Here is a 50,311-nt window from a genome sequence, read left to right on the forward strand (position 1 = left end):
GCCGGAAGGAAAGGGGGAAGGCGGATGCTGACCATTGCCATGGCCAAAGGGCGCATTTTAAAGGAAGCCCTCGAATTGTTCAGCAGGGCGGGGATTCCCGTCTCTGATTCTCTGAACGAGGATTCGCGAAAGCTGGTGATTACCATGCCGGAAGCGGGCTTCTCCCTCTTTCTGGCCAAGCCGATGGATGTGCCGACTTATGTGGAGTATGGTGTGGCCGATTTGGGCATTGTGGGGAAAGATGTACTGTTGGAGCAGGAACGCGACGTGTATGAACTGCTCGATTTGCGCATCAGTCCCTGCCGGATGGCCGTGGCGGGGAAGCCGGACTGGAGACCGGGACTTTACCCGCGGGTTGCCACGAAATACCCCCGCATCGCCGAGAAATATTTTAAAGAAAAGGGGCAGCAAGTCGAGGTAATCCTGCTAAACGGTTCGGTTGAACTGGCACCCATCATCGGTTTGGCCGACCGGATTGTCGACATTGTGTCCACCGGCCAAACTTTGCGGGAAAACGGGCTGGTTGAGCTTGAACCGATTTGCACGGTCACGTCCAGGATGATTGCTAACCGGGCCAGTTACCGATTGAAAAGTGAACCCATTTCGGCTTTGATGAACGCTTTAAGCAAGGTGATTGGGGAGTGTGTCAGGCGATGATCTCGATCATAAAGAAAGAGCAACTGGATACCAGGCGGAAGAATGACCAGGATACCGAGCGGGAGAGGCGCATTGTCCAAAGCATTATCAAACAGATCAGACAAGAAGGGGATGCCGCGCTGTTTCGGCTGACGAAAGAATTGGACAAAGCCGATCTTGTGACGCTCAAGGTGAGCGAAGAAGAGATCGACGAGGCGATGGGGAAAGTGGAACCCGCTTTTCTCGAAGCGCTTCATGAAGCTGCCCGGCGCATTTCAGCCTACCATGAAAAACAAAAGCAGAATTCCTGGTTCTCACCCGAACCGGACGGGACGATTTTAGGCCAGCTGATCCGGCCGCTTGAACGGGTCGGTGTTTATGTGCCGGGGGGAAAGGCCGCTTACCCTTCCTCCGTGCTGATGAATGTTTTGCCGGCAAAAGTGGCGGGGGTGCCGGAACGGGTGATGGTGACGCCTCCTCTGCCCGATGGCACGGTTTATGCTCCGACCCTGGCAGCCGCGCGGATCGCCGGGGTGACGTCGATATACAAAGTTGGCGGAGCGCAGGCGGTGGCTGCGTTGGCCTACGGAACGGAAAGCATTCCGCCGGTTGACAAAATTGTCGGCCCTGGCAACGTGTATGTTGCCTTGGCGAAACAGGCTGTTTACGGGCAGGTTGATATTGACAGCATCGCCGGGCCGAGTGAAATAGTCGTAATTGCGGATGATTCGGCCAATCCCGTGTATGTCGCTGCCGATCTCCTTTCGCAGGCGGAGCATGATCCGATGGCTTCCGCTGTTTTGATCACGCCTTCTCCCGATTTGGCGGAAAAAGTGGCAAAGGAAGTGGAGCTGCAATGTAACCGGCTGGAACGGCGCGAGATTGCGGCGGAATCGATCCGGCGGCACGGAGCGATTTGCGTGGTTGACGACCTTGCAGAGGCCTTTGCCGCAGCCAATCAATTGGCCCCTGAGCATCTCGAGCTTGCCATCGAAGAACCGTGGCAGTGGCTGGGGAAAGTAAAACATGCCGGAGCCGTCTTTTTGGGGAACTTCAGTCCGGAGCCGATCGGCGACTATTTCGCCGGGCCCAACAATGTCCTGCCCACGAATGGAACTGCCCGCTTCTTTTCCCCGCTCGGTGTGGATCAATTTGTGAAAAAGACGAGCCTGATCTCCTACAGCAGGGAGGCGCTGTGCCGGGACGGGAAAAAAGTGATGACGCTGGCCCGGGCAGAAGGTTTGACGGCCCATGCTGCCTCCATCCGGGTGCGTCTGGATCATGCGAAGGAAGGGGAGCAAAAAGGTGGAAGCAAAAGAGCGAATCGGTAGCATTGAACGAAAAACCGGTGAAACGGAGATTTCCCTGACGTTGAACGTGGATGGATCGGGACGGACGGAACTGCGGACAGGCGTTCCGTTTTTGGAGCATATGCTTGATTTGTTTGCCAAGCATGGCCAGTTTGATTTGAGCGTCAAAGCGAAAGGCGATCATGAAATCGATGACCACCATACGGTTGAGGATATTGCCATCTGCTTGGGTCAGGCGCTTCGCCGCGCTTTGGGGGATAAACGGGGCATCCGGCGCTATGGAAACTTTTTTGTCCCGATGGATGAGTCGCTGGCGCAAGTGGCACTTGATCTCTCCAATCGTCCCCATCTGGAATTCCGGGTGGATCTTCCCGGTGGCAAGGTGGGGCAGTTTGACACGGAACTGGTTCATGAATTTTTCTGGAAGCTGGCCCTGGAGGCGCGGATGACGTTGCACGTGATTCTTCATTACGGCCGCAATACCCACCATATGATTGAAGCTTGTTTCAAGGCGTTGGGCAGAGCGCTGGATGAAGCCACATCGCTTGATCCGCGCGTGCAGGGGATTCCCTCGTCAAAGGGGGTGCTGTGATGCTGGCTGTCATCGACTATGGAATGGGAAATTTGCACAGCGTTTCCATGGCGCTGAAGCGGATGAATGTCCCGTTTCGGGTTACCTCTGACCATGAGGAAATCAAGCAGTCGGGCGGGATCATTTTGCCGGGTGTCGGGGCGTTTGGGGATGCCATGCGCGAATTGGAGGAACGCGGGCTGGTTTCCGTCATCAAACAGGAAGCAAACCAGGGGAAACCACTGCTCGGGATTTGCCTCGGGATGCAACTGTTATTTTCCAGCAGTGATGAACATGGGTATTATCAGGGGCTGAACCTGTTGCCCGGCCATGTCGTCCGGTTTTCCGGAGATTATCTGATTCCCCATATGGGATGGAACTGGCTGTCGATCAAGCATCCCCACCCTCTCTTTTACGGTTTGGAAGAGGATTATGTCTACTTTGTCCATTCTTACCATGTGCAGGCGAGGAATGCGGAGGACGTGATTGCCACCACGGATTATTATCAGCCGGTAACGGCGGTCGTCGCGCGGAACAATATTTACGGCATGCAGTTTCATCCTGAGAAGAGCGGAGAGCTGGGCAGGAAATTGCTGGAGCGATTTGTGCTCTTAACAGAGACGAAGGTGGGAGTGTAACATGAACTTTCAATTATACCCTGCCATTGATATTCGCGGTGGCAGATGCGTGCGGCTGACACAAGGAGATTACGACAGGGAAACGGTGTACGGGGAAGATCCGCTGCAGGTGGCGCAAACCTGGATCAGGCAGGGAGCGGAGTGGCTGCATGTGGTCGATCTGGATGCGGCCCGTTCCGGAGAATCGGCCAACTACCGATTGATTGAAGAATTAACCCGGTTGGTTGAAGTTCCCGTTCAAGTGGGAGGCGGAGTGCGCGATCACAAGCGCCTGGAACGCTTGCTCGAAGCGGGGGTGAGCCGTGTGGTCATCGGCTCGGCTGCTCTGGATGACCCGGCTTTTGTGAAAGAGGCGCTGAAATCACATGGCCGCCGGATTGCGATCGGCATTGATGCCCGCAATGGCAAAGTGGCCACCCACGGCTGGTTGGATACTTCGGAAGTGTCCGCTGAGGAGCTGGCTGCGGAGATGGTGCAGTTGGGGGCGGAAACGTTTGTTTTTACCGATATTTCCCGTGATGGCACGCTGTCAGGTGCCAATGTGCAAGCGGTCCGCGATTTGGCCCGCGCGTGTAAAAAACAGGTGATCGCTTCGGGTGGAGTCAAATCAATTGACGATTTGAAGGAATTGGCAAAGGCAGAAAGGGAAGGAGTTCAAGGGGCGATCATCGGAAAAGCGCTGTACACCGGCGCGATCAGGCTCGGGGAGGCGATGCGTGAAGTGGCCGGGGTGAGGAATCAATGATTACCAAACGAATTATCCCTTGTCTGGACGTAAAAGACGGGCGCGTGGTGAAAGGTGTTTCCTTCGTCAACCTGCGCGATGCCGGCGATCCGGTGGAGCTTGCGGCCGAATATGATCGCCAGCGGGCCGATGAGCTGGTTTTTCTCGATATTTCAGCTTCCCATGAAGGGCGTAAGACGATGCGCGATGTTGTGAGAAGGGCGGCAGGGGAGCTGAGCATTCCTTTCACCGTCGGCGGCGGGATCGGGAGTGTGGAGGACATGTTTGAGATTCTGCGCGCAGGTGCGGATAAGGTTTCCATCAATACCTCGGCAATCTTAAATCCCGAACTGATTGAAGAAGGAGCAAGGAGATTTGGCAGCCAGTGTATCGTGGTGGCGATCGATGCCAAATACGATCCGGATGCCGGGGATTGGTTTGTCTATACGCACGGAGGGCGAAACCACACCGGCAAACGGGCTTTGGACTGGGCAAAAGAGGCGGTGGATCGGGGAGCGGGCGAGATTTTGCTCACCAGCATGGATCAGGACGGTCAGAAAAACGGCTTTGATCTGCCGCTGACCCGGGAAATTTCCCGGGAAATAAACATTCCCGTCATCGCTTCGGGCGGTGCCGGAAATGAGCAGCATTTTGCCGAAGTATTTGAGCAAACTGCTGCCTCAGCCGCATTGGCTGCCTCTATTTTTCATTTTGGAGAAGTTTCGATTGCCAGCGTGAAAGAGCACCTGCGAGCTAAAGGAGTGGAAGTGCGTTGAATGTCACCTTTGACCCCGCAAAAGTAAAATTTGATGAAAACGCCCTTGTTCCGGCGATTATCCAGGATGCAGTCAGCAAAGAAGTGCTCACCCTAGCCTATATGAATCAAGAAGCGCTTTCTCTCACGATCAGCAAAGAAGAAACATGGTTATACAGCCGTTCCCGCAGAAAACTTTGGCATAAAGGGGAAACGTCCGGGAATGTGCAGAAGGTTACGGCTATCCATTATGATTGCGACGGCGATGCGATTCTGGTGCAAGTTATTCCCATGGGGCCCGCTTGCCATCGGGGAACCTACAGCTGTTTTGACAAGGCAGTTACGGCTGCACCTGACCGCTTCTCCGTGATCAACTGGTTGGAATCGGTCGTGGCCCGCCGCGAGGCTGAGCGCCCGGAAGGTTCCTACACCACTTACCTGTTTACAAAAGGGCTGGATAAAATATTGAAAAAGGTGGGAGAAGAGTCGGCCGAAGTGATCATCGCCGCCAAAAACCGCTCGGCGGATGAGTTGCGCCATGAAACGGCGGACTTGCTTTATCATCTGCTCGTCCTGCTCCGGGAGCAAAAACTGCCGTTGGACGAGGTTTTGCGTGAACTGGAAGAACGCAATGTGAAAAACGGCAAATCACACGGGGAGAACTGAATCAGATGCCACTTTGTTCAAGAGATCGTCAGGATTGGCGATCTTTTTTTCATTTTGCTTTTTCCCATTCCCCATTTACTTAGGTTATAATATGGATAAAATAGTATCTCAAAGTTTTTAAGCGAAAGAGAAGTTCATCATTAAAACGGACCGCACCACAGCTCGGAAACGTGTTGCTGGGTGAGGGGGATTCAAGATGAAAAAGACTCAGGTTGGCATAAATAATAAAAATGAAAAAATTGTTCGTTTGCGGATGGATGCGGGATTTTTCTTTGAACGCGCCGTTCGCTCGCTTGACCGCCACCGATATGATAAAGCGGTGAAATATTTTCGTCTGGCAATGGAACTCGAGCCTGACAATCCTGTCAACTACTGCAATCTGGCGGGGATCTTGTCGGAATTGGGGCGCTTCGAGGAGTCAAACGAAGTACTGGGGAAAGTGTTGGATGAAGTTGATCCGGGATTGTACGAATGTCTCTTTTACATGGCGAATAATGCGGCCAATATGGGAGACTTGGAGCTGGCCGAAGATTACCTGCTCGAATATTTGACCATGGATCCAAGCGGAGAGTATGCGGAAGAAGCGGAAGACATGCTGTACATGTTGGCCGAAGAGATGGGACGTCCGCCGAAAGAAGTGGTTCCGGCCGGGCTCCCTCCGTACATGATGAAGCATGAAGAAGCAAGGGCCTACTTGGAGGAAGGGCGCTTTCTGCAAGCGATCAGGCTCTTGCGGGAAATCATCGAGGAGCATCCGGAATTTCTGGCGGCCCGCAACAATCTGGCTTTGGCCTACTACTATACAGGGGAATTGCAGGAAGCGATGAACCTGATTGAACAGGTACTTAAAATCGATCCCAACAATTTGCATGCCCTGTGCAATCTGGCTGTTCTCAGCCATCATACCGGCGAGACGGAAAAAAACGAGGGCATTATTGAGATGCTCAAAAAACTGGTCCCGTTTCATCAGGAACATACTTACAAATTGGCGACTACACTCGGGATTTTGGGCGAACATCACGTCGCTTACGAGCTGTTCGTGCGCCTAATCAAGCTGGATGGAGTGCATGAACCGAGCCTTTATCACTATGCGGCCGTGGCGGCATGGAACTCCGGCCGTTATGAGCGCGCCCGGTATTTCTGGAAAAAAGCGGCGGCCATTCATTCTGAGTCCGAGGTTCCTGTTTTCTACCTGGAGCATATGGATGAGTGGCTGCAAATGGAAGAGATTCCAAAGGTGTACTATCACTATCAGCTGCCGTTTGAAGAGCAGTTCCTGCGCTTTGAATCCGGCAATGACAGCAGCGAGTTATTGCAGCAGATCAAAACAAATCCGCTAATCCGCTCCTCTTTTTTCTGGGCGCTCGGCCGAGGAGACCGTGAGACCAAATTGCATGTATTGCGTCTGCTCGGCTGGATTGCGGATGACGAGGTCAGAAGTTTGTTGAAATCGTTTATTGAACAGGATGAAGACCAAGATCTGCGGGAAGTGGCTTTATTTCTCCTGCGCCAGATCGAGGCAGCCACTTCGGGGCGCAAGAATGAAAAGGAGCCGGCCGAGCGGGGGAAATGGCAGGAAGTGCTCCATTGCTGTCTGGAGAACATACCCGGGCGCTCCCGCCAGTTGCAAGAGGCGATTGAACGCTTGTGGGCAGCATGGATGACCCACTCTCCCGAGCAGGTGACTACTGTGCGCAAAGTGGAGGGGTGGGCGGCTGCTCTTGAATACCTGGCGGCCAAATACCATGGCTTTGCCCTGACGCAAAAAGAAGTGGCGGAAAAATATCAGGTTTCGCTGTCGACGGTTTCCCGCCATGCGAAAATCTTGGAACCGATGGCGAAAAAGTGTTTTTCCTAAAAGGAGGCAAACGTCCTGATGAAAAAACTGGATAAAGATCGTTTTGATTCGTTTATCAATACAGGAAATAAGGTTGTCGAGTTCAGCGCCGACTGGTGTGTCGATTGCAAACGGGTGGCTCCCGACATGCCCGGCATCGCTGCCAAGTTTGCCAGCCAATTTGAATTTGGCGAGCTGGATGTCGATGAATCGCGCACGATCGCCGAAGAATATAATGTAAAAGGAATTCCCACTTTTATCGTATTTAAAGACGGGAAAGAAGTGGGACGCCTGCCGAGTCGTTACGCGAAGACAAAAGAGCAGATTGAAGCTTTCTTGGAGGAATACAGCGAAACGAAAGAATAAGCCTTGATCGGGTGAAGGGGCGGGCTGCTGGCTGATCGAAGCCGGCAGTCCTTTCTTTTTTGTGGAAGAGCCATCAAATGTCAGAGCTTGGGGGCATGCCTTCCCCCCTCCGGGATGTACCGAAAGGACAGGAATCTGTTCTTAGGCATTGTATGCGTCTGATGCGCATGATATGCTTAGTTTCAGAAATGAAAACGGAGACATCAAAGGTTGAGGTGCAGCTATGAGAAAATATTATATCGGGATTGATGTAGGCGGTACCAGCATGAAAATGGGCCTGATGTCGGAATCCGGAGAAGTTTTGGCAGAGGCGGAACATCTGACGCAGAAAGAGGATGGCCCGGACGGCGTGATTGCGCGCATGGTGGAGGACGCGAAGCAACTGGCGGATGGTGCAGGGATCTCTTGGAATCAAATCGGCGGTGTCGGTGTCGGGCTGCCCGGATTTTTGGATATTCCAAACGGGGTTGTGAAATATTTAACAAATCTCGGTTGGCGAAATGTGCCGATTAAGGAGAAACTGGAACAGGCCTGGCAAGTTCCGGTCTCCATCGACAATGATGCCAATGTTGCGGCATTGGGAGAAGCATGGCAGGGCGCCGGTAAAGGCGTGGACGATCTCGTCTGCATTACCCTGGGAACCGGAGTCGGCGGAGGGGTGATTGCGGAAGGGCATCTGCTTCATGGCATGAACGGTTTTGCCGGTGAAGTGGGCCACATTCAGGTGGATCGTGAGGGGGTTCGGTGCAACTGCGGGCAAATCGGTTGCCTGGAAACGGTTGCTTCCGCCACTGCGCTGGTACGCATGGCCCGGGAAGCGATCGATCAGGGAAGGGAAACGGTTTTAACGGCAGAGTCCCTTTCCGCGCGTGAAATCTTCTCCGCCTGTGCGAAAGGCGATCCGGTGGCTTCCGAAATCGTGGCGAAGGCGATCGATGCGCTGGCCCGCACTTTGGCCGTTTTATCCCTGGTGCTTAATCCGTCCCGCTTTATCATCGGCGGAGGAGTTGCAAAAGCGGGCGATGTGCTCTTAAACCCGCTCAGGGAAGCATATGAAAAAGAGGCGCAGGACAACGTGAAACAGGGGGTCGAGATTGTTCTGGCGAAGCTGGGGAACCGGGCCGGATTCATCGGAGCGGCCGGACTTTTAGCACGCGGGCGCAAATAAGGTATAATATAAAAAATGGATTTGAGGTGATGGCATGGAAAAAGCAAAAGAACTCACATTAGTCGTCATCACTGGAATGTCCGGAGCTGGAAAAACAGTTGCGATGCAAAGCCTTGAAGACCATGGATTTTTTTGTGTCGATAACCTTCCGCCCATCCTGCTTCCCAAGTTTGCCGAACTGCTTGAGGAGTCCAATGGCAAATATCGCAAAGTCGCCCTGGTCATCGACTTGAGGGGCCAGGAATTTTTTGCTTCTCTTTTTGAATCGCTTGATCAATTGGAGAAACGGCATGACATTCACTATCAGATTCTGTATCTGGATGCTGATGACCAGACCCTGGTGCGCCGGTATAAGGAAACCAGACGCAGGCATCCGCTTTCTCCTGATGGGACTCCCCTTGACGGGATCATGCAAGAGCGCAAATTGCTTGAGGAGATTAAAGGACGGGCTAACCATATCATTGATACGGGCATGATGAAACCTGCCCAGCTGAAAGAGAAAATAGCCACGTTGTTTGCCCGGCGGGATGATGCCGGGATGGCGGTTACGTTTCAATCGTTTGGCTTTAAACACGGGATTCCGATCGATGCTGATTTGGTCTTCGATGTTCGTTTTCTGCCCAACCCGCACTATGTTGACTCGCTTCGTCCACAAACAGGCAAAGATCAGGATGTCGCTGAATATGTGATGAAATGGGCGGAAACGAAACAGTTCCTCGATAAATTGGTTGACATGTTGCGGTTCTTGATTCCGCAGTATGTCCGTGAGGGAAAAGCGCAACTTGTGATCGGGATCGGCTGCACGGGCGGCAAGCACCGATCGGTGGCGATTGCTGAGTACCTTTATGGCGAATTCAAGGATTATGAACGTTGTCGTGTGGCACATCGAGACATCAGGAAAGGCGGATAACATTGGCAACGAAAAAAAGATTGAAAGAAAACCGGGACAGGAAACCGCGGATTGTCTGCATTGGTGGCGGGACAGGATTGTCCGTCATCCTGCGCGGATTGAAAAAATTGCCGATCGAGATTACGGCGATTGTGACCGTTGCTGATGACGGCGGCAGTTCAGGCCGGTTGCGCAATGATTTGCAAATGCCGCCGCCCGGGGATATTCGCAATGTGCTGATTGCTCTGGCGGATACCGAACCGCTGTTGGAGCGGGTACTCCAGTATCGTTTTACCAGCGGGGAAGGCTTGGCCGGGCATACGCTCGGGAATTTGATGATCGCAGCGATGAAAGAGATTACGGGCGATTTCACCCACGCCGTTCAAGAGATGAGCCGCGTTTTGGCTGTCCGCGGACGGGTGCTTCCGGCCAGCGAGCAAGATGTTGTCCTGATGGCTGAAATGACCGACGGCTCCATCATTAAAGGCGAATCGCAAATCCCGCAAACCGGGAAAAGAATTAAACGCGTTTTTCTCAATCCCCCGGAACCGAGGCCGCTGGAAGAGGCGATTCGGGCGATCCAGGAAGCAGACGCGATCGTAATCGGTCCGGGCAGCCTTTATACCAGCATTTTGCCCAATTTGCTGGTCAAGGGGATGAGCGAGACGATTTACGCTGCCAACGCCTGCCGGATTTTCGTTTGCAATGTGATGACCCAGCCCGGAGAGACCGATCATTTTACGGCGAGTGATCATATCAAAGCGATTTATGATCATGTGGAAAAGCCGTTGTTTGATGTCGCCATCATCAATAACGAGGTTCCGCCCCCTACCATTCAGGAAAAATACGCGGAAAAAGGGCAAAAGATGGTTCTTCCTGATATTGACCGGATTCAGGAGATGGGTTGCCGCGTGATCGCGGATAACCTGTTGCTATATCGTTCTGTTGTGCGTCACGATGCTGAGCGGATCAGCAGCCATATCGAAAGGCTGATTGACGAGCGCATGCAGAAACGGCATAGCGGGTAAAGAAGGGGATGCCAAATGTCGTTTACCTCAAACATAAAAAAAGAGTTGACCCAACTTGACGCAAAACCTTGCTGCAAACGGGCCATTCTGTCCGCGTTGGTGCGAATGAACGGAGCGGTGCAGCTGCAGAAAAAGGCATTTATGCTGGATATTACGACTGAGAATCCCTCAACGGCCCGATATATTTTTTCGTTGATAAAAACCCTTTATCAGATCCAGCCGGAGGTGCTGGTGCGCCGAAAAGTGCGCTTGAAAAAGAACAATGTTTACATGATCCGCTTATCCCGGCAGGCAGGAGAAGTATTATACAACCTGGGCATTTTTAAACGGGGGACATGGGAGCAGACAGAGGGGATTTCGCCCGCGATCCTGCAAAAGCCTTGTTGCAAACGGGCATACTTGCGCGGGGCTTTTTTGGCCGCAGGATCGGTGAATAATCCGGACAGTGCTTCCTATCATCTGGAAATTGTCTCGACTTATGATGATCATAGCGAAGCATTGTGCAAACTGATGAATGAATTTCATTTGCATGCGAAAATCATTGAGCGTAAAAAAGGGTTTGTGGTGTACATTAAAGAAGGAGATAAAATCGGGGAATTTTTGAATATTATCGGGGCTCATCCTTCCCTGCTGAAATTTGAAGATGCGCGTATTATGAAAGATATGCGTAACTCCGTCAATCGTCTGGTCAATTGTGAAACGGCGAACCTGAATAAAACGATCCAGGCAGCCATGCGCCAAATCGAAAATATTCATCTGATCGATCGGGAGATCGGCTTGGATCAGCTGCCCGCCCGCTTGAGAGAGGTGGCGGAAACCAGGCTGAAATACCCGGAAATGAATTTGGCGGAGTTGGGGCAGGTACTGCCGAGCGGAAAAGTGAGCAAATCTGCCATTAATCACCGCTTGCGCAAATTGGACGAGATGGCCCGGAAATTGCGGCAATCGTCAAATGGTTAGGTTAGGAGGATTTCTATGGTAGAAAAAAAAGTCATCGTTGAATTGGAAACAGGATTACACGCGCGCCCGGCAGCGTTGTTTGTGCAGGAAGCAAACAAATTTACTTCCGAAATTTTTGTTGTAAAAGGAACGAAAAAAGTGAATGCCAAAAGCATTATGGGCATTATGAGTCTGGCCGTGTCCCGGGGTGCGGAGATTACCATTGTGGCAGATGGCTCGGATGAAGAAGCAGCTGTGAATAAATTGGCGGAGATCGTAAGCAAACCGGAATAATGTAGTGCATCAGGCGGCGGCATCCCCATGCAAAAAAAGATGGGGTTGGTCCGCCGCTGTCTTCTTCAGGGCGGAAAATCGTATCAAACGTGTCACAATTTAGGCGGAACTTGATCCCGATTATTTTATAAGATAAAAGAAAAGGTATGGAACAGGGAAACTGATGAGCATTCCGTTTGGAGGAAAAAATGGATACGTTCCTTTACCCTTTGATTACGATTTTGTATCTCGTGTTGTTTGTGTGGAGTTTTCGTTTTTTTCGTGAATCCTCGTTTTGGGGAACATCCTGGATTTTATTCCTGATTTTGACGTTCATTTACGATCATGCGGTACTGTCGGTGGGCAACCTTTTCGGTGAAGGGGATTTGCTGGAGATGCTCAGCTTGTTTCGCTATTTGTTCGATGTCTTGTTAACGCCCACTCTTGTTTTTGTCTCCCTGGATATTTTGCGCCGGATTCAGGTCGAATGGTCGGAATATTTAATTGTTCAGGTCTTTACACATTTGTATACGTTTTTGTTGACAGTGCTCGGGATTTTTACCAATATATTATGGATTAACTTGGAGCCGGTCAGAATCCATGGGGTGATCCAGTATTTTCCCTCGAAAAATTATTTTCCGTACTCCACCATCCTGGCGCTTCTGCCGCTGGTGGTTGCAGCTTTTTTCTTGTGGCGGCGGTTGCGCTGGCCCGTTTTGCTCGCAGGGATTGTTATCGCAGTTGTGGGTGTCGGTTTTGCCTGTGCGGTGGATAACCCGGCGATTGGCTCGGTTTTTGAACTCGTCTTAATGTGGAGTTTGGTGATGACAGAGTTGCTGTTGAAGTCGGATGATTACGGACCGGGCAAGTCGGTTCTGAGATAAGCGGGCTGAAGCGAAAAACGCTTCGGCTTTTTCATTTTCATGTATAATTTGCCGGGCCGGATTAACAATAATGGCACGGAGGTGTGCCTGAGATGAAACGCATTTTTCTGTTCGGGTTGTCGTTGTTTCTGGCCTGCTTTTTCACCGCTTGCCAACGATTTGAAAAAACAGAAGACCAAACGGGATTGGACAAAGATTCCCATTCTTACACCCATATGGGCTACCCGGAAAGCAAAATGAAACAAGTGGCGCTCAGTGTTCCGGGTGTGCGGGATGTAAGGATGGAGTATAACGGCGAGAAAATCATGATGTACATTGTTCCTGAAGGGGATTTTCCGCGCTCGCGCTATCATGATCTCGTCGATCTCATTCAAAAACGCTTACGTTCGGCAGCCCCGATCAATCCGGTGCATATCAAAATCATCAAACCGGATGAATGGCTGCATCAGGAATAGGAGAAGCACCGATCGGAAAGGGCGGATACCGCAGTGACCGGACCGCGGGAAAACCGAGCAACCGGAAATTCCATGGTTCATGGCTCCAAATCCCATTGTCCGATCCGTTGCCAGGTCAATGGGTGGGGAGCTTTCATCTCTAGATTTTGAAAAATTCCTTCTTTTTATAACAGGGTGATATTCCTTTTTAACAATCATTGGCATTTGGCCGTTGGTCAAGCAGGGGACACCGCGACCTGCCCCTGCAATGGACATCCGCGGAATATACCGGTTTACATAGTAAAAACGGGTTCCGGCGATCAGACCTGGAACCCGTGTCTCCTGGAGAGAGTTATTTCTTTTTCGTGCTGGTCAGCACTTTGTCAATCAAGCCGTAGTTCAGGGCCTCTTGCGCGCTCATGAAGTAGTCACGGTCTGTATCTTGTTCGATTTTTTCCAGCGGTTGGCCGGTAAATTCAGACAGCAGTTTGTTGAGATGCTCACGCGTGCGCAAAATGCGTTTGGCCCGGATTTCAATGTCGGACGCCTGACCTTGGGCACCGCCGAGCGGCTGGTGAATCATCACTTCGCTGTTGGGAAGAGCAAAGCGTTTGCCCTTGGCTCCGGCAGCGAGCAGAAATGCTCCCATCGAAGCGGCCATCCCGATACAAATCGTGGAAACATCCGGTTTGACGAACTGCATGGTATCGAAAATCGCCATCCCCGCCGTGATCGAGCCGCCCGGGGAATTAATATAGAGATGAATGTCTTTTTCCGGGTCTTCTGCAGCCAAAAACAAAAGCTGTGCCACAATGGTATTGGCCACTTCATCTGTGACCGGGCTGCCCAGCAAGATAATCCGGTCTTTCAGCAGGCGGGAATAGATGTCGTATGAACGTTCTCCTCGGTTTGTCTGTTCAACGACCATCGGAATCAAGTTCATGGTTGCGGGTGCCTGAAAAAGTTTTCAACGGCACCCTCCCCCTCCTTTCTCTCTATCCGAGTAGCTGACTTCAACAACAGTTCCTGTTATTATCATACCCTAAAGGTCAAAAAAGGTCAAATCAATCCTGTTTGAAAAAGACTGCCTCTGTATCTTTACCTTTAGCGGGAAAGGATAAACCTTTTGCAGAGTTGCTTAAACCGGGTGGGAAGATTTGCTAAAATGGATGTGTAAATCGGTTGACGTAACGATTGTCAACGCCCTAAAGATGGGGAGCGGCGCAGGAAGGGCGGCGTTCCTGCCCTGTTTCGCGGAAAGCATTTCGGCGTTGATGGTCCGGCATGACAACATTTTCCTTAAATCGCATTCATCCGGAAAAAGGCAGCCCGATTGAAAAAGAGGCGGGCTTGCGCAATGAGGTTGCAGGAGGTTGAAATGGAGCAAAAAATCATTTGCCGGGGCTTTCTTTATCATCAGGGAAAAACGCTCCTCATTCAGCGGTCTTTGACGGAATTGACCATGCCCGGTTTCTATGAATTGCCCGGAGGAAAGGTGGATTTCGGCGAAGATCCGGAGGAGGCGTTGAAACGGGAGTTTCGCGAAGAAGTGAATATGGATGTGGAGATTGTCCGGCCCTATCAGATCTTTTCTTACGTTTCCGAATACACGAATCAGCACCTGGTTGAGATCGTCTTTCTGGTCCGGCTCCTGAGTGACCCGGCTCTGATCCGGCTGAGTGAAGATCATTCCGATTATCAGTGGGTTTCCGTAAAGGATGATGTGCCGCATGGACCTCTTAATGAGTTTACAAAGCGTGCCATCTCAGCGGGGTTTCAGACAGTTTCTTCTTAGACCGGAGCACGGACGACAAAAAACCACCATTTCCAAAGCAAAGGAAGTGGTGGTTTTTAGTATTTTGGCGCGCCTACCAGGATTCGAACCTGGGCACCTGGTTCCGGAGACCAGCGCTCTATCCCCTGAGCTATAGGCGCATAATGAAATATTAAGCTGACGAAAGTCATTATAACACAGTGAATGAACCGGGGCAAGGATTTTTTTAATTGAATTTCAGGTCTTTGTACTGGAAAAAAGAGTAAAAAGTACCAGGCTTTCTTATGTTAAAATATAATTGATTAAGTGAAGAAAAAGGAAGTTTACATGTTGATAAAAAGAGAGAGGCATGTATTCCAATGCTGCGGTTTGGTGCGGCTGACCCGATTATAATATTATTGGAAACCGTTTTTCGTCATCCATAATCCGGGAGCGATCAACAGAAGGGGCGGAGGTGAAAAGAATGGCTATACAGATGGGTTATGGTCTTTATCAGGAGCAAAGGATGAAGATGGTGATGACGCCGGAATTGCGTCAGGCCATTCAAATATTGCAATTCTCCGCAAGCGATTTATGGCAGTACATCATTGAACAGATGACGGAAAACCCGGTGCTGGAGTTGCCGGATCTGGAAGCGGAACGCCTGAATTTGGATAAATGGCTGAATTACCTTCAGGAGATGCCTGTTTCCCGCCGCAGGGGAGGCTATCGGCAAGAGCAAAAGGAATCCGTCTTTGAACCTTATGCAGCAGGGAGCGGAACGCTTGCTGAAGAGCTGGAGGCACAGCTGTTCGAGTTTGATCTGACGCCGGCAAAACGGAAAATTTGTCATTATCTTATTTATAATTTGGATGAAAGAGGTTATCTTGACGTGGATGCCGTCCATGTCTGTAAGCGCTTTCATATAAGTGAAAAGCGGTTTGAAGAGTGTCTGGAGGTCATCCAGGCGATGGAACCGGCCGGTGTCGGGGCGCGTTCGCTGTCAGAGTGTCTGGAAATTCAATTGAAAAGGATGGATCATCCCAATCCACTGGCGATTGAGATTGCCCGTCACCATCTCGAAGATGTTGCGGATGGCAAATGGCGCAAGATGGAACAGGCTCTCGGAGCAGGGATGGAAGAACTGCAAGCGGCTGTTGATGAGATTAAAAAGTGCAATCCCCGCCCGGGAAGGGGATATGATACCGGCGCACCCACCCAATACGTATATCCGGATGTTTATGTAGAGAAAGTGAATGATGAATACGTTGTCGTGATGAATGAGAGCGATACGCCTCAGCTGACGGTAAACCATTACTACCAGCAGCTGATCCGCAGCAGAGGACAGATGGGCGAAGAAGTGGAGCAGTATCTGAAAAATTGGCTGCAGTCCGCTCTGTGGCTCATCAAGGGCATCGAGCAGCGCCGGGATACCGTCTTTCGGGTTGCCGAAGCGATTGTGACCAGGCAAAAGGAGTTTTTTGAAAAAGGCGTGGATTATTTAAAACCGCTCACACTGAAAACCATTGCTGAAGAAGTCGGTCTGCACGAATCGACGGTGAGCCGGGCCACCCAGCACAAATATATGCAAACGCCGAAAGGACTGTTTCCGTTTCGCTATTTTTTCCCTTCCGGTCTGGCAACGAAATCGGGAGAGAACCTGTCACAGGAGACAGTGAAGAAAAAAATAAAACAGTTCATTTCGGGGGAAGATAAAAAAGATCCTTTATCAGACCAAAAAATTGCTGATCTGCTCTGCGGAGAAGGAATTCGGATTTCACGGCGAACGGTCGCCAAATACCGGGATGAAATGGGGATTGTCTCCTCGGCCCGGCGTAAGCGTTTTCTTTGAATTTTCAATAAAAATGGAAAGACGGCTTGTCAAGAAAAACACCTTTGCGATAAAATGAAGTTGATCCCGAAACGGGGATTTTTTTTTGAACGGGTCGGGACGATTTTGTCCTACGCGGGACGTATGAAGTCCCTTGTGGTGGGGGATGAAATGGATAAAATCTTAAACCTTCAGAAGCAATTGTTGCCGGATCTGCTTCAGGTCATGCATAAACGGTATGAAATTCTCAGGCATGTTCAGTTGATGCAACCGGTCGGCCGGCGGAGTTTGACGGCTGCCTTGAAGATGACGGAAAGAGTGCTGCGCGGAGAAGCTGATTTTTTGCGGGCACAAGGGCTGCTCTCTGTCGATTCGACCGGAATGAAACTGACGGAAAAGGGAAGTGAGCTGCTCGCCGACATGGAACCGCTCATGAAGGAACTGTTTGGCCTGAACCAATTGGAGGCGGAGTTAAAGGCATTTCTGGGTGTGAAGGAAGTCATCATCGTTCCCGGCGATGCGGATGACTCCGATTGGACCAAGAAGGAGATCGGGAGAGCGGGTGCCCGTTACCTGAAGGAGCAGGCGGAACCAGAACAGATTGTCGCTGTCTCCGGGGGAAGCACCATGCTGGCGGTGGCTGAAATGATGTTGCCGACTCCCGCTTTCAAAATGACCACTTTTGTTCCTGCCCGCGGCGGTGTTGGGGAAGCGGTGGAACTGGAAGCGAACTACATCGCATCCCTGATGGCAAAACGGACGGGTGGCAAATACCGCATGATGCATGTGCCCGATCAGGTAAGCGACGAAGTATACCAAACCTTGATCCGCGAACCGCACATTCAGGAGGTACTGAGCTCTCTGAAAAAGGCTCGTATCGTCATTTACGGGATCGGCGATGCCAAAACCATGGCGCTCCGGCGCAAATCGGATCCCGGAATCCTGAAAAAACTGGAGGAGACGAAAGCGGTAGGCGAGTCATTTGGTTATTACTTCAACCGCGACGGAGAGATCGTTCATCGCATCAAAACGCTGGGCCTGAAGCTGGAGGAACTCGATCAGGTGGAAAAAGCTGTGGCCGTGGCCGGAGGTTCCAGCAAAGCGGAAGCGATTGTCGCGATCTGCTCCCACATTTCCCAGGACACCTTGATCACAGATGAAGGAGCAGCACGGGCAATTCTGCAAAATGCGATTGCCATGTGAGAATGAATCCCACCCTTAACTGTGGATACTACGGATAAGACATTAAGGAGGAAGAGATAATGGCAAAAGTAAAAGTGGGTATCAACGGATTTGGCCGTATCGGTCGAAATGTGTTCCGTGCTATGCTGAACCATCCCGAATTGGAAGTTGTAGCCGTAAACGATTTGACCGACTCCAAAACGTTGGCTCATCTTTTGAAATATGATTCCGTGCACGGAAAATTGGACGCAGAAGTAAAGGTTACGGAAAATGGCTTCAGCGTGAATGGCCGGGAAGTAAAAGTAACGGCTGAACGCGACCCTGCACAAATCAAATGGGCCGAAGAAGGCGCAGAGATCGTTGTTGAATCGACCGGCCGTTTTACGAACCGTGAAGATGCAGCCAAACACCTGGTTGGAGGAGCAAAAAAAGTGATCATCTCCGCTCCGGCCAAAGGTGAGGACATTACCATCGTGATGGGTGTAAACGAGGAAAAATATGATCCTGCCAGCCATCAAGTGATTTCCAACGCTTCCTGCACCACCAACTGCCTTGCGCCGTTTGCCAAAGTATTGCACGAAAAATTCGGGATTGTGCGCGGTTTGATGACCACCGTTCACGCCTATACCAATGACCAGCAAATTCTTGACCTGCCGCACAAAGATTTGCGCCGAGCCCGGGCTGCTGGTGAATCGATCATTCCGACAACGACCGGTGCCGCCAAAGCGGTTTCCCTCGTATTGCCGGAACTGAAAGGGAAATTAAACGGAATGGCCATGCGCGTTCCGACCAAAAACGTATCCGTTGTGGACTTGGTGGCTGAACTGAGCAAAGAAGTCACCGTTGAAGAAGTAAACGGTGCACTCCGTGAAGCTGCTGAAGGCGAACTCAAAGGTATTCTGGCTTACTCTGAAGAGCCGCTCGTATCCATCGACTATAACGGAAATTCCCACTCCTCGACCATCGATGCCTTGTCCACGATGGTGATGGAAGGCAATATGGTAAAAGTCGTTTCCTGGTATGATAACGAATGGGGCTATTCCAACCGTGTTGTTGATCTAGCCGCTTATATAGCCGGTAAAGGACTTTGATCCATAAATTAAATAATCGGATGAAGTTATACTAATTGCAAATATGTTATACTAATGAACGGTTTGGAAGATCGGGAAGAGGAGAGCTGCTCTCCTCTTTCTCAGCATAAGGAGGGAAGCCCCATGAATAAAAAATCTGTGCGCGATGTTGACGTTCGCGGCAAGCGCGTCTTTTGCCGCGTCGATTTCAACGTGCCCATGGAAGAAGGGAAAATCACCGACGATACCCGGATTCGCGCGGCACTGCCCACGATCCAATACTTAATTGAACACGGGGCCAAAGTGATTTTGGCCAGCCATTTGGGCCGGCCTAAAGGAAAAGTGGTTGAGGAACTGCGTTTGAACGCGGTCGCCGAAGCCTTGTCCAAATATCTGGGTCAGTCTGTACTTAAAGTGGATGAAGCCGTTGGGCCTGCCGTTGAAGCCCGGGTAAACGAGATGAAAGACGGAGATGTGCTTCTGCTGGAAAATGTCCGCTTTTATCCTGGAGAAGAGAAAAATGATCCTGAGTTGGCAAAAGGATTTGCCCGTTTGGCCGATCTCTATGTGAATGACGCATTTGGCGCCGCTCACCGGGCACATGCTTCCACTGCGGGAATTGCCGCTTATCTCCCTGCGGTCGCCGGTTTCCTGCTGCAAAAAGAGATTGAAACATTAAGCCGTGCCTTGACCAATCCGGAGCGTCCCTTTACGGCGATCGTCGGCGGGGCAAAAGTGAAGGACAAAATCGGCGTGATCGAAAATCTGCTCGATAAAGTGGATAACCTGATCATCGGCGGCGGTTTATCTTATACTTTTGCCTACGCCAAGGGGTATGAGATCGGAAAATCGCTCTTTGAAGAAAATAAAGTGGAACTGGCCAAAGAGATGATAAAAAAAGCGGAGCGCAACGGCGTTCGTTTTTACATGCCCGTTGATGTGGTTGTTGTCGACGAATTCGGCCCCAATCCGAAGACCGTTAAAATTGTGGATATCGACCAGATTCCGGCCGACATGGAAGCTGTCGATATCGGTCCGAAAACCCGGGAACTGTTTGCCGATGTGGTGAAGGCTTCAAAACTGGTGATCTGGAACGGGCCGATGGGTGTATTTGAATTTGACCAGTTTGCCGCGGGAACCAATGCAGTGGCCAAAGCGCTGGCCGAATCAAACGCTCATACGATCATCGGCGGCGGGGATTCTGCGGCGGCCATCGAAAAAGCAGGCCTGGCCGATCAAGTTGATCATATCTCCACCGGCGGCGGTGCTTCGCTGGAGTTCCTGGAAGGAAAAGAACTGCCGGGGGTTGCGGCACTTCAAGATAAAGAATAGGGGGAAGCCTGAGATGCGTAAACCCGTGATCGCAGGAAACTGGAAAATGCACAAAACAGCGGAGGAAGCAGTCTCTTTTGCGGCTGAACTGAAACAGGCCGATCTTCCGGGAGAGGTAGAGGCTGTCATCTGTGCTCCGTTCCTGGCCTTGCCCGCTCTGGTTGAAGAACTCACCGGGACCGGGATCGGCGTCGGAGCACAAAATGTTCATTTTGAGCAGCAAGGCGCTTTTACGGGCGAAGTGAGCGTCCCGATGTTGAAAGCGGCGGGGGTCACTTATGTGATCATCGGCCATTCTGAGCGTCGGGCCTATTTCGCGGAAACGGATGAGACCGTGAATAAAAAGGTAAAAGCGGCGTTAAACGGCGGTCTCATCCCGATCGTCTGTGTCGGCGAAACGCTGGAAGAGCGTGAAAACGACCAGACGAAGGAAGTGGTTCGCAAGCAGGTGAAAGCGGCGTCCGCCGGGCTGTCTTCCGATGAGATGAAAAAGACGATTATCGCTTATGAACCCGTTTGGGCCATCGGCACCGGAAAAGCGTCCACCGCGGAAGATGCCGAGGAAGTATGCAGCTTTATCCGCAAAACGGTTGCCGACCAGTTTGACCAACAAGTGGCCAATGAAGTCCGCATCCAGTATGGCGGAAGCGTAAAACCGGAAAATATCGATTCCTTTATCAAGCAGCCCAACATTGACGGCGCGTTGGTGGGAGGAGCCAGCCTGAACGCCGGTTCGTTCATTCAATTGGTACAAGCAGCGAAGTAGTGGCAGGTGAAAATGATGAAACGTCCAAAACCCGTGCTTTTGTGTATCCTTGATGGTTTCGGCCTGCGTGAAAATAAAGAGGGGAATGCGGTGGCTCAGGCCCGTAAACCGAATTTCGACCGCTATTGGAATGAGTTTCCGCATGCCACGCTGGAGGCGAGTGGAAACGCGGTCGGTTTGCCGGAAGGGCAAATGGGCAACTCCGAAGTGGGACACCTCAATATTGGCGCCGGACGAATCGTTTACCAGGATCTGACGCGCGTGAGCAAATCGATCGAAGACCGGAGTTTCTTTAAAAATGAAACATTCCTGGCAGCGATCAAACACGTAAAGGAAAATCAAAGTGCGTTGCACCTCTGCGGACTTGTTTCCGACGGCGGTGTGCACAGTCACATTGACCATTTGTTTGCCCTGTTGGAGCTGGCGGCGAAGGAAAATGTGAAAAATGTCTACGTTCACGCTTTTCTCGATGGCCGCGACGTTGCTCCCGACAGCGCGGTGAAGTACATTGAACAATTGCAAGAAAAAATGAAAGAAACCGGTGTGGGCCAAATTGCCTCCGTGCATGGCCGCTATTATGCCATGGATCGGGATAAACGCTGGGATCGCACAGGCAAATCATACCGCGCGATGGTTTACGGCGAAGGCCCTGATTTCCGCGATCCGGTAGAAGCGATCAAAAAATCTTACGAAGAAGAGGTTTTTGACGAGTTTGTGGTGCCGGCCGTGATGGTTGACGACAAGGGGGAAGCGGTTGGCCGCGTTCAAGACCATGACTCGATCATCTTCTTTAACTTCCGTCCTGACCGCGCGATCCAGCTTTCACTTGCCTTTGCCAACGATGATTTTGAGGAATTTGACCGCGGTCCGTCCAGACCGGAAGACCTCTATTTTGTCTGCTTGACGGAATACAGCGTGGCGGTTCAGGGGCATGTTGCCTATAAGTCCACCGACCTGAAAAACACTTTTGGGGAAGTGGTGGCAAACAGCAATCTGAAACAGCTGCGCATCGCCGAAACGGAAAAATATCCGCATGTGACCTTTTTCTTCAGCGGCGGGCGTGAAGAGCCGTTTCCGGGTGAAGACCGGATTTTGATCAATTCTCCCAAAGTGGCCACCTATGATCTGAAACCGGAAATGAGCGCCTATGAAGTTACCGATGCGTTGTTGAAGGAAATTGCGGCAGAGAAACACGATGCCATTATCCTGAACTTCGCCAACCCGGATATGGTTGGCCATTCCGGAAAACTGGAACCGACTGTGCGTGCGGTTGAGGCAGTGGATGAGTGCCTTGGCAAAGTGGTCGATCTCGTGCTGGAAAAAGGCGGTGTTGCCGTCATTATCGCCGACCACGGCAATGCCGATATGGTGATTGATGAAAACGGCCGCCCGCATACGGCTCACACGACTTTCCCCGTTCCGTTCATTGTGACGAAAAAAGGGGTTAAACTCCGGGAAAAAGGCATCCTGGCCGATGTTTCCCCGACCATGCTCGATCTCCTTGGAATTGAACAACCGAACGAAATGACAGGGAAAAGCATGATTATCTCCAAATAACAGAAAAAGAGAGGGAATGAACCATGACCACGATTATTGAAGTATATGGCCGTGAAGTATTGGATTCCCGCGGGAATCCGACCGTTGAAGTTGAAGTTATTCTCGAATCCGGTGCAGTGGGACGCGCGATCGTTCCTTCCGGTGCTTCCACCGGTGCGCACGAAGCGATTGAGCTGCGCGATGGGGACAAAAGCCGCTATCTCGGCAAAGGCGTGTTAAATGCGGTGCGCAATGTGAATGAAGTAATCGCTCCGCAGTTGATCGGCATGGATGCACTCGATCAGGTCGCGATCGACAAAGCGTTGATCGAGCTGGATGGTACGCCGAACAAAGCTAACCTCGGTGCCAATGCAATTTTGGGCGTTTCGATGGCTGTTGCCCGCGCTGCGGCTGAAGCTCTGGACTTGCCGTTGTACGCCTACCTTGGCGGATTTAATTCCAAAGTGCTCCCGGTTCCGATGATGAACATTTTGAACGGTGGGGCGCATGCCGACAATAACGTCGATATCCAGGAATTCATGATCATGCCGGTCGGCGCGGAAAACATCCGTGATGCGGTCCGCATGGGTTCGGAGATCTTTCACAACCTCAAAGCTGTACTCAAAGAAAAGGGTTATGCGACGGGTGTTGGTGACGAAGGCGGATTTGCTCCCAATTTGAATTCCAATGAAGAAGCCCTCGCCACCATCGTAACCGCGATTGAACGCGCCGGTTACCAACCGGGAAAAGACGTTATGCTCGCGCTTGATGTTGCTTCCACGGAGATCTTTAAAGACGGCAAATACCACTTTGCGGGTGAAGGCATTACCCGTACTTCTGAAGAAATGATCGCCTTCTATGAAGAATTGATCCAAAAATACCCGATCATCTCCATTGAAGACGGTTTGGCTGAAGATGACTGGGAAGGTTGGAAACAACTGACCGAGCGCCTCGGAAACAAAGTGCAGCTCGTCGGTGACGACCTCTTTGTCACCAACACTGAACGCCTTGCTTCCGGAATTGAAAAAGGAGTCGGCAACTCGATTCTCATCAAGGTAAACCAAATCGGAACCCTGACCGAAACGTTTGATGCGATCGAAATGGCCAAACGTGCCGGCTACACTGCCGTCATCTCCCACCGCTCCGGTGAATCGGAGGATACCACCATTGCCGACATCGCAGTTGCGACAGGTGCCGGTCAAATCAAAACCGGGGCTCCTTCCCGGACGGACCGCGTAGCCAAATACAACCAGCTGATGCGCATCGAGGATCAGCTCGGGTTTACGGCTCAATATCCGGGACGCAGCGCTTTCTATAATCTGCGCGGCTAATTTATGAAAAAAGGGGATCTTTCCGCAAACACGGGCGGGGATCCCTTTTTCTTTGTTGAAAACCTCAGTTCAATATGATACAGTCTATTCAGTGAATAGCTGGGCAAGGAGGTTTAATCGTGGAAATTGCATCTAAAATAATCCTTGCAATTTTTTGCGTCGCACTGATCATTGTGATTTTGCTGCAATCGAGCAAAAGTGCGGGTTTGTCCGGAGCCATTGCCGGGGGTGCCGAACACTTGATGGGCAAAGCGAAAGCGCGTGGTTTTGATGCGTTGCTGATCAGACTGACCACTGTCTTCGCGATCGTGTTCATGGTGATGGCCCTTGTTGTCGGTTACTTTGTAAAATAGGCGAAAAATGCAGCCGATCGCTCTGTCGGCTGTTCACTTTTTGCCGGGAATTTTTTTGGAAAAACCTCTTGAAATGAATATAAAACCATGATAATATACTACTTGTCTGGTGATGATAGCGGAGGGGATCCACCCGTTCCCATCCCGAACACGGAAGTTAAGCCCTCCAGCGCCGATGGTACTTGGGGTTCACCCTTGGGAGAGTAGGTCGTTGCCAGGCGATCAAGCCACTCAGGTTTACTGGGTGGCTTTTTTATTTTGTCTTGGAAGGGCGTTGCAGTGCGGGGTTGTTAACGGTCAGTTGCACACGAACGAATGCAATTCATTAAAAAAGCGTCCCGTCAAAGGACGCTTTTTTTATCAATTAAACGGTTTGACGGCGACGATGAATCAGCATACCCAATCCGGCTGCCAAGAGTGTTGCCCCAAGTCCGATGTTATTGGCATAGGAAGTGGCTGTTTTTGGCAGTTTTCCCCCTTGACCGTTCGAGGGTTGATTTCCGGTGTTGCCGCTGTTTCCACCGTTATTTCCTCCGTTGTTTCCGTCGTTACTTGGTTGGGTGGTTCCGCCGTTATTTCCCCCGTTGTTTCCGCCATTGCCAGGCTGGGTGGTTCCACCGTTATTTCCGCCATTGTTTCCGTTATCTCCCGGTGCAGTGCCACCGCCGTTATCATCCCCGGGATTGGTTCCTCCGCCGTTGTGGTCACCGGGATTGTCATGGCCAGGTTTTCCATCATCCGTTTTCACACAGAAGAGATTTCCTTTTTTGCCTTTCAACATCAGGGCGGTATTTACTTTATCTCCATCCAGCTTTCCGGTAAAGTGAATGTTGAAACAGTATTCCACACTGGGTTTTAATCCTTCAAAATGCGCGTGGAATTGGGCTTTGGTCGATTGATTGAGATGGGCGGGTTTACCAGCTTTGTTCGGACCGACCGGAATGATTTGCCATTCCCCGCTGTCAACGGTGCTCGCACCAAAAATGCTTGTCCAAATATCAATGGTGGAATCGGTTACTTCCACCTTCGGTAACAGGTGGTATTTGGCATCTACTTCAGGTTGATTACCGGAATGCGCAAAGGTGGTCATCGGAAAAGCCAATGCAGCTGTAACTGCCAAGGCTGGTATTACTTTCGTCCATTTTCTCACTTAAAAAACCCCCTGCTATGTAATTTATTTATGTGATATTAAATTTATAAATGAAATAAGGTTTGAAATCTATAACATCGATTCATCGTTCAAGTAAATGACTAAATTTTCAGTACACAAATTCGTAAAGGTTTGCTCATAAAAAAGTCATATAAAACGGTAATTAAAATATATATTTTTTACAGGTTGCTCTATTCGGTTTTCTCGTGGGGAGTCGTACAGTGATTGTACCTTATTCCTGTCCGGTTCTTTCACTTACCACCTGTTATCCTTTCGACTACATAGGCAGTGCACCCGATCGCTATATCATTCAGGCGGAACTGATTAATTTTAAAAATGAGAACTAAGGTCTAAGAAGAGTATTCGAGATGTTGTCCTGTGGGGCTTTTTTATGGAAGCTGAGGCTCATGTCTCGGTTTTTCAATTACAAATTGGACAATGCTTTTGAAATGATTTCAGTTGCTGGAAGATGGTATGTAAAGCCATCTTCCTGTTTTTATTTTTTTCGGTAAACGATAAATTCCCGTTTCAACCGGATCGCTGAGAAGGATTATTTTCTGACTGCTGCAATTCTGCTTTGTGGACAAAAACTTGACTAAAGCAAATATATAGTTGATAATGGCATTGAAAAGGGGGCGAAACAAAGATGAAAAATCTGGAGGCGAAAATCAGTGCTGTCCGGCATTTCAACCGATTTTTTACCCGGCATATCGGAGTATTGCGCGAGGGATTGTTGCACAGTCCCTTTTCCCTGACCGAAGTTCGTATCCTGTTTGAACTTGCGCATCACGACCATTTGACCGCTTCGGATCTGTCCCGGGAAACTGGGCTGGATCCGGGTTATCTCAGCCGCATCTTGTCCCGGTTTGAGGAAAAAGGGCTGATCGAAAAAGTCCGTTCGGAAATCGATGCCCGGCAGAGGCTGCTTTCCCTGACTTCCGAGGGAAGGCAGGTATTCATGATGCTTGATCGCCGTTCCCGAGAGGAAGTGGCCGAAATGCTTGGCAGCCTCTCTGAAGGGGATCAAGAGCGCCTTCTGGAGGCCATGAAGACGATCGAAGACGTGCTGACCCGGGGCCAGGGTTTCAAGTTCTCCGAACCCTTTTTCCTGCGTTTTCCCGAACCCGGTGACATGGGCTGGGTCGTCCATCGTCACGGTGTTCTTTACGCACGGGAATACGGGTGGAATGAGCGCTTTGAAGCATTGGTCGCACAGATTGTATCCGATTACATGCATCGCCATAATCCGTCCAGGGAGCGCTGTTGGATTGCCGAGATGAACGGGGAGAATGTCGGCTGTGTTTTTGTCATGAAAGACAGCGATACCGTTGCCAGACTTCGGCTTCTTTTGGTCGAACCCAAGGCGCGCGGTTTCGGACTTGGCAACCGCCTCGTCGAAGAATGCATTCGTTTCTCCCGGAGATGCGGCTACAAGAAACTGGTTCTTTGGACGAACGACGTGCTTAAAGAGGCCCGGCATATTTACCGGAAGCACGGCTTCAAACTTGTAAAGGAAGAAAAACACCACAACTTTGGTCCGGATCTGGTGGGGGAGACGTGGGAGTTGTCGCTTTGAAGAGAAACAGCTCAAAGAATCAGTCGCCACATCAGAATATTTCTCCTGAAAGGATCTATTTGGAGTCTCTATTTCGGATTCAGTAGGTTTGGACAAGTTCAGATCCATCTGGAATTCGTGGTCTTTCTGTGGTTGGAAACGGGTTCCTGTCCGATACGGATTGCCGCGTACGGGCAGTGTGGAAGATATCGATTCTTTGCGAGAAGCGACCGCCCGCGTGGTCGGGTTGATTGTGTCTGAGGGGCGGAAAGAAGAGCATTAAAATGAACGCAAAGAAGCCGCTTCATCACGAAGCAGCTTCTTCCTTTTATGCTCCATCCCCATTACTCAATAGAGTCTTTGTTGGCTTGGTACAGCTGTTCTGTATCGCAGTTGAATCCCGGCATTATTAATCAGCACGTTCACGTCGGGATAGTTTGCTGTCACCCAATCGAACAAGGCCAGACGCTCGCTTTCTTGCTCCAAGTCGCAAACCCGGGTGATTAAGCCGGGGACTTGTTTCCGGGCTTGTTCAAGAACATTTTCCCGCCGGCCGATAACGATGACGGTATTTCCGTTTTGCACGAATTTCTCTGCAAAGGCCAGCCCGATCCCGGAGCCGCCGCCAGTAATCAAGATCGTATTTCCTGTAAGCTTCATAGGTTTTCTCCTCCACGAAGTTGTTTTTGATAACGTTCGATTTTCTCCTCTATCCCCTTCAGGTATTCCTGCATTAATGCTATTTCATCCAGCACGTTTCGCTTATGCTTCAACAGCATGTCGAGCCGTTTCTCTATGGTTGAATTTCCTTCAACAACCCAGTCCATGTACTGCTTAATCTGATTGATGGGCATGTTGGTGTTCTTAAGGCAAGTTATGATTTGCAGCAACGCCAATTGACGTTCCGAAAATAATCTTCTGCCCGCCTCGTCCCGTTCGACAAACGGAAGAAGACCTTTTTTTTCATAAAAGCGCAAGGTGGATTCCGGTATATTGTACATGGCTGCAGCTTCGCCAATGGTATAGTATTTCATAGTGGAGGCCTCCAAATCCAGTATTTCTTGTCGACATGACTATCGTACGACTTAAACCTTGGTTTAAGTCAACAGTGCTTTTTCGCATTTAGCGCTCATTCCACCCGTACTTTCGGGAAAGCCGCGTAAGCGACTTTAACCTCCGCAATGTATTGGGGGCCTATTGTGTAACTCAAACAGTATTTCCAAAAATGGTCGAAAAAAATAGCGGAGGCATCATCAACATCTCCACCCAAGGAGCGCGGTTTCGGACTTGGCAATCGTCCTCGCCGAAGATGCATTCGTTTTCCCCGGACTTCACAGACGATGGCTTCTTGGACCAAAGAATCTCATATCGCATCCCGTCGTAGCTCGCAAATCCATCTTGGCTCACTTGGAGTAATTACGACGGATATGGCTTCCTCGAAGATCACGTAGGATGGTGTTGCGGGCATGTCCTGTTTTTCTTGTAAATCACCAGAATACCCTTGCCAATCGCATTCTCCTTGACAAATGAGATTCCATGGAAAAGTTGGAGGTGGTTGTCTTCATCAAGCAGGAATGAATCCTTTCTAAATCATTGGCCACTATTTTGGTTACTCGCCCTACAGCAGTCTGACATCACCTTTTCGGGGGCCAACCAGATCCTGTTTACCCAGGAACAAATAAAGCTACCCGATTCGGGTAGCATCTTTTATATGGCTTGAAACAGGGGGCTGAGAGGCTCGTAGAGTGCGATTCACAGATTGATCCGACACATTTATATGCCCTGTTTTATTTAGTTATAAGTTTAACAATTTCGCAATATTATCACCTAATACACATTTGCGTGTGTACGGATCATTTGAATGTCGTTCTACTGCCATTCTTACCAACAAGGGATCGCCATAAGGACTATCAGAACTAAACAAAGTACGCTCAGGTAACTCTAACATTGCTAAAGATAATGCAACTGTAGTATAAAAAGCAGAAACATCAAGATACGCATTAGAAATTTCTTTTGTAATTTTGATCGTGTCTAACCAGTTTAGACCGCCTAAATGCCCGAAGATTACGGGAACCTTTGCATACTTCTTTGCCAATTCTGCCAGCTCTTTAATATCGCTTAAACCAAGGGGATGTAATGTATGCACCCAGATGGGAAGATATCCAAACTCGCAAGAGCTTTTAAAAACTGGTTCCAAAGTATTTATCTGCCCAGGAGCAAGCGTAAACTCTCCGAGCCCCTTAAACCCATTACCGATCACTTGTTTTTCGACCCACTCAGCTGTCTTTTCGTCATTTAACCCATTTGGTACAGAACCAAAGCCTAAAAAACGATCGGGATATAGACGAATAGATTGCAGCTGTTCTTCAATTCCTTTTTCCCTTCCTTTGGCATCATTTACATGTCCTCCTAAAATTTTAAACAGTTTTCTCATTTCTTTTTCATACGACTGAAAATCCGTTGCTCGCTCGGGGTGAATTGAAGTATAAAAAAGGATTGTCTTATCTATCCCTGCTTCATTCATTAACTCAATTTGTTTTTCAACTGGTAACATCACATGACTATGGCTGTCGATGATCATCGCTCTTGGCTCCTTTCCTCCGTAAAGACAAAAAAAGTTTTGTACATCACGTCACCAGAAAAAAGTATCAATCAAATATGAATGACACGTTAATCGGGGAATAGACATGAAATGATCGTAATGCAATATTAACTACCGTCATATGATTCATTTCCTTTGTGTTTAGCTGTCTTTTTTTCCAATTTGATCGCATGTACCCGTTCTTCCAAATTTGATTTGATTTCGGATAGAATTTTTATATAATCATCTAATTCTTTTATTTTCATTTCGTACGTAGACAAAACTTCTTGGCAAACAGCTTCATTATTTTCGAGAACACAATTCAAAAAATTGGATATTTGGTCTGTGGTAAAACCTAGACTTAAGTAAAATTGAATCATTTTGACTTGTTTAATAGCTATGGAGTTGTATTCCCGATAACCATTAATCAATCGTGTCGGTGTAATTAGCTTCTTTTTTTCGTAATACCGTAATACACGTGGACTTACTCCTGTTAGTCGAGCGAGTTCACCAATACGCAAAGCAGATTAATAACCTCCTTTCATTCAAGTGTTGTAATGTGATTATAAACCTTGACATTAATGTCAAAGTCAACAAGTATGTGGTTCCAGGGGGCAACTTATCACTGTGACAGACGAGGGTACAAGGCAAGATGGAAACAAGCCGCTAGCCGGAGTAATCATCGTCAAAAACGGAGTGACCGTTGTTCGTGGGTACACGTCTCACTCGGCCTGCTGCGTAAGCGAATGTTCCAGGCTGGTGTTAAAACGAAAGGGGCAACAGTCTATACTGCACGCGGGAACCCATGCTCAGATGGAGTTCGAATGCGGCATGTTGCGAAGCATTAACGGACGCAGGAATGGCCAAAGTTCTTGTTGGTATCGTTGATCTATCCGAAGGTTAGCAGAAAAGGCATCCAGCATTTTCGAGAACATGGCGTTGAGGTTGTCGTTGGCGTGTTTGAGGGAGGAACACAAGAATGGGAAACCCAAATAAAGAAGACGACACGAGGCCGTCTTTTTTCTTTTAACCTGATTGGCTTTGATCGTGCCGGACCGTCATACCCCGGGCCTTTTTTTCACAAAAGGGTTGAAGATTCATCACATGGTACACATGGTTCAGCCGTCACTGACAGCATTAATGAATCCAATAACTTGTCCGGGATTTTTGTCAATTGCCAATAAAACCCGGTAGCTTCAAATGGGTTTCCGATGATGGGTGATTGGGCCAACCAACAAAAAATCCTCCTTTCAACATGTTGACCGTGATTTCGTGAGTGACGATTTATATTACATATGAGAATGTCCTCCTTTAAAGAAGGGCACAATCGTGGCAGAGAGATGGAGCTTAAAGCCTTGGCTTGGAATTGAAATGTCCCAAATCGGATACGAATGGCAATTGGGAATCTCTCACCAAGATGCTTGGGTGGCAGACTTCGGTTTTCACAGTCAGCAATGCTCTGCTAAATCCCCATCCTCATCAATCCGCTTGGTTCCCCCGCCGAATAGCCATCCGTTTTCCTCGACAAACGCAATAAACTTATCCAAAAATTCATCATGGTCAATATCTGTATTTTTATCATTGGCAAAAATACAGCCATCAATATGTATACCAATCTGTTTTTTCTTCCTCATTTCTCTTCCTCCCGTTTTATTTACGGTCTCAGAAATAGGGGCCCTTCTCTTTGTTTACCTCACCAATGATAAAAGGATCCACTGATACAACTCACGGCTCCGTGGGAGACCCGATTCAGCATCCGTCGAAACAATGGAAATCCGGATTTGCACTTCCGCTCTTCCTGAACAAATTAACATGATTCGATTTCAATGAGTCTGTATCTTTGTGAAAGATGGTAGTCGCTCTATTTTTCCCGCTATGAAAAATGTCAATCTACTTTTTGTATAAAATTATCTTTTTACTATAAATTACATACTATGCAAAATATTAAATTAACGTTAAAATTAAACGTGTATTGCGAATTTTAAATACAATTCAACAGGAGGGAGTTTTGTTGAAACGACTCTTTGCGATCACTTTGGTGGCAGTGATGACGTTTTGGAGTGCCGGCGACGTCGATCGCAGCAGAGGTTGGAACGCAAGCTTGTACCATTAGTAATTCATGGCTTGCCGATCCCGATTGCACCACGAATCGGTCAACTGTTCGTACCATTAATTTTGCAGAGTTAAGAACAGTCTACCATAACGGTCAACAATATGGATGGGGCAGACTCACAACTTCCAGTCCCGGCTATACACTTTACTTTGATGTCAGCTTTGATGGCGGAAAAACCATAGGTACCTATGATTATATATATTCCGGTTCGTCAACCATTACCACTTGGGCATACCCCGCTTCCAGTGATCCTAACCGTCGATTCCGCGTATGTGTCGTTCCTCCGGGTGGAGGGGAGCAATGCAGCTCTTGGTGGTAAACGCATCCTCTTCAAAAATCAACCTCTGCCATTAAACCCCGGTGATCCCGCCGGGGGTTCATCATGACGAGGAGAAATGATTGTTGCGGGGACACTTCACGGATCAGAGGGGGACGTGTCCGCGAAAAAGAAACCGGTCTTCGATGGGACTGTTTTCCTTTCCGATTCTTTGTGCTATCGTGAAAATGGCGGAAAACTTTGCGTCGGATGGAGGATAGCAGATGAAAATCGTACAGCGCACCCCCGATCCTTTTTTTTATTCGGGTGGAAAAGTGGGCATTCTGTTAATACATGGTTTTACCGGCTCTCCTTCCGAACTTCGTCCCATGGGTTACTATTTGAAGGAGCGAGGGTTTACCGTTTATGCTCCTCTCCTCGCCGGGCACGGGGTTGATGGGGAAACAATGGAGAAAACGGGATGGAAGGATTGGTGGCAAAGCGCTTTGGATGCGTATGAGAGAATGCGGGAAGAGGATTTGGACCGGATTTTTGTGGCGGGTCTGTCGATGGGAGGATGTCTTTCACTGATGCTGGCGGCCGAAAAAAAGGTCGATGGTGTGATCTCGATGTGCGCTCCGGTTTGGATTCGCGACCGTCGTGCGCTCTTGGCCAACGTGCTGCAGTATTTTATCCGCTTTACCCGAAAATCGGAAAAACGCGACCCCGAAATCGCCGCCCATGTCGTGCCGATAGATAAAACCCCGGTCAAATGTGTGGGCGAGCTGGTGCGCCTCATTCGGGAAATGCGAAGCAGGCTGCCAAGGGTATCGGCACCGGCACTGGTCGTGCAAGCCGCCAAAGATGAGCTGGTATTGGAAAAAAGCGCGGAATATATTTTTTCGCAAATCGCCTCAAAAGAGAAAAAACTTTCCTGGTATGAAAATTCGACGCACATCATTACCGTTGACAAAGAAAGGAAAGAATTGTTCCAGGAGATTGAGGAATTTATCGGACGCGTTTCCTCATCGGATCCTAAAAAAGAGAGGTGAAAAACTCTGTTACCGGGAGCCGTTCCTGATGACAGATTTGTACATGATCACAGAACATGAGATTCGGCAATTCATGTTGGAAAAAGCATATAAACCACTTACGCTGGAGGAATTGATCGCCTCTTTTCAGATCGGCGAGGAAGATAGGGAAAGTTTTACTGCGTTGCTCGACAAAATGGAAGAGGACGGCGACATCGTCAAAACGAGAGCCAGTCGCTACGGGGTGCCGGAACGCTTTAATCTGGTGCGGGGAACCTTGCAGGGTAGCACCAAAGGATTTGGGTTCGTGATTCCTGATCAGCCTGGCAGGCGCGATATCTACATCCATTTGAACGACATGAACGGAGCGATGGACGGAGACCTCGTCCTCGCGCGGATTCATAAAGGCAAATCGGGCGACCGCCGCCCGGAAGGGGAAATCGTGCGCATCCTCAAGCGGAAGCTCGACAAAATCGTCGGTACCTTTACCCGTTTGTCCTCCCATTTCGGGTTTGTCATTCCGGACAACAAACGCATCGCCACCGATATTTTCATCGCGCCGGAATTTCAGATGAATGCGCGTGACGGGCAAAAAGTCGTGGTCAAACTCCATCAAATCACGGGACGTCACAGTGCCGAAGGGGAGATTATCGAGATCTTGGGTCATAAAAACGACCCCGGCGTCGATATCCTCTCGATTATTCGCAAGCACGGTTTGCCGGAGGCGTTTCCCGAGGCCGTACTGAAAGAAGCCGAGGCGATCCCGGAGACGATCAGTGAAGAAGAAATCAAGGGCAGAAGAGATTTGCGCGAACGCCCGATGGTGACCATTGATGGCGAAGATGCCAAGGACCTCGATGATGCCGTTTCCGTCGAACGTTTGGAAAACGGCAATGTTAGGCTGGGCGTTCATATTGCCGATGTAAGCTACTATGTAAAAGAAGGGTCGGCTCTCGACCGGGAAGCTTATGAGCGCGGATGCAGCGTGTACCTCGTTGACCGCGTGATTCCGATGCTTCCCAAGCGGCTGTCCAACGGAATCTGCTCCCTGAATCCGCAGGTAGACCGTCTGACCATGACCTGCGATATGGAATTGGACAGCGAAGGAAATGTTGTCAATTATGAGATCTATCCAAGTGTGATCCGTACCCGCGAGCGGATGACTTATTCCGACGTGAAAAAAATCGTGGTGGATGAAGACCCAGAACTGATCGCCCGCTACCAACCGCTCGTTGACGATTTCAGGCTGATGGCCGATTTGGCGATGACCCTGCGCCGCAAACGGATGAGGCGGGGGGCGATCGACTTTAACTTTGCCGAAGCCAAAGTGATTGTCGATGAAAAGGGAAAACCGGTGGATGTCGTGAAGCGCCCGCGTACCATCGCTGAACAACTGATCGAAGAGTTCATGCTGGCCGCCAATGAAACGGTCGCCGAGCACTTTTTCAACCTGGGTGTTCCCTTTGTCTACCGCATTCACGAAAATCCGGATGCCGAAAAGCTGAGAGCGTTTTATGAGTTTATCACCAGCTTCGGTTATTCCGTCAAAGGCAAGCCCGATCAGGTCAAACCCCATGCATTGCAAGCGTTGCTGGAAAAAGTGCAGGGGAAACCGGAAGAACATGTGATCAGCACGGTGATGCTCCGTTCAATGAAACAAGCCAAATACTCCGCGGAAAATATCGGCCATTTTGGATTGGCGGCACCGTTTTATTCGCATTTTACCTCCCCGATCCGCCGCTATCCCGATCTGCTGATTCACCGCGTCATCCGGGAAGTGTTGGCTAATGGTTTCCTGACGGCGGAGAGGATTGACCAATTGAATGAGTATCTGCCGGACGCCGCCCAGCAATCGTCCATCCGTGAACGGATTGCTGTCGATGCGGAACGGGAAACGCAGGACCTGAAAATGGCCGAATACATGATGGACAAGATCGGGAAAGAATATGACGGCATCATCAGCAGTGTCACCTCGTTCGGCATCTTTGTCGAATTGCCCAATACGATTGAAGGGCTGGTTCATATCAGCTTCCTGACCGACGATTACTATCATTACGATGAATCCACCTATTCCCTGATCGGCGAGCGTAGCGGACGCCTTCTGCGCATCGGGGATCGCGTCAGGATCAAAGTGAGCGGCGTCAATGTCGATGAGCGCAAAATCGATTTTGAACTTTTGGAGCATTACTCCGACGAACGGGCTCCGCTCAAAAAAGGGAAGAAAAAGAAAGCGAAAAGCAAGGGACGAAAAAGGGCAGCCGAAAGCGAAACGAAAGTGAAAAAAGGAAAAAAGGGAAAAACTTATGCCGTCGACCCATCCGACTTCATCAAACAGCAGAAGCCGGGAAAAAAAGGAAAAAAGAAAAAGAAGAAAAAAAAGAAGAAGTAGTCCCGGCCTTAAGGGGGTTCCCTTGTCTTTTTGATACGGGAACCTCCCTTCAGACCGGATGGTACTGAAAAATCCCATTGATTCGCTTCGACTTTCCTTGGTATAATAGAATCTACTGCGATTTCAGGGTTTGAGGTGGAAACGATGGGAAACAAAGGGACCAAGGTGATTGCCAAGAACAAAAAAGCATACCATGATTACCACATCGAAGAGACCTTTGAAGCGGGAATCGTTCTCACCGGAACTGAAATCAAGTCGATTCGCCAGGGACGCGTCAACTTGAAAGACAGTTACGCGCGGATTGATCAAGGAGAGCTCTTCATCATCGGTATGCATATCAGCCCGTTTGAGCAGGGCAACCGCTTTAATGTCGATCCCACCCGCACCCGCAAGTTGCTTATGCACCGAAAGGAGATTGACAAGCTTCTAGGCCAAACCAAAATTAAGGGACTGACCCTCATCCCGCTCGACATTCACTTGCGCAACGGTTTTGCCAAAGTCCAGCTCGGTCTCGGACGAGGCAAGAAGCTCTATGACAAGCGGGCAACTGAGGCCAAACGCGATGCGGAGCGCATGATCCGCCGCAAGCTGAAGGAGCAAAATTTCCGTTAAAAAAATAAAAAATACCCTTGCATGTTTTTCTACATGATGCTATAATCTAAAACTGTGATCATCGTTCACTTTGCTCGAAAAGTTGAATCTCGGGGGCGTTCTTGGGATTCGACGGGGATAGTTCGAGCGTCAGTAGCGAGCCGAGGGGCTGCGTTTCTCGTTAAACACGCGGAAGCCAAATGTAACTGGCAAACAAGAAAACTACGCTCTGGCTGCTTAATTAACCAGCCAGGACTCGCTTCTCCATCGCCTGTGTGGAGCTGCCGGGTCTCATAATCCAGCAGGCTAGCTGACCGATCGGCCGCTGATCGGAAGGCGAATTTCAAGCGGCTAGTCTTTAAAAGCGCCTGTCACTGGGCAGTTTTAAAGGCGAATCTTCAATACAGTGACTGCGCTCGGAGAAGCTGGCGTGGCGATGTCTTCGGACAGCGGTTCGACTCCGCTCGCCTCCACCAAAATCCATAAGCAACATGCTGGTGTAGCTCAGTTGGTAGAGCACTTCACTCGTAATGAAGGGGTCGCAGGTTCGAGTCCTGTCTCCAGCACCAAAGAGAAGCCCTTGGGAAACCAAGGGTTTTTTGTATTATGGAAGTATTGGAAATAATGTTCTGATTGGTGATTTTAGTAATAATCAGGGAGATATTAATAGCGATCTTGTTATTAACCCAGAGCTCGCATTAAGTAAGGATGAACTGGACGATATGGAAAGTATAAATGAGTATGACACAATTACCTATGAGTAATATATGGAATATAAAATAATTAAACTCACATGAATATGTGACGATCCATAATTGATCCCCTGAAAGCCTGCTTCATGAGCCGTCCACAAGGATGGCTTTTTCTATTTAGGAACAAAAGATGCATTGATAGATTATGCTTCGTTTGGAGTTTTTATTTTCTGCGGGCGTAGATGAATTATCCAGACTTATCCTTGTTCCATCATAATATAACAGAAAATTCTGTCATCCACGACTGGTCTTCGCAGTTCATCACGAAAATCATCGGCTTTGGATAAGCGTATGCCCGTTTCCGTTTAATCATCATGTGAAATGTTCTCCTTCTTATCCCTTCTTTTATGACAAACTGTGATTGTGCGATAAGCGGGAGCAAATGCATTTGCCTGATGGAATGAGGCAAATTTTGAATAGTGAGCGATATCGCTGCGAAAAATATTCACGAATATCCAAGTTGTCAACTGCAGGTTGATGGAGGTGTAATTAATGAATCTTACCAGGCTTTGGGTAAGTTTGGCACTTGTATTCATCATTTCATTCGCCATTCTCGGGTATTACGGTGGAGAGATTTATCATACAATGCCTCCTATTCCCAAACGAGTGATGACCAGTGCTGGTAACGTGCTGTTTACTGAAAAAGAGATTAAGGACGGTCAAAACGTTTGGCAGTCTATGGGCGGACAGGAAGTTGGAACAGTCTGGGGGCATGGAGCATATGTGGCGCCGGACTGGACTGCTGACTGGTTGCATCGGGAATCCATGTGGATTCTCAACAGATATGCGTTGAATCAATATGGAAAAGCCTACAACGCGCTGGATGATGAAAAAAGAGCGATGCTCAGGACCAGATTGAAAAAAGAAATGAGAACCAACACTTATCATCCGAACACTGGAGACTTGGTGATCTCCCCCATACGGGCGCAGGCAATTGCAGCCACGAGCAAACATTACACTGCCTTATTTGGCAACGATCCAAAACTGGATCATTTGCGTGACGACTACGCCATACCCCGCGGAACAATCAAAGATCCACAGCGGATGAAAGCCCTTAACGCCTTTTTCTTCTGGGCGGCTTGGGCTTGTGCAACCAATCGTCCGGGCAGCAACATTACTTACACGAATAACTGGCCCCATGAACCTTTAATCGGGAATGTGGCAACCGGATCGATGGTGATCTGGTCTGTGGTCAGCTTTGTTCTGCTGCTGGCCGGCATAGGCGCACTGGCTTGGTATTATGCCAAACAAAAACACGTCGAATTGGAAGAGACCTTTCCTGAAAAGGACCCATTGCTCGCCTTGTCGCCGACTCCTTCGATGAAATCAATAGTCAAGTATTTTTGGTTGGTCGCTGTTTTGATGGTCGTTCAGGTTGGCCTTGGAGCGATCACTGCCCATTATCAGGTGGAAGGAGCGGGTTTCTACGGAATTCCGATTGCAAAATGGATCCCTTACTCCTTAACGCGTACGTGGCACACCCAATTGGCGATTTTTTGGATTGCAACTGCTTGGATTGCAACCGGATTGTTTGTGGCTCCGGCAGTCTCCGGTCGTGAACCAAAATACCAACGTTTTTTTGTAAACTTTCTTTTTGTAAGTTTGTTGATTATTGTTGTCGGTTCAATGGTCGGACAGTGGTTTGCAATACGGCAACGTCTTGGATTGAATACAAACTTCTGGTTTGGACATCAGGGGTATGAATATACGGACCTCGGACGATTCTGGCAATTGTTCCTGGCCGTCGGACTTTTCCTCTGGTTGTTCCTGATGGCACGCGGGATTTGGCCTGCGCTGAGAAAGAAAAAAGACGACAGGCATCTGCTCATTCTGTTTTTGATTGCCTCCACCGCGATTCCTGTGTTTTATGTTCCGGCACTGATGTGGGGACAGCATACTCATTTGGCAATTGCCGAGTACTGGCGTTGGTGGGTGGTGCATCTGTGGGTAGAAGGGTTTTTTGAAGTATTTGCAACTGTGGTGATCGCCTTTCTGTTCACACGTATGGGATTGTTGCGAGTCTCAACGGCCACCGCTTCCGTTCTTTTTTCGACGATTATCTTTTTATTCGGTGGAATCATCGGCACGTTCCACCATTTATATTTCAGCGGAACGCCTATCGGAGTTTTGGCTTTCGGGGCCACTTTCAGTGCACTTGAGGTAGTTCCGTTGGTATTGATTGGTTTTGAGGCATATGAGAATTTGACCCTTTCCCGTGCCCGTCCCTGGGTAGCGGCATACAAGTGGCCGATTTACTACTTTGTGGCCGTTGCTTTTTGGAACCTTGTGGGCGCCGGATTATTCGGATTTTTTATCAATCCTCCGATTGCGCTTTACTTTATGCAAGGACTCAACACCACACCCGTGCACGGACATACGGCACTGTTCGGGGTGTACGGCATGTTGGGAATAGGGCTTATGCTGTTTTGTTTGCGGGGATTGACCAAACAACGCGTGTGGAAAACAAAGGCTCTCGCTTTCTCGTTCTGGGCGATCAATATCGGGCTGGCATTGATGGTTCTGCTGAGTCTGATCCCGATCGGCTTGATGCAGACATTGGCAAGCGTGGAACACGGCACGTGGTATGCCCGTTCGGCCGAATTCATGTCACGGGGCATCATTCACAAGTTCGTATGGCTTCGGATAATCGGGGACACCGTATTTACGATTGGTGTGCTGGTACTCGGCTGGTTTATTCTCGGGTTAAAAACCGGGTGGTCTCTTACCGGTGAACAACTGCACTTTGGCAAGAAAAACGAGATTGATGCAAAATAGCCATTTGCACATGTTACAGCCGGTGCATAATTCGCTCTCCAGCATATTCGGTGAAGGTATCCCCAATCCGAAGTGCGAGAGAGCCTTTTCATTCCGGCGGTTGATTTCTTTATCTGTAAAACCGGGGAACGACTGTACATGCAAAAGTTTACATGCACTTACAGCGGTCGTAGCCAAAATCAACAACGATCCATAATTCCCTAAGTGAAATAGTTGGCTCAATACCTTGGAAAAACTAAATAACAAATGCCATTTATACGTTACAAATAGTTGTACTTCCCAAATAATGAAACCTGTGATGAAAGCATGAAAAAGCGTTTTACGGATGGGATAAAAAACAGCGAATATCGCCCCTCTCAACAACGTCATCTGCCACACATTATATAGATTCCCAACCCATATTACGCAGCCGGTGAGTAGAAAAATGAAAGAAGATTTGCTCCAGTCCATTTTTATTTACCCCATTCATCACACGGTTTCCATCTCTGTACTTTCCTTCTTGTTAACCTGAAAACGACGGACAAAGGGAAACAGAAACACAATAACTGCCGAGATCATTTCCAGCAAACCTGCATACAAAAAGATTGATTGCGGTCCGGTCCATTTCATTGCCCAACCTGCCAAAGCTTGAGAAATAGGCTGAGAACCGGTCATTACCAATATCATCACGCTTAAAACGCGTCCAAACATTTTTCTGGGAATAATTGAATGGTTGACGCTCGGCGCAATCACGTTAACCGCTGTTTCCTGGAAACCGATCAGCATAAAGAGAAAGATCACAAGCCAAAAATGATCCACAAAACTTACCAAAAGTAAAATTACTCCTTGAAAAAAACAGGTGTACAACGTCATAACCGGTCGGGGATTGGTAATCATGATGACGGAAAAGAGCAACGCGCCAATAAAGCCACCAATACCGATCGCCGTAGTCATCCATCCGAACCCTAACACACCAAAACCCAAATTCTTCGCGAGAAAAGGAATGCTAACATTGATTGTACTCACGGCGGCATTGGCAAAAAGCGCAAAAACCGCCATGGTAAAAATAATGGGAGTCGTTATAAAGTATCGAATTCCTTCTACAAAACTAGACCATAGTTTTTCTTTCGGTTCTTTGTCTTTCTCCTGTACCTCCCGAAACCTTGTCCCCATCAACAGAAGCCCGGGTATAATAAAAGCAACTCCGTTTAATGCAATAGCCGAAACACCTCCTGTGAATTTGACAAACCATGCGCCAATGGCGGGACCTATCACAGCGGATATTTGTGTTGCAATGGTCAGAACGCTAAGAGATTGACTGTAGTATTTTTTTTCTACGATCTGAATCCGGCAAGTAATGGCGGCCGGTTCTGAAAGGGCATCCACCATGCCGAAGACAATACCCATTATGTAAAATACCCAAAGGGGGGGAGAACCTTGAAGTCTAATCAGAACGAAGAGAAACATGATTCCCCCTCTGATCCAATCCGACGCGATCAACAAGTTCTTGGCCTTGAATCGGTCGACAATCACACCACTGAACAGGATGAATATCAATTTGGACATACCCAACAAAAAGAGATAGGTACCCACCACCGCGGAAGATCCAGTGGATTCAACGAGCATCCAAGTCAACACGATAGTAAAAATGGCCCCACCGAGTGAGGACACCCAAATGGAACTTAAATAAAACAGAAAATTAATGTTTCTGAATATACTCCAATCAATATTCATTTTATACCCCTCCCTTCATCTGTAGTGATTCGGTAATAACCGCTGAAAAAATTCAGCCAAATTCAACGGAGCTTTCTTCCTGAACTTGCCGATAAAATGCAGACTATCCTTAAGGAGGCAACCTTTTTCCGTTGTCACAAAAAAAGTGAGCCGAAGCCCACTCAATCCGGTGCTAACGAAACACGATGGTTTTGTTTCCGTGCACCAGGACTTGATCATTTAAATGCCATTGCACTGCCCGGGCCAGTACCATTCGTTCCACGTCTCTGCCGATTCGTTTTAAATCTTCAACTTGATGTCGATGGTCAACCCGCTGTACATCCTGTTCGATGATGGGGCCTTGATCCAGTTCCTCCGTGACATAATGAGCGGTGGCTCCGATGATTTTAACTCCCCGGTCATAAGCCTGGTGATACGGCTTCCCTCCTGCAAAAGCGGGGAGGAAAGAGTGATGGATGTTAATGATTTGATTTTGGTAGCGGTCGATGATGTCCGGGGGAATGATCTGCATATAACGGGCGAGAACAATGGTGTCGATTCGCCCTTTTTCCAACAGTTCCAGATGAATGCGGGTGGCATGGTCACGGTTTTCTTTGCTGAACGGGACATGGTAATACGGGATTCCGAACGGTGCGACAATCGCTTCCATGTTCGGGTGATTGCTGATCACCATGGCAATGTCCGCGTATAATTCGCCGATGCTCCAGCGCCAGAGGATTTCGCGCAAACAGTGATCTTCTTTGGAAACGAACACGGCCATTTTTTGTTTTTTGGCGGCAGGGGTGATTCGCCAGTTCATGTCAAACGAATTGGCAATTGGCGAAAATCGTTCGCGCAAGGTTTCGATTTGCCGTGTCAAATTCGGCAACTGGAACTCGACACGCATGAAAAAGAACCCGCCTTCGGGATCAGTGGTGTATTGATGCGAATCGACAATATTGGCCCCTTGTTCATGTAAAAAACGTGATACGGCAGCAATGATGCCGGGGCGGTCGGAACAGGAGATTAAAAGCCTTCCCAGTTTTTCTCTGGATGGATGTGTTTCTGTGACTGCGTGCATGTAACGTGACTCCTTCAAGATTCATTTATGTACCGGAGGGATGAATAATGGCTCAGTAATGTTTTAGGCGGTATTGTACTATATATTTCCTTTTGTGTCGAGAAGATCTTTCATTTCCCTGAAGGAAGCCGGTCGCTTCTCAGACGACGGAATTCCGATCAAGAGAGGACAGATGATGGGAGCCTTGTTCCCGGAATAACTGAGCCAATCTTTTTCTCCCGACGGCACCCTTTTCCAAAATGTATTGCAGTTCTTGTGACGTGAGTATTTTGATGCTTACCAAGCGAATGTCACCGGCCGGTCCCGTTATACTGGTCGGGATTTGCTCAGACTCAAGCCCGAGCAGGATGCCCACGCGCCCTTCCTCATCTCTGAAAGGCTCCGGCACATCGATATGTGAAAACTCCATCGAAAGAGTGCCATACTCCTCCAACAACGCTTTTACGCCCCCATGGTTGGCGAAGTTTTGCGCGACTTCATATACAAGCTGAAATTGCCATGTTTTTTTAAGATCGGCGATATTCTTTCGCAAGGCGGGATCATCCGATTCAAGGTAACACTCCAGCGAAAATCCCTGGTTTGGCTCTTCCATGTCATCAAACGGATCAGACAAACCGTCACTGGCCAAAATCACGGTATCAGGAGTTTCGATTTTCACAAAAGCTTGTCTCAACGCAGGCCATGCGGGACCTCCCAAAAAAGCCGGGTTCACGATATGTGTCAACACATCCGGATCCAACGTTCCGATCTTTTCCCAAAAGTGATATCGGGTTTTAATGGTTTGATCGAACAGATTTGTATTGATGGTGCATTTCCCCCCCTAAAAGAAGCATTGAGTCGAGAGCGGGATCGTATTTAAGATGGCTTTCTGTTGCGAGATCGGTCATGAAAAGGAGACTTCCTGCCATATCAGTGGAAGTCCCTCTTTCTTTTCATCTATTCGCAGGCAATCCCGTCTCCGTCCCGGTCAAGTTTTTTTGCGTATCCGGGCTCTCCTTCATATATTGGTGCGGTCCCTGCTGCACGCGCAGCGGAACAGTTTGGATAATAGACTGAGGAAGAACTTTTCTTCGTTGCAGTCGGGTGATTGTCTGAAGCGGAAGAGCTATGCAGGGAAGTTTGCTGTTTTTTCTCCTCAGATGCTTTTGCTTCGTTTTCCTTTTGGGTTATTTCCGCTTGCAGTTTCTTTTTTTCTTCCTCGCAAGATTTCAGTTTCGCTTCTAGATCCTGCTTATTCTTTTGCAATGCAGAAATTTGTTGTTGCTGTTGTTTTAGTTGTTCATTCGTTTTTTTCAATTGTTGTTTCGTACTCTTCAATTCGGCTTCAATCTGAGCTTTGGCAGGGTCTTGATCTGCTTTTGTCTGTGTGGGGGAAAGAATGGCGATCAGGATGAAACAGAGAAACACCAGGGCGACATTCCACAACCGTTTTCCAAAGCTGAATTTTTTGTACGCGATTTTCTTATGCAGGCGTGTTGGATATACGATCCCCACAATTGCAAAAAGCAAAAGCAGACAGAGTAGAAAGATGACCAGGAACATAAGGCAGAGGTGTCCTCCTTCATCTGCAATGAAATTGATACTGAGGAAATCCGTTGTCACCAATGTAGAGGGAGACGATTATTAGGATACATACCTTATTTTAATAATAATAGTCAAAAATAGAATAGCATTATTTTTTACATAAAACAATCTTATTGGAAAAATTACGAATAAAAACGTTAACCCCTGAGGAAAGGGAGTTTGTGAAAAATTTTCGGGAAGGGAAATAAAATATTTCGATTTCACTAAATAAATTTTATAATGAGGAAAGATCTATTAAATTACCAGTTACAGTCGATTATACAAAAATATTTTATTAAAGGGGGTAGACCATGGGGAAAGAACAAGATGTCTTGCGTTATTATTTTCGCTGTTTTCGCGACGACGGTTTATCCAGCAAATTGGGGGAAGGGGTGAATCTGAGCTATCAGGAGATGGAAAGGGGGATTGTATCGGAAGAATTCCTCCGGCGTTTGCTCAAATCCGGGAAATTGGAGGAAGGAGAGATTGAATACCATGTTTGTCCGGTTGTGCTGATGCATGAGAAGGATAAGTTTCAGACTGTTGCGCCCCTTTATATACCAGCCTGCATCAAGGATGGACGTTTCTTCCCCATTCCCCATCGCCCGCCCTATATTTCCCGCGAATATCTCTCCCCGTCTTCGGAAGACAAGGTTGCGGTGGGATCGGTGGAAAAGATGGATCGTTATGTGATGAAACATCCTTATATGGCCCAGGATCATTGGGAAGAAGCCTGGCACTATGCCGAAGAGATGTTTCGAGCAGTAACGGGAAGCACAATGCGAACATTCGCGATTAAAGGGTATGCGCGCAGTGAAACGGGCCGGGTAATCCCGCTCCCGGAAAAACCGCAGGGCAGTGCAATTGAGAGTGCGTATCAAGAGCTGCTGTCGCAAGATCGCCTTCCTGTATTGCTGAAGGAATATCTCTCATTGGAAGATCGGGAAAAAGTGCCGTTGTTATCTGCAGAAGCGGGGGCGGACAAACATTTGGGACAGATGAACGGAGTTTTTCCCCTGTCGGATGGGCAACGGGAGTCGTTACACCATTTGTTCTCCATTGAAAACGGAGAGATTTTGGCTGTCAATGGTCCGCCGGGAACGGGAAAGACGACGCTGATCCAGAACGTGGTGGCCTCTTTGTGGGTGGAAGCCGCGCTTCAGGAGAAAGAGCCTCCGATTATCGTGGCCGCTTCGACCAACAATCAGGCGGTTACCAATATTCTCGAGTCGTTTGCCAAAGAGGGGATGTTGTCGGAAAGTCACTCTTCCGAATGGATGGAGAAGATCAAGAAGTTACGCGGAAGGTGGCTTCCAGACGTAAAAAGTTATGGTATTTATTTTCCCAGCTCGGATAAAGCCAAAAAGTTGCAGGAAAAAGGCCATGACTATCAAATCGTAAGGTTCAATGGCGAGAATTTCATGGAGGGCCTGGAGGAGCGGCGGAAATTTCATGAATTGAAAAATAAGTTTATCGAGCGCTATCAGCAATTTGCCAAGCGTTCTGCTCACTCTATCAAAGAAATAAGGGCGCATTTGCATGAGGAGCTGAAGAAAACCCATCAGGCGATTCTGGACGGCATGGAGCTGGCCCGGAAGCTGGAAGACGGACGGAAACAGTTGCACGCGGAATTTGAAGGCTCCTTGGAGACACTTCAGAAACGGGAACAGGAATGGAAAGAGCAGCTGGAAGAGAAAGACCGTTTGCTGGATCAAACTGAAGCGCTAAAACAGTCCTGGAGGGCATTCCGGCGTAAAGAGCCGTTGATCTGGAAGATTCTCTCGCTTTTCACTTCAGTGGAAGAAAAGCGGGAAGGGCGTAATCGGGAATTTATTGCGCAATGGAGGGAAAAGGCACCATTTGTGTTTTCTTCTTTCTCTACTTCGTCGATCGAGCAGTCGATTGTTCATTATCACGACGAAGTGCGAAAAGACTGGGAAGAGACGAGTGCCTGTTTGCAAAAGGCAAAGGCCCTTCTTCATACGTTAAACGAGGGGAAAAAAGAGTTCAATCGGTGGTTGGTGGCGTTTGGCAGAACTGGAACAGACGATTTGCCGGATCTGGGCTCGGTATTGCGTGAGTTGGATCGGACGTTGCGTTATGAAGCTTTTCTGTTGGCGACTCATTATTGGGAAGCAAGATGGCTGGAAGAGGTGGAAGGACTGCCCCGGCTGGAGCAGATAAGGGAAAAACGCCCAACGCCTAAAGAACGCCGAATCGAATTGTACCATCGCTATGCCAAACTGGCGCCCTGTTTTGTCTCAACCTTGCATATGTTGCCGCAAATCATGAGCGTGTGGCAAAAAGATCCGCTTGCGTATGAGAAGAATAAGGGGAAAACCGAATACTTGTTTGAAGTGATCGATCTTTTGATCATCGATGAAGCGGGACAAGTGGCTCCGCAAATTGCGGCCCCTTCGTTTGCGTTAGCCAGAAAAGCGCTGGTGGTTGGGGACACTCTCCAAATTGAGCCTGTGGTTTCATTGCCATCCGCCGTTGATGTCGGGAATTTGCTCGGGTTCAAGGTGATGAAGGATCTCTCGCAACTGGAGGAAATGGAAGCGAAGGGAATCACTGCTGCAAAGGGAAATGTGATGAAAATCGCCCAACGCCGCAGCAAATATCAGAAGAACGAACTGGCGGGCGGGATGTTTTTGGCCGAACATCGCCGCTGTGTGCCGGAGATCATCGGGTTTTGCAATTCTCTCGCTTATGATAACAACCTGATTGCGGCCCGTCCAAATGAACATAAGTACGATTTCCTGCCGCATATGGGCTATGCCGATATCGAGGGGCAGGCCGAAGCGGACGGCACGAGCAAATTTAACGTCATGGAAGCGGAAGCGATTGCTTCCTGGCTGAAACGGAACAAAGAAAAGATCCTTGATCGGTCCAATCGGAAGGCTGGTTCGAAAAGAGAGCTGGGGGAAATTGTGGGGATTGTGACCCCGTTCCGATACCAGTCGACGTTGATTAAAGCGTTTTTGAGTGAATGCGGAATTGAGGGGATTACGGTCGGAACATTGCATGCCCTGCAGGGAGCAGAAAGGGATATCATCCTTTTTTCGGCGGTGGATACTTCGGCCAAGGGAAATGCTTTTTATGACCGGAAACCCAATATGCTAAACGTAGCTGTCTCCAGGGCGAAAGACAGCTTTATCGTTTTTGCCAACTGGAAGAAGTTTGGCCGGGTGAATCACCTTCCTTCGGGGAAATTGCGGTCGTTTATTCCGGAAGAAAATAAGGTCTATGAACAAAAAGACGAAAAACCGGTTGAGCAATTGCTGCGTCAGATGGCAAACCGGAACAGCCATCGTTCTGAGAAATGGAATAAAGGGGAACACAAGATTATCCAGCAGATCATTCATATCCATGAAAACCGGGGACAAGTGATTATCAACAAGGATCAAAGCAAAGTGGAAGTGGTCCAAAATCAATCCGGTTCTTGACGGGAGGAAACTTTTGATGGGGAAAGACGGAATTCACATTGATCAAAATCATGGACAACTGATTATCAACAAAGGCGGGAAAAACTCGATTGTCCAAAACAATTACCTGCAACACCAGCGAAATGAATGGGACGTGTTAGAGCGGAAACTGCGGCAACTGATTGAAACGCTGGAAAAGACCGATGAGTTAAATGAAGATAAGAAGGTTGAGTATCTGGCAACGTTATATGGTCCGCAAAAAATGGTGGAAGCAGGAAAATGCACGAAAGGCATACTTGAGCATCTCAATCAGAAGCTGAATGAGATGAGCGGGATAATCGCGGCCGGCGGGACCTTGGGAGGAATGATCAGCGCCGTGATGCAAACGGTGGATACGTTATTGAAATAGGACGTTTCAGACCGATCGGATGCAAAAACGATCGGTCTTTTTGCATCCGCCTTATATTTTTAACCTAAAGGCAATGAGAGTTGTTCGTACGTTTCAGCCGATGCCCGTACAAAGTTGGAAAAACCGACTCCGACCAAGCGGACGCCGGGGGTGTAGTCAAATGCCGCGAGCAGTTCTTCCAGGATTTCCGACCAGTCGGGGGCAGGCTGGGCCGTTGTTTGCTGTTTGGAACGCAGGGTGAAGTCAGCATACTTGATTTTCAGGGTGAGCGTTTGCGGGGCGATGCCGGAACCGTTGAGATCGAGCTGCACTTTCGTCAACAGTTCCCGGGCGATCCGGGCGATGGCCTCCTTGTCGAACAGATCTTCAGGCAGTGTGATCTCCCGGCTGTGAGACTTGCGTGGGCGGTTGGGGGAGATCTCGCGATCATCCTTTCCTCTGGCCCGGTCGTACAAAGCATAGCCAAACCTGCCGAACATCCGGACCACCTCATCCAGGGACAAACGCCAAAAATCGGAGATGGTCGTCACCCCGATGTTCATCAGCCGTTCCTGCGATTTTTTTCCGATGCCGTTAAGGGCGCCGACCGGCAGATCCTTTAATATGGCCAATGCCTGCTCCGGCCGTATGATCACAAATGCATCCGGCTTTTTTAAATCACTGGCAATCTTGGCCATCGACTTGTTGTAGGAAAGGCCGATGCTGCAAGTGAGTCCCGTCTCCGCCTGAATCCGCCGCTTGATTTCACGGGCGACGGGAACCGCGTTTTCATAATGGGAGAGATCGAGGTAAGCTTCATCCAATCCCACTGTTTCAAAACAGTCGCTGTAAGCGGTATAGATGCGACGGACTTCCGCCGATTTTTCTCTGTATCGCTCAAATCTCGCCGGCAAAAAAATGCCGTCCGGGCACCGCTTGCGGGCCATGGCGGTTGGCATGGCTGACCGGATTCCATATGCCCGTGCTTCATAACTGCAGGTGGCCACGACGCCGCGTTTTCCCCTGCCGCCGACAATGACCGGTTTTCCCCGCAACGCCGGGTCATCCAGTTGTTCCACGCTGGCGAAAAACGCATCGAGATCCAGATGTAAAATCTTTTTCATCGTTGGCTCACCTTTCATGCAAACATACATTCTTATCTCTATTATCGGCAGAATCAGTGGGGAATTCAACTAAAATCTCTGTTACAATGTGTATTGATTGGCAAAAATCGATTTTGATTCAGAAGGGGTAGACACGTTGCAAGCGATCTTGCTTTTTCTGTTGGCTGGTTTGTTTGAAATCGGTGGAGGGTATCTGGTCTGGCTGTGGTTGAGAGAGGGCAAACCTCTTTATTGGGGTATTTTTGGCGGGATTGTTTTGGCGTTGTACGGAGTCGTGGCCACTTTGCAGTCGTTTCCTTCCTTTGGGAGAGTGTATGCCGCTTACGGCGGGGTTTTTATTGTTCTTTCTGTTTTATGGGGCTGGGTGATCGACAAGAAAACACCCGATCTTTACGATTGGATTGGTGCCGTTATTTGTTTATTCGGTGCGGCCATCATGTTGTGGGGGCCGCGAAATTGAATCCGGCGAAGTAATCGGCTGAAAAGACAAGTAATCACCCCCTCTCCATGACTGAATTCGGGCCATGCCGACTGCTGGGGAGAAATAACAAAGAATCAAAACAATGGAATCCAATTGCCGAAAAAAATTTGGGTTGCTTCAATATTCGAGTTTGTACTGTGAGTACGGCAAAAATTCAATGATGGCGTAAACCGGTTCAAGTTCGGGCTGAAATGAACTAAGTCCGGCAATGACCGGAAACGGCATCACAAGGCTTCCGTCAGGAATTCGATTTGGCTATGATTTCGATCCCCACATCGATCATTTTTTCGGTACCCATAAAGTTCAGGAGGATTTTCGCTCTTTTTTTGCGTTTATCCACTTTTTTGATTATCCCTTCCATCCCCTTCAGCGGCCCTGATTGAACGAAGACTCTCGAGTTTTCCACATAAATTTTCGAATAATCGACGACTTCATCATTACCGATCAGCTTCAGGATCGGGGAAATTTCCTCTTCATCAATCGTTGAATAATAGGCCTCGTTATCTTTTGAATGATGCGTTCTGTTACCCAGGATGCGATAACATTTGGGGATTTTTTTGATTTTGTAAAAAAGATCTGCGTTCATTTTGGTTTTAATGAGCACATAACCAGGAAACATTTTTTTGAGAACGTGATAAATTTTGCCCAGCTTTTTTTCGGGGACCCTTCTCTTGGGGACAAACGCAGAAAGCGTAGATTCATCAAAATGCAGGTGAAGCAGCTTTTTCACAGTTTCCTCTTGACCGGTTTCTACAAAAAGTGCATACCAGTTCATTCAGTAATCCTCCCGGAGTGAAATTGTTTTTGCACTGGAATTTGCAACTTTCAGTTTCAACCAAATCACAGACGGGGAAAGATAAAGCTGGGAACAAGGAAAGTGGCAATCAGTCAAACGACGTTGGAACGGAACAAGACTAGGAAATAAAGCGGGCCCTTGCCATCCGGCCCTTTATACATAATAATCATAAGAGATTGACAAATAATAGATTTATGAATAGTATGATATTATCATATCTGAAAATAATTTGAAAGTATTTAAGTGTTAAAAGTTACTTCAGGAAATGGATTTACCTCCCTCAATAAATTAAGA

General features: G+C 48.8%; 48 protein-coding genes, 2 tRNA genes, 1 rRNA gene, 1 other RNA gene and 1 pseudogene (1 of these 53 running past the window's edge). 39 read left to right on the top strand and 14 right to left on the bottom strand.

Annotated features, from left to right (window positions below; translation table 11 throughout):
* The 17 genes from hisZ to JG50_RS0104105 all read left to right on the top strand — a co-directional run.
* Positions 1-31: the end of an ATP phosphoribosyltransferase regulatory subunit gene (hisZ, locus tag JG50_RS0104025; RefSeq protein ID WP_033099830.1), read on the top strand. Its footprint begins 1,151 nt before the window's first position; the window shows 31 of its 1,182 coding nt (coding positions 1,152-1,182); its start codon lies off the left edge, out of view; its stop codon occupies positions 29-31.
* The gene (gene hisG / locus JG50_RS0104030) at positions 25-657 is read left to right on the top strand and encodes an ATP phosphoribosyltransferase (protein ID WP_033099831.1); all 633 of its coding nucleotides are present in this window, start codon (positions 25-27) and stop codon (positions 655-657) included. Before hisZ ends, hisG begins: the two co-directional genes overlap by 7 nt.
* Complete coding sequence (hisD, locus tag JG50_RS0104035) at positions 657-1,967, top strand: histidinol dehydrogenase (RefSeq protein ID WP_033099878.1); 1,311 nt, start codon at positions 657-659, stop codon at positions 1,965-1,967. Before hisG ends, hisD begins: the two co-directional genes overlap by 1 nt.
* On the top strand, positions 1,942-2,538 hold the full coding sequence (gene hisB / locus JG50_RS0104040) for an imidazoleglycerol-phosphate dehydratase HisB (protein ID WP_033099832.1): 597 nt from the start codon (positions 1,942-1,944) through the stop codon (positions 2,536-2,538). The genes hisD and hisB overlap by 26 nt, the downstream gene beginning before the upstream one ends.
* Entirely contained in the window at positions 2,538-3,155 is a 618-nt protein-coding gene (gene hisH, locus JG50_RS0104045; protein ID WP_033099833.1) for an imidazole glycerol phosphate synthase subunit HisH, read from the top strand. Before hisB ends, hisH begins: the two co-directional genes overlap by 1 nt.
* A gap of 1 nt (position 3,156) precedes the next feature.
* The gene (hisA, locus tag JG50_RS0104050; RefSeq protein ID WP_033099834.1) at positions 3,157-3,900 is read left to right on the top strand and encodes a 1-(5-phosphoribosyl)-5-[(5-phosphoribosylamino)methylideneamino]imidazole-4-carboxamide isomerase; all 744 of its coding nucleotides are present in this window, start codon (positions 3,157-3,159) and stop codon (positions 3,898-3,900) included.
* The gene (hisF, locus tag JG50_RS0104055) at positions 3,897-4,655 is read left to right on the top strand and encodes an imidazole glycerol phosphate synthase subunit HisF (protein WP_033099835.1); all 759 of its coding nucleotides are present in this window, start codon (positions 3,897-3,899) and stop codon (positions 4,653-4,655) included. Before hisA ends, hisF begins: the two co-directional genes overlap by 4 nt.
* Positions 4,652-5,299 (top strand): bifunctional phosphoribosyl-AMP cyclohydrolase/phosphoribosyl-ATP diphosphatase HisIE, encoded by a 648-nt coding sequence (gene hisIE / locus JG50_RS0104060; protein ID WP_033099836.1) that lies wholly within the window; start codon positions 4,652-4,654, stop codon positions 5,297-5,299. The genes hisF and hisIE overlap by 4 nt, the downstream gene beginning before the upstream one ends.
* 196 nt (positions 5,300-5,495) lie before the next feature.
* Positions 5,496-7,157, top strand: a complete 1,662-nt coding sequence (locus JG50_RS0104065) for a tetratricopeptide repeat protein (RefSeq protein WP_052153983.1) — start codon at positions 5,496-5,498, stop codon at positions 7,155-7,157.
* Between the two features lie 18 nt (positions 7,158-7,175).
* Positions 7,176-7,502, top strand: coding sequence for a thioredoxin family protein (locus JG50_RS0104070; RefSeq protein ID WP_033099837.1), 327 nt, complete (start codon positions 7,176-7,178; stop codon positions 7,500-7,502).
* 223 nt (positions 7,503-7,725) lie between these two features.
* Positions 7,726-8,670: an ROK family glucokinase gene (locus JG50_RS0104075; RefSeq protein ID WP_033099838.1), complete on the top strand. Its 945-nt coding sequence runs from the start codon at positions 7,726-7,728 to the stop codon at positions 8,668-8,670.
* Between the two features lie 34 nt (positions 8,671-8,704).
* Positions 8,705-9,580 carry an RNase adapter RapZ gene (rapZ, locus tag JG50_RS0104080; RefSeq protein ID WP_033099839.1) on the top strand — a complete coding sequence of 292 codons (876 nt, stop codon included), beginning with the start codon at positions 8,705-8,707 and terminating at the stop codon, positions 9,578-9,580.
* 20 nt (positions 9,581-9,600) lie between these two features.
* Entirely contained in the window at positions 9,601-10,587 is a 987-nt protein-coding gene (locus JG50_RS0104085) for a gluconeogenesis factor YvcK family protein (protein WP_033099880.1), read from the top strand.
* Positions 10,588-10,602: 15 nt separating this feature from the next.
* The gene (whiA, locus tag JG50_RS0104090) at positions 10,603-11,547 is read left to right on the top strand and encodes a DNA-binding protein WhiA (protein ID WP_033099840.1); all 945 of its coding nucleotides are present in this window, start codon (positions 10,603-10,605) and stop codon (positions 11,545-11,547) included.
* A gap of 15 nt (positions 11,548-11,562) precedes the next feature.
* Complete coding sequence (locus tag JG50_RS0104095; RefSeq protein ID WP_033099841.1) at positions 11,563-11,820, top strand: HPr family phosphocarrier protein; 258 nt, start codon at positions 11,563-11,565, stop codon at positions 11,818-11,820.
* A gap of 188 nt (positions 11,821-12,008) precedes the next feature.
* Positions 12,009-12,683, top strand: a complete 675-nt coding sequence (locus JG50_RS0104100; RefSeq protein ID WP_033099842.1) for a hypothetical protein — start codon at positions 12,009-12,011, stop codon at positions 12,681-12,683.
* A 92-nt stretch (positions 12,684-12,775) separates the two neighbouring features.
* On the top strand, positions 12,776-13,138 hold the full coding sequence (locus tag JG50_RS0104105) for a cation diffusion facilitator family transporter (protein WP_033099843.1): 363 nt from the start codon (positions 12,776-12,778) through the stop codon (positions 13,136-13,138).
* A 331-nt stretch (positions 13,139-13,469) separates the two neighbouring features.
* Here the strand turns inward: JG50_RS0104105 and clpP are convergent, their stop codons facing one another.
* Entirely contained in the window at positions 13,470-14,060 is a 591-nt protein-coding gene (gene clpP, locus JG50_RS0104110) for an ATP-dependent Clp endopeptidase proteolytic subunit ClpP (protein WP_033099844.1), read from the bottom strand.
* A 435-nt stretch (positions 14,061-14,495) separates the two neighbouring features.
* On the opposite strand from clpP, the gene JG50_RS0104115 reads away from it, so the two are divergent.
* Positions 14,496-14,912: an NUDIX hydrolase gene (locus tag JG50_RS0104115; protein ID WP_033099845.1), complete on the top strand. Its 417-nt coding sequence runs from the start codon at positions 14,496-14,498 to the stop codon at positions 14,910-14,912.
* Positions 14,913-14,977: 65 nt separating this feature from the next.
* Here the strand turns inward: JG50_RS0104115 and JG50_RS0104120 are convergent.
* Positions 14,978-15,052: transfer RNA gene (locus JG50_RS0104120), tRNA-Arg, on the bottom strand.
* 302 nt (positions 15,053-15,354) lie between these two features.
* Here JG50_RS0104120 and rpoN point away from each other — a divergent pair.
* The 9 genes from rpoN to rrf all read left to right on the top strand — a co-directional run bounded on the left by rpoN (position 15,355) and on the right by rrf (position 24,491).
* Complete coding sequence (gene rpoN / locus JG50_RS0104125) at positions 15,355-16,722, top strand: RNA polymerase factor sigma-54 (protein ID WP_052153984.1); 1,368 nt, start codon at positions 15,355-15,357, stop codon at positions 16,720-16,722.
* A 150-nt stretch (positions 16,723-16,872) separates the two neighbouring features.
* A complete protein-coding gene (locus JG50_RS0104130) occupies positions 16,873-17,904 on the top strand; it encodes a sugar-binding transcriptional regulator (RefSeq protein ID WP_033099882.1) in 1,032 nt (343 codons plus the stop codon).
* Positions 17,905-17,963: 59 nt separating this feature from the next.
* The gene (gene gap / locus JG50_RS0104135) at positions 17,964-18,974 is read left to right on the top strand and encodes a type I glyceraldehyde-3-phosphate dehydrogenase (protein WP_033099846.1); all 1,011 of its coding nucleotides are present in this window, start codon (positions 17,964-17,966) and stop codon (positions 18,972-18,974) included.
* A 123-nt stretch (positions 18,975-19,097) separates the two neighbouring features.
* The gene (locus JG50_RS0104140; RefSeq protein ID WP_033099847.1) at positions 19,098-20,285 is read left to right on the top strand and encodes a phosphoglycerate kinase; all 1,188 of its coding nucleotides are present in this window, start codon (positions 19,098-19,100) and stop codon (positions 20,283-20,285) included.
* A gap of 13 nt (positions 20,286-20,298) precedes the next feature.
* A complete protein-coding gene (tpiA, locus tag JG50_RS0104145; protein ID WP_033099848.1) occupies positions 20,299-21,051 on the top strand; it encodes a triose-phosphate isomerase in 753 nt (250 codons plus the stop codon).
* Positions 21,052-21,066: 15 nt separating this feature from the next.
* Entirely contained in the window at positions 21,067-22,608 is a 1,542-nt protein-coding gene (gpmI, locus tag JG50_RS0104150) for a 2,3-bisphosphoglycerate-independent phosphoglycerate mutase (protein ID WP_033099849.1), read from the top strand.
* Positions 22,609-22,631: 23 nt separating this feature from the next.
* On the top strand, positions 22,632-23,918 hold the full coding sequence (gene eno / locus JG50_RS0104155) for a phosphopyruvate hydratase (protein ID WP_033099850.1): 1,287 nt from the start codon (positions 22,632-22,634) through the stop codon (positions 23,916-23,918).
* A 119-nt stretch (positions 23,919-24,037) separates the two neighbouring features.
* Entirely contained in the window at positions 24,038-24,271 is a 234-nt protein-coding gene (gene secG / locus JG50_RS0104160) for a preprotein translocase subunit SecG (RefSeq protein WP_033099851.1), read from the top strand.
* A gap of 105 nt (positions 24,272-24,376) precedes the next feature.
* Positions 24,377-24,491, top strand: a 5S ribosomal RNA gene (rrf, locus tag JG50_RS0104165).
* Positions 24,492-24,635: 144 nt separating this feature from the next.
* On the opposite strand, the gene JG50_RS18640 is transcribed toward rrf, so the two are convergent.
* Positions 24,636-25,421: an LPXTG cell wall anchor domain-containing protein gene (locus tag JG50_RS18640; RefSeq protein ID WP_052153985.1), complete on the bottom strand. Its 786-nt coding sequence runs from the start codon at positions 25,419-25,421 to the stop codon at positions 24,636-24,638.
* Between the two features lie 221 nt (positions 25,422-25,642).
* Here JG50_RS18640 and JG50_RS20870 point away from each other — a divergent pair, with 221 nt between their 5' ends.
* From JG50_RS20870 to JG50_RS19950, 3 genes are all read left to right on the top strand, one after another.
* On the top strand, positions 25,643-25,768 hold the full coding sequence (locus tag JG50_RS20870; RefSeq protein WP_258560238.1) for a sortase family protein: 126 nt from the start codon (positions 25,643-25,645) through the stop codon (positions 25,766-25,768).
* A gap of 299 nt (positions 25,769-26,067) precedes the next feature.
* On the top strand, positions 26,068-26,997 hold the full coding sequence (locus JG50_RS0104175) for a bifunctional helix-turn-helix transcriptional regulator/GNAT family N-acetyltransferase (RefSeq protein WP_033099852.1): 930 nt from the start codon (positions 26,068-26,070) through the stop codon (positions 26,995-26,997).
* A gap of 88 nt (positions 26,998-27,085) precedes the next feature.
* Positions 27,086-27,259: a hypothetical protein gene (locus JG50_RS19950; RefSeq protein WP_160173802.1), complete on the top strand. Its 174-nt coding sequence runs from the start codon at positions 27,086-27,088 to the stop codon at positions 27,257-27,259.
* Between the two features lie 101 nt (positions 27,260-27,360).
* On the opposite strand, the pseudogene JG50_RS0104180 reads toward JG50_RS19950, so the two are convergent.
* The 5 genes and pseudogenes from JG50_RS0104180 to JG50_RS0104205 form a co-directional block, all read right to left on the bottom strand.
* Positions 27,361-27,636: pseudogene (locus JG50_RS0104180) on the bottom strand (SDR family NAD(P)-dependent oxidoreductase); the annotation flags it as partial.
* Positions 27,633-28,010 (bottom strand): MerR family transcriptional regulator, encoded by a 378-nt coding sequence (locus JG50_RS0104185; protein WP_033099853.1) that lies wholly within the window; start codon positions 28,008-28,010, stop codon positions 27,633-27,635. The gene JG50_RS0104185 and the pseudogene JG50_RS0104180, both read right to left, overlap by 4 nt.
* 761 nt (positions 28,011-28,771) lie before the next feature.
* A complete protein-coding gene (locus tag JG50_RS0104190) occupies positions 28,772-29,557 on the bottom strand; it encodes an amidohydrolase family protein (RefSeq protein WP_033099854.1) in 786 nt (261 codons plus the stop codon).
* Between the two features lie 128 nt (positions 29,558-29,685).
* Positions 29,686-30,078 (bottom strand): MerR family transcriptional regulator, encoded by a 393-nt coding sequence (locus JG50_RS0104195; protein ID WP_033099855.1) that lies wholly within the window; start codon positions 30,076-30,078, stop codon positions 29,686-29,688.
* A 927-nt stretch (positions 30,079-31,005) separates the two neighbouring features.
* Complete coding sequence (locus JG50_RS0104205) at positions 31,006-31,191, bottom strand: hypothetical protein (RefSeq protein WP_033099857.1); 186 nt, start codon at positions 31,189-31,191, stop codon at positions 31,006-31,008.
* A 1,019-nt stretch (positions 31,192-32,210) separates the two neighbouring features.
* On the opposite strand from JG50_RS0104205, the gene JG50_RS0104210 reads away from it, so the two are divergent.
* The 6 genes from JG50_RS0104210 (at position 32,211) to JG50_RS0104230 (ending at position 39,464) form a co-directional block, all read left to right on the top strand.
* Positions 32,211-32,978, top strand: coding sequence for an alpha/beta hydrolase (locus JG50_RS0104210; RefSeq protein WP_033099858.1), 768 nt, complete (start codon positions 32,211-32,213; stop codon positions 32,976-32,978).
* Between the two features lie 28 nt (positions 32,979-33,006).
* The gene (gene rnr, locus JG50_RS0104215; RefSeq protein ID WP_232331120.1) at positions 33,007-35,346 is read left to right on the top strand and encodes a ribonuclease R; all 2,340 of its coding nucleotides are present in this window, start codon (positions 33,007-33,009) and stop codon (positions 35,344-35,346) included.
* Between the two features lie 144 nt (positions 35,347-35,490).
* Positions 35,491-35,958: an SsrA-binding protein SmpB gene (gene smpB / locus JG50_RS0104220; RefSeq protein WP_033099859.1), complete on the top strand. Its 468-nt coding sequence runs from the start codon at positions 35,491-35,493 to the stop codon at positions 35,956-35,958.
* Between the two features lie 91 nt (positions 35,959-36,049).
* Positions 36,050-36,413: a transfer-messenger RNA gene (ssrA, locus tag JG50_RS19225) on the top strand.
* Between the two features lie 17 nt (positions 36,414-36,430).
* Positions 36,431-36,506: transfer RNA gene (locus JG50_RS0104225), tRNA-Thr, on the top strand.
* 675 nt (positions 36,507-37,181) lie between these two features.
* A complete protein-coding gene (locus JG50_RS0104230; RefSeq protein ID WP_033099860.1) occupies positions 37,182-39,464 on the top strand; it encodes a nitric-oxide reductase large subunit in 2,283 nt (760 codons plus the stop codon).
* Between the two features lie 468 nt (positions 39,465-39,932).
* On the opposite strand, the gene JG50_RS0104235 is transcribed toward JG50_RS0104230, so the two are convergent.
* The 4 genes from JG50_RS0104235 to JG50_RS18645 form a co-directional block, all read right to left on the bottom strand.
* Complete coding sequence (locus JG50_RS0104235) at positions 39,933-41,177, bottom strand: MFS transporter (RefSeq protein ID WP_033099861.1); 1,245 nt, start codon at positions 41,175-41,177, stop codon at positions 39,933-39,935.
* A gap of 172 nt (positions 41,178-41,349) precedes the next feature.
* Positions 41,350-42,237 (bottom strand): formyltetrahydrofolate deformylase, encoded by an 888-nt coding sequence (gene purU / locus JG50_RS0104240; RefSeq protein ID WP_033099862.1) that lies wholly within the window; start codon positions 42,235-42,237, stop codon positions 41,350-41,352.
* A 139-nt stretch (positions 42,238-42,376) separates the two neighbouring features.
* Positions 42,377-42,895, bottom strand: coding sequence for a suppressor of fused domain protein (locus tag JG50_RS0104245; protein ID WP_160173803.1), 519 nt, complete (start codon positions 42,893-42,895; stop codon positions 42,377-42,379).
* Between the two features lie 278 nt (positions 42,896-43,173).
* Positions 43,174-43,779: an excalibur calcium-binding domain-containing protein gene (locus JG50_RS18645; RefSeq protein ID WP_052153987.1), complete on the bottom strand. Its 606-nt coding sequence runs from the start codon at positions 43,777-43,779 to the stop codon at positions 43,174-43,176.
* Positions 43,780-44,111: 332 nt separating this feature from the next.
* Between JG50_RS18645 and JG50_RS0104255 the strand changes: the two genes are divergently transcribed.
* Both JG50_RS0104255 and JG50_RS0104260 read left to right on the top strand, forming a co-directional pair.
* Positions 44,112-47,249: a DEAD/DEAH box helicase gene (locus tag JG50_RS0104255; RefSeq protein ID WP_033099863.1), complete on the top strand. Its 3,138-nt coding sequence runs from the start codon at positions 44,112-44,114 to the stop codon at positions 47,247-47,249.
* A gap of 16 nt (positions 47,250-47,265) precedes the next feature.
* Positions 47,266-47,637, top strand: coding sequence for a hypothetical protein (locus JG50_RS0104260; protein WP_033099864.1), 372 nt, complete (start codon positions 47,266-47,268; stop codon positions 47,635-47,637).
* A gap of 59 nt (positions 47,638-47,696) precedes the next feature.
* Here the strand turns inward: JG50_RS0104260 and dinB are convergent, their stop codons facing one another.
* Complete coding sequence (gene dinB / locus JG50_RS0104265; RefSeq protein ID WP_033099865.1) at positions 47,697-48,740, bottom strand: DNA polymerase IV; 1,044 nt, start codon at positions 48,738-48,740, stop codon at positions 47,697-47,699.
* Between the two features lie 136 nt (positions 48,741-48,876).
* Between dinB and JG50_RS0104270 the strand changes: the two genes are divergently transcribed.
* The gene (locus tag JG50_RS0104270) at positions 48,877-49,200 is read left to right on the top strand and encodes a YnfA family protein (protein WP_033099866.1); all 324 of its coding nucleotides are present in this window, start codon (positions 48,877-48,879) and stop codon (positions 49,198-49,200) included.
* A gap of 259 nt (positions 49,201-49,459) precedes the next feature.
* Here the strand turns inward: JG50_RS0104270 and loaP are convergent, their stop codons facing one another.
* Complete coding sequence (gene loaP / locus JG50_RS0104275) at positions 49,460-49,996, bottom strand: antiterminator LoaP (protein WP_033099867.1); 537 nt, start codon at positions 49,994-49,996, stop codon at positions 49,460-49,462.
* Positions 49,997-50,311 lie beyond the last annotated feature (315 nt).

Origin of the sequence: Thermoactinomyces daqus (assembly GCF_000763315.1) — a bacterium.
Classification (GTDB): domain Bacteria; phylum Bacillota; class Bacilli; order Thermoactinomycetales; family Thermoactinomycetaceae; genus Thermoactinomyces_A; species Thermoactinomyces_A daqus.

What these genes read in the sequence shown, in the direction of transcription:
- rpoN (WP_052153984.1), top strand. Translation starts at nt 15,355, where the DNA reads ATGGCTATACAGATGGGTTATGGTCTTTATCAGGAGCAAAGGATGAAG.
- JG50_RS0104065 (WP_052153983.1), top strand. Translation starts at nt 5,496, where the DNA reads ATGAAAAAGACTCAGGTTGGCATAAATAATAAAAATGAAAAAATTGTT.
- dinB (WP_033099865.1), bottom strand. Translation starts at nt 48,740, where the DNA reads ATGAAAAAGATTTTACATCTGGATCTCGATGCGTTTTTCGCCAGCGTG.
- JG50_RS0104175 (WP_033099852.1), top strand. Translation starts at nt 26,068, where the DNA reads ATGAAAAATCTGGAGGCGAAAATCAGTGCTGTCCGGCATTTCAACCGA.
- hisF (WP_033099835.1), top strand. Translation starts at nt 3,897, where the DNA reads ATGATTACCAAACGAATTATCCCTTGTCTGGACGTAAAAGACGGGCGC.
- JG50_RS0104185 (WP_033099853.1), bottom strand. Translation starts at nt 28,010, where the DNA reads ATGAAATACTATACCATTGGCGAAGCTGCAGCCATGTACAATATACCG.
- JG50_RS0104105 (WP_033099843.1), top strand. Translation starts at nt 12,776, where the DNA reads ATGAAACGCATTTTTCTGTTCGGGTTGTCGTTGTTTCTGGCCTGCTTT.
- JG50_RS0104260 (WP_033099864.1), top strand. Translation starts at nt 47,266, where the DNA reads ATGGGGAAAGACGGAATTCACATTGATCAAAATCATGGACAACTGATT.
- rnr (WP_232331120.1), top strand. Translation starts at nt 33,007, where the DNA reads ATGACAGATTTGTACATGATCACAGAACATGAGATTCGGCAATTCATG.
- gpmI (WP_033099849.1), top strand. Translation starts at nt 21,067, where the DNA reads ATGAAACGTCCAAAACCCGTGCTTTTGTGTATCCTTGATGGTTTCGGC.
- JG50_RS0104100 (WP_033099842.1), top strand. Translation starts at nt 12,009, where the DNA reads ATGGATACGTTCCTTTACCCTTTGATTACGATTTTGTATCTCGTGTTG.
- tpiA (WP_033099848.1), top strand. Translation starts at nt 20,299, where the DNA reads ATGCGTAAACCCGTGATCGCAGGAAACTGGAAAATGCACAAAACAGCG.
- JG50_RS0104115 (WP_033099845.1), top strand. Translation starts at nt 14,496, where the DNA reads ATGGAGCAAAAAATCATTTGCCGGGGCTTTCTTTATCATCAGGGAAAA.
- loaP (WP_033099867.1), bottom strand. Translation starts at nt 49,996, where the DNA reads ATGAACTGGTATGCACTTTTTGTAGAAACCGGTCAAGAGGAAACTGTG.
- eno (WP_033099850.1), top strand. Translation starts at nt 22,632, where the DNA reads ATGACCACGATTATTGAAGTATATGGCCGTGAAGTATTGGATTCCCGC.
- JG50_RS0104130 (WP_033099882.1), top strand. Translation starts at nt 16,873, where the DNA reads ATGGATAAAATCTTAAACCTTCAGAAGCAATTGTTGCCGGATCTGCTT.
- rapZ (WP_033099839.1), top strand. Translation starts at nt 8,705, where the DNA reads ATGGAAAAAGCAAAAGAACTCACATTAGTCGTCATCACTGGAATGTCC.
- JG50_RS0104235 (WP_033099861.1), bottom strand. Translation starts at nt 41,177, where the DNA reads ATGAATATTGATTGGAGTATATTCAGAAACATTAATTTTCTGTTTTAT.
- JG50_RS0104190 (WP_033099854.1), bottom strand. Translation starts at nt 29,557, where the DNA reads ATGATCATCGACAGCCATAGTCATGTGATGTTACCAGTTGAAAAACAA.
- JG50_RS0104070 (WP_033099837.1), top strand. Translation starts at nt 7,176, where the DNA reads ATGAAAAAACTGGATAAAGATCGTTTTGATTCGTTTATCAATACAGGA.
- smpB (WP_033099859.1), top strand. Translation starts at nt 35,491, where the DNA reads ATGGGAAACAAAGGGACCAAGGTGATTGCCAAGAACAAAAAAGCATAC.
- hisA (WP_033099834.1), top strand. Translation starts at nt 3,157, where the DNA reads ATGAACTTTCAATTATACCCTGCCATTGATATTCGCGGTGGCAGATGC.
- JG50_RS0104140 (WP_033099847.1), top strand. Translation starts at nt 19,098, where the DNA reads ATGAATAAAAAATCTGTGCGCGATGTTGACGTTCGCGGCAAGCGCGTC.
- JG50_RS0104075 (WP_033099838.1), top strand. Translation starts at nt 7,726, where the DNA reads ATGAGAAAATATTATATCGGGATTGATGTAGGCGGTACCAGCATGAAA.
- JG50_RS0104230 (WP_033099860.1), top strand. Translation starts at nt 37,182, where the DNA reads ATGAATCTTACCAGGCTTTGGGTAAGTTTGGCACTTGTATTCATCATT.
- hisH (WP_033099833.1), top strand. Translation starts at nt 2,538, where the DNA reads ATGCTGGCTGTCATCGACTATGGAATGGGAAATTTGCACAGCGTTTCC.
- JG50_RS0104255 (WP_033099863.1), top strand. Translation starts at nt 44,112, where the DNA reads ATGGGGAAAGAACAAGATGTCTTGCGTTATTATTTTCGCTGTTTTCGC.
- clpP (WP_033099844.1), bottom strand. Translation starts at nt 14,060, where the DNA reads ATGAACTTGATTCCGATGGTCGTTGAACAGACAAACCGAGGAGAACGT.
- JG50_RS0104210 (WP_033099858.1), top strand. Translation starts at nt 32,211, where the DNA reads ATGAAAATCGTACAGCGCACCCCCGATCCTTTTTTTTATTCGGGTGGA.
- gap (WP_033099846.1), top strand. Translation starts at nt 17,964, where the DNA reads ATGGCAAAAGTAAAAGTGGGTATCAACGGATTTGGCCGTATCGGTCGA.
- whiA (WP_033099840.1), top strand. Translation starts at nt 10,603, where the DNA reads ATGTCGTTTACCTCAAACATAAAAAAAGAGTTGACCCAACTTGACGCA.
- JG50_RS18645 (WP_052153987.1), bottom strand. Translation starts at nt 43,779, where the DNA reads ATGTTCCTGGTCATCTTTCTACTCTGTCTGCTTTTGCTTTTTGCAATT.
- hisG (WP_033099831.1), top strand. Translation starts at nt 25, where the DNA reads ATGCTGACCATTGCCATGGCCAAAGGGCGCATTTTAAAGGAAGCCCTC.
- JG50_RS0104205 (WP_033099857.1), bottom strand. Translation starts at nt 31,191, where the DNA reads ATGAGGAAGAAAAAACAGATTGGTATACATATTGATGGCTGTATTTTT.
- purU (WP_033099862.1), bottom strand. Translation starts at nt 42,237, where the DNA reads ATGCACGCAGTCACAGAAACACATCCATCCAGAGAAAAACTGGGAAGG.
- JG50_RS0104095 (WP_033099841.1), top strand. Translation starts at nt 11,563, where the DNA reads ATGGTAGAAAAAAAAGTCATCGTTGAATTGGAAACAGGATTACACGCG.